53 protein-coding genes (2 of these 53 running past the window's edge) are annotated in these 57,506 nt (G+C 65.5%); 14 read left to right on the top strand and 39 right to left on the bottom strand.

Annotation, left to right across the window (positions count from 1 at the left end):
• Both JQ591_RS01520 and JQ591_RS01515 read right to left on the bottom strand, forming a co-directional pair.
• Positions 1-1,816: the 5' end (the start) of a leukotoxin LktA family filamentous adhesin gene (locus tag JQ591_RS01520; RefSeq protein WP_211394286.1), read on the bottom strand. The gene continues 14,516 nt to the left of window position 1, outside the view; the window shows 1,816 of its 16,332 coding nt (coding positions 1-1,816); the start codon lies at positions 1,814-1,816; its stop codon lies beyond the left edge, outside the window.
• Between the two features lie 71 nt (positions 1,817-1,887).
• Entirely contained in the window at positions 1,888-2,649 is a 762-nt protein-coding gene (locus JQ591_RS01515) for a hypothetical protein (RefSeq protein WP_211394283.1), read from the bottom strand.
• Positions 2,650-2,942: 293 nt separating this feature from the next.
• Between JQ591_RS01515 and JQ591_RS01510 the strand changes: the two genes are divergently transcribed.
• Together JQ591_RS01510 and JQ591_RS01505 are read left to right on the top strand one after the other, a co-directional pair.
• A complete protein-coding gene (locus tag JQ591_RS01510; RefSeq protein ID WP_211394281.1) occupies positions 2,943-3,974 on the top strand; it encodes an ABC transporter substrate-binding protein in 1,032 nt (343 codons plus the stop codon).
• Complete coding sequence (locus JQ591_RS01505; RefSeq protein WP_211394279.1) at positions 3,971-6,664, top strand: hybrid sensor histidine kinase/response regulator; 2,694 nt, start codon at positions 3,971-3,973, stop codon at positions 6,662-6,664. The genes JQ591_RS01510 and JQ591_RS01505 overlap by 4 nt, the downstream gene beginning before the upstream one ends.
• Here the strand turns inward: JQ591_RS01505 and JQ591_RS01500 are convergent.
• Positions 6,657-7,580, bottom strand: a complete 924-nt coding sequence (locus tag JQ591_RS01500) for a LysR family transcriptional regulator (protein WP_211394277.1) — start codon at positions 7,578-7,580, stop codon at positions 6,657-6,659. The two genes, JQ591_RS01505 and JQ591_RS01500, sit on opposite strands and share 8 nt — an antisense overlap.
• A 129-nt stretch (positions 7,581-7,709) precedes the next feature.
• Here JQ591_RS01500 and JQ591_RS01495 point away from each other — a divergent pair, with 129 nt between their 5' ends.
• The 10 genes from JQ591_RS01495 (at position 7,710) to JQ591_RS01450 (ending at position 17,516) form a co-directional block, all read left to right on the top strand.
• Complete coding sequence (locus JQ591_RS01495; RefSeq protein ID WP_211394275.1) at positions 7,710-8,648, top strand: ring-cleaving dioxygenase; 939 nt, start codon at positions 7,710-7,712, stop codon at positions 8,646-8,648.
• Positions 8,645-9,271, top strand: coding sequence for an alpha/beta hydrolase (locus JQ591_RS01490; RefSeq protein ID WP_211394273.1), 627 nt, complete (start codon positions 8,645-8,647; stop codon positions 9,269-9,271). The genes JQ591_RS01495 and JQ591_RS01490 overlap by 4 nt, the downstream gene beginning before the upstream one ends.
• A 175-nt stretch (positions 9,272-9,446) precedes the next feature.
• Positions 9,447-10,226, top strand: coding sequence for an IclR family transcriptional regulator (locus JQ591_RS01485; RefSeq protein WP_211394271.1), 780 nt, complete (start codon positions 9,447-9,449; stop codon positions 10,224-10,226).
• Positions 10,223-11,098 (top strand): ABC transporter permease, encoded by an 876-nt coding sequence (locus JQ591_RS01480; RefSeq protein ID WP_211394269.1) that lies wholly within the window; start codon positions 10,223-10,225, stop codon positions 11,096-11,098. Before JQ591_RS01485 ends, JQ591_RS01480 begins: the two co-directional genes overlap by 4 nt.
• A 5-nt stretch (positions 11,099-11,103) precedes the next feature.
• Complete coding sequence (locus tag JQ591_RS01475) at positions 11,104-11,985, top strand: ABC transporter permease (protein ID WP_433995194.1); 882 nt, start codon at positions 11,104-11,106, stop codon at positions 11,983-11,985.
• Between the two features lie 21 nt (positions 11,986-12,006).
• Positions 12,007-13,071 (top strand): extracellular solute-binding protein, encoded by a 1,065-nt coding sequence (locus JQ591_RS01470; RefSeq protein ID WP_211394266.1) that lies wholly within the window; start codon positions 12,007-12,009, stop codon positions 13,069-13,071.
• Positions 13,068-14,159: an ABC transporter ATP-binding protein gene (locus JQ591_RS01465; protein WP_211394264.1), complete on the top strand. Its 1,092-nt coding sequence runs from the start codon at positions 13,068-13,070 to the stop codon at positions 14,157-14,159. The genes JQ591_RS01470 and JQ591_RS01465 overlap by 4 nt, the downstream gene beginning before the upstream one ends.
• A 7-nt stretch (positions 14,160-14,166) precedes the next feature.
• Complete coding sequence (locus JQ591_RS01460; protein ID WP_211394262.1) at positions 14,167-14,853, top strand: AroM family protein; 687 nt, start codon at positions 14,167-14,169, stop codon at positions 14,851-14,853.
• Positions 14,850-15,956: a DUF917 domain-containing protein gene (locus JQ591_RS01455; protein WP_211394261.1), complete on the top strand. Its 1,107-nt coding sequence runs from the start codon at positions 14,850-14,852 to the stop codon at positions 15,954-15,956. Before JQ591_RS01460 ends, JQ591_RS01455 begins: the two co-directional genes overlap by 4 nt.
• Before the next feature lie 6 nt (positions 15,957-15,962).
• On the top strand, positions 15,963-17,516 hold the full coding sequence (locus JQ591_RS01450; RefSeq protein WP_211394260.1) for a hydantoinase/oxoprolinase N-terminal domain-containing protein: 1,554 nt from the start codon (positions 15,963-15,965) through the stop codon (positions 17,514-17,516).
• 513 nt (positions 17,517-18,029) lie between these two features.
• Here the strand turns inward: JQ591_RS01450 and JQ591_RS01445 are convergent.
• The 6 genes from JQ591_RS01445 to JQ591_RS01420 all read right to left on the bottom strand — a co-directional run bounded on the left by JQ591_RS01445 (position 18,030) and on the right by JQ591_RS01420 (position 25,065).
• Positions 18,030-19,526 (bottom strand): ABC transporter substrate-binding protein, encoded by a 1,497-nt coding sequence (locus tag JQ591_RS01445; protein ID WP_211394259.1) that lies wholly within the window; start codon positions 19,524-19,526, stop codon positions 18,030-18,032.
• Between the two features lie 54 nt (positions 19,527-19,580).
• A complete protein-coding gene (locus tag JQ591_RS01440) occupies positions 19,581-20,585 on the bottom strand; it encodes an ABC transporter ATP-binding protein (RefSeq protein WP_211394258.1) in 1,005 nt (334 codons plus the stop codon).
• Positions 20,582-21,595 carry an ABC transporter ATP-binding protein gene (locus JQ591_RS01435; protein WP_211394257.1) on the bottom strand — a complete coding sequence of 338 codons (1,014 nt, stop codon included), beginning with the start codon at positions 21,593-21,595 and terminating at the stop codon, positions 20,582-20,584. The genes JQ591_RS01440 and JQ591_RS01435 overlap by 4 nt, the downstream gene beginning before the upstream one ends.
• A 2-nt stretch (positions 21,596-21,597) precedes the next feature.
• Positions 21,598-22,491, bottom strand: a complete 894-nt coding sequence (locus tag JQ591_RS01430) for an ABC transporter permease (protein WP_211394255.1) — start codon at positions 22,489-22,491, stop codon at positions 21,598-21,600.
• On the bottom strand, positions 22,488-23,438 hold the full coding sequence (locus tag JQ591_RS01425) for an ABC transporter permease (protein WP_211394254.1): 951 nt from the start codon (positions 23,436-23,438) through the stop codon (positions 22,488-22,490). The genes JQ591_RS01430 and JQ591_RS01425 overlap by 4 nt, the downstream gene beginning before the upstream one ends.
• A 205-nt stretch (positions 23,439-23,643) precedes the next feature.
• A complete protein-coding gene (locus tag JQ591_RS01420) occupies positions 23,644-25,065 on the bottom strand; it encodes an amidase (RefSeq protein ID WP_211394792.1) in 1,422 nt (473 codons plus the stop codon).
• Between the two features lie 135 nt (positions 25,066-25,200).
• Between JQ591_RS01420 and JQ591_RS01415 the strand changes: the two genes are divergently transcribed.
• On the top strand, positions 25,201-26,088 hold the full coding sequence (locus tag JQ591_RS01415) for a LysR substrate-binding domain-containing protein (protein ID WP_211394253.1): 888 nt from the start codon (positions 25,201-25,203) through the stop codon (positions 26,086-26,088).
• A gap of 4 nt (positions 26,089-26,092) precedes the next feature.
• Here JQ591_RS01415 and JQ591_RS01410 read toward each other — a convergent pair whose 3' ends face one another.
• The 15 genes from JQ591_RS01410 to JQ591_RS01340 all read right to left on the bottom strand — a co-directional run bounded on the left by JQ591_RS01410 (position 26,093) and on the right by JQ591_RS01340 (position 41,239).
• The gene (locus JQ591_RS01410; protein ID WP_211394252.1) at positions 26,093-27,028 is read right to left on the bottom strand and encodes a carbohydrate kinase family protein; all 936 of its coding nucleotides are present in this window, start codon (positions 27,026-27,028) and stop codon (positions 26,093-26,095) included.
• 5 nt (positions 27,029-27,033) lie between these two features.
• Positions 27,034-28,680: an FGGY-family carbohydrate kinase gene (locus tag JQ591_RS01405; RefSeq protein WP_211394251.1), complete on the bottom strand. Its 1,647-nt coding sequence runs from the start codon at positions 28,678-28,680 to the stop codon at positions 27,034-27,036.
• A gap of 39 nt (positions 28,681-28,719) precedes the next feature.
• Entirely contained in the window at positions 28,720-29,493 is a 774-nt protein-coding gene (locus JQ591_RS01400; RefSeq protein ID WP_211394250.1) for an SDR family NAD(P)-dependent oxidoreductase, read from the bottom strand.
• Between the two features lie 40 nt (positions 29,494-29,533).
• Entirely contained in the window at positions 29,534-30,541 is a 1,008-nt protein-coding gene (locus JQ591_RS01395; protein ID WP_211394249.1) for an ABC transporter ATP-binding protein, read from the bottom strand.
• Positions 30,542-30,557: 16 nt separating this feature from the next.
• Positions 30,558-31,388 carry a carbohydrate ABC transporter permease gene (locus tag JQ591_RS01390; protein ID WP_211394248.1) on the bottom strand — a complete coding sequence of 277 codons (831 nt, stop codon included), beginning with the start codon at positions 31,386-31,388 and terminating at the stop codon, positions 30,558-30,560.
• A gap of 3 nt (positions 31,389-31,391) precedes the next feature.
• A complete protein-coding gene (locus tag JQ591_RS01385; RefSeq protein WP_211394247.1) occupies positions 31,392-32,264 on the bottom strand; it encodes a carbohydrate ABC transporter permease in 873 nt (290 codons plus the stop codon).
• 90 nt (positions 32,265-32,354) lie between these two features.
• On the bottom strand, positions 32,355-33,668 hold the full coding sequence (locus JQ591_RS01380) for an ABC transporter substrate-binding protein (protein ID WP_211394246.1): 1,314 nt from the start codon (positions 33,666-33,668) through the stop codon (positions 32,355-32,357).
• Between the two features lie 296 nt (positions 33,669-33,964).
• The gene (locus tag JQ591_RS01375) at positions 33,965-34,915 is read right to left on the bottom strand and encodes a sugar-binding transcriptional regulator (protein WP_211394245.1); all 951 of its coding nucleotides are present in this window, start codon (positions 34,913-34,915) and stop codon (positions 33,965-33,967) included.
• Positions 34,916-34,923: 8 nt separating this feature from the next.
• A complete protein-coding gene (locus tag JQ591_RS01370; RefSeq protein ID WP_211394244.1) occupies positions 34,924-35,589 on the bottom strand; it encodes an HAD family hydrolase in 666 nt (221 codons plus the stop codon).
• Between the two features lie 75 nt (positions 35,590-35,664).
• The gene (locus JQ591_RS01365; RefSeq protein ID WP_211394242.1) at positions 35,665-37,581 is read right to left on the bottom strand and encodes a nitric oxide reductase activation protein NorD; all 1,917 of its coding nucleotides are present in this window, start codon (positions 37,579-37,581) and stop codon (positions 35,665-35,667) included.
• Between the two features lie 10 nt (positions 37,582-37,591).
• Positions 37,592-38,404, bottom strand: a complete 813-nt coding sequence (locus JQ591_RS01360; protein ID WP_211394240.1) for a CbbQ/NirQ/NorQ/GpvN family protein — start codon at positions 38,402-38,404, stop codon at positions 37,592-37,594.
• A gap of 59 nt (positions 38,405-38,463) precedes the next feature.
• Positions 38,464-39,810 (bottom strand): cbb3-type cytochrome c oxidase subunit I, encoded by a 1,347-nt coding sequence (locus tag JQ591_RS01355; protein ID WP_211394239.1) that lies wholly within the window; start codon positions 39,808-39,810, stop codon positions 38,464-38,466.
• A 38-nt stretch (positions 39,811-39,848) separates the two neighbouring features.
• Entirely contained in the window at positions 39,849-40,301 is a 453-nt protein-coding gene (locus JQ591_RS01350; protein ID WP_211394237.1) for a c-type cytochrome, read from the bottom strand.
• A 99-nt stretch (positions 40,302-40,400) separates the two neighbouring features.
• Positions 40,401-40,661, bottom strand: a complete 261-nt coding sequence (locus JQ591_RS01345; RefSeq protein WP_211394236.1) for a cytochrome C oxidase subunit IV family protein — start codon at positions 40,659-40,661, stop codon at positions 40,401-40,403.
• A 2-nt stretch (positions 40,662-40,663) separates the two neighbouring features.
• A complete protein-coding gene (locus JQ591_RS01340) occupies positions 40,664-41,239 on the bottom strand; it encodes a cytochrome c oxidase subunit 3 family protein (protein WP_211394235.1) in 576 nt (191 codons plus the stop codon).
• A gap of 172 nt (positions 41,240-41,411) precedes the next feature.
• Here JQ591_RS01340 and JQ591_RS01335 point away from each other — a divergent pair, with 172 nt between their 5' ends.
• Positions 41,412-41,567, top strand: a complete 156-nt coding sequence (locus JQ591_RS01335; protein ID WP_211394234.1) for a hypothetical protein — start codon at positions 41,412-41,414, stop codon at positions 41,565-41,567.
• Positions 41,568-41,642: 75 nt separating this feature from the next.
• Here JQ591_RS01335 and mmsB read toward each other — a convergent pair whose 3' ends face one another.
• From mmsB to JQ591_RS01260, 15 genes are all read right to left on the bottom strand, one after another.
• Positions 41,643-42,833 (bottom strand): multiple monosaccharide ABC transporter permease, encoded by a 1,191-nt coding sequence (mmsB, locus tag JQ591_RS01330; protein ID WP_211394233.1) that lies wholly within the window; start codon positions 42,831-42,833, stop codon positions 41,643-41,645.
• Entirely contained in the window at positions 42,830-44,407 is a 1,578-nt protein-coding gene (gene mmsA / locus JQ591_RS01325) for a multiple monosaccharide ABC transporter ATP-binding protein (protein WP_211394232.1), read from the bottom strand. Before mmsA ends, mmsB begins: the two co-directional genes overlap by 4 nt.
• Before the next feature lie 96 nt (positions 44,408-44,503).
• Positions 44,504-45,577 carry a multiple monosaccharide ABC transporter substrate-binding protein gene (chvE, locus tag JQ591_RS01320; RefSeq protein ID WP_211394231.1) on the bottom strand — a complete coding sequence of 358 codons (1,074 nt, stop codon included), beginning with the start codon at positions 45,575-45,577 and terminating at the stop codon, positions 44,504-44,506.
• 73 nt (positions 45,578-45,650) lie between these two features.
• Positions 45,651-46,529 carry an SMP-30/gluconolactonase/LRE family protein gene (locus JQ591_RS01315; RefSeq protein WP_211394791.1) on the bottom strand — a complete coding sequence of 293 codons (879 nt, stop codon included), beginning with the start codon at positions 46,527-46,529 and terminating at the stop codon, positions 45,651-45,653.
• Entirely contained in the window at positions 46,529-47,605 is a 1,077-nt protein-coding gene (locus JQ591_RS01310) for an aldose epimerase family protein (RefSeq protein WP_211394230.1), read from the bottom strand. The genes JQ591_RS01315 and JQ591_RS01310 overlap by 1 nt, the downstream gene beginning before the upstream one ends.
• A gap of 2 nt (positions 47,606-47,607) precedes the next feature.
• Positions 47,608-48,534, bottom strand: coding sequence for a Gfo/Idh/MocA family protein (locus tag JQ591_RS01305; RefSeq protein ID WP_211394229.1), 927 nt, complete (start codon positions 48,532-48,534; stop codon positions 47,608-47,610).
• Entirely contained in the window at positions 48,531-49,310 is a 780-nt protein-coding gene (locus JQ591_RS01300; RefSeq protein WP_211394228.1) for a FadR/GntR family transcriptional regulator, read from the bottom strand. Before JQ591_RS01300 ends, JQ591_RS01305 begins: the two co-directional genes overlap by 4 nt.
• On the bottom strand, positions 49,307-50,287 hold the full coding sequence (gene yjfF, locus JQ591_RS01295) for a galactofuranose ABC transporter, permease protein YjfF (RefSeq protein WP_211394227.1): 981 nt from the start codon (positions 50,285-50,287) through the stop codon (positions 49,307-49,309). Before yjfF ends, JQ591_RS01300 begins: the two co-directional genes overlap by 4 nt.
• Positions 50,284-51,276 carry an ABC transporter permease gene (locus JQ591_RS01290; protein ID WP_211394226.1) on the bottom strand — a complete coding sequence of 331 codons (993 nt, stop codon included), beginning with the start codon at positions 51,274-51,276 and terminating at the stop codon, positions 50,284-50,286. The genes yjfF and JQ591_RS01290 overlap by 4 nt, the downstream gene beginning before the upstream one ends.
• Positions 51,273-52,817, bottom strand: coding sequence for a sugar ABC transporter ATP-binding protein (locus JQ591_RS01285; protein ID WP_211394225.1), 1,545 nt, complete (start codon positions 52,815-52,817; stop codon positions 51,273-51,275). The genes JQ591_RS01290 and JQ591_RS01285 overlap by 4 nt, the downstream gene beginning before the upstream one ends.
• A 120-nt stretch (positions 52,818-52,937) precedes the next feature.
• On the bottom strand, positions 52,938-53,903 hold the full coding sequence (gene ytfQ / locus JQ591_RS01280; RefSeq protein WP_211394224.1) for a galactofuranose ABC transporter, galactofuranose-binding protein YtfQ: 966 nt from the start codon (positions 53,901-53,903) through the stop codon (positions 52,938-52,940).
• Between the two features lie 409 nt (positions 53,904-54,312).
• Positions 54,313-55,485, bottom strand: coding sequence for a fumarylacetoacetate hydrolase family protein (locus JQ591_RS01275; protein ID WP_211394223.1), 1,173 nt, complete (start codon positions 55,483-55,485; stop codon positions 54,313-54,315).
• 111 nt (positions 55,486-55,596) lie between these two features.
• Positions 55,597-56,574 carry a HEAT repeat domain-containing protein gene (locus JQ591_RS01270; protein ID WP_211394222.1) on the bottom strand — a complete coding sequence of 326 codons (978 nt, stop codon included), beginning with the start codon at positions 56,572-56,574 and terminating at the stop codon, positions 55,597-55,599.
• 2 nt (positions 56,575-56,576) lie between these two features.
• On the bottom strand, positions 56,577-56,810 hold the full coding sequence (locus JQ591_RS01265) for a 4Fe-4S dicluster domain-containing protein (protein WP_007593252.1): 234 nt from the start codon (positions 56,808-56,810) through the stop codon (positions 56,577-56,579).
• Between the two features lie 29 nt (positions 56,811-56,839).
• Positions 56,840-57,506: the 3' portion of a fumarate reductase/succinate dehydrogenase flavoprotein subunit gene (locus tag JQ591_RS01260; RefSeq protein ID WP_211394221.1), read on the bottom strand. 1,076 nt of this gene lie beyond the right edge of the window; 667 of the gene's 1,743 nt are visible here — the last part of the coding sequence; its start codon lies off the right edge, out of view; its stop codon occupies positions 56,840-56,842.

Below are 57,506 nucleotides of genomic sequence, written 5' to 3'. Positions count from 1 at the left end.
TATTGGTGGTGACGTTGCCGGCGATGTTACCAACCACGACCGCAGCGCCAACCGGCGATACGCCGAGGAGCGACGAGGCGATAACGGGATCCTCGGCCCTCTCCGACCCGTACGCGCTGATCGAGACGTTGCCGCTGCCGGAAATATTGGCATGGCCGTTGATGTTCACGGTCGCGGTTGCGCTGGCCGCGACATAGCCTCCGTTGAGGCCCAGGATCATGCCGGGAACGGACTCGCCGACCAGTGCGAACGTCGAAGCGAGCGAGCTCGTGAAGCTCGCGACCGCCGTTGAGCTCGCGCCGATGCTGATCGTGCCGCCGGTGATTGTGCCGTCGACCGTGATGCCCGTGGTCGCATAGGCGTGGCCTGACATCAGGGTCTGGCTCGCCGTGGCTGCCAACGTCACATTCCCGTTCGTGTACGTCGTTCCGCCCGTATTGATCGCCTGGGCGAGAATCTGCGCTCCGTTGACGATGCTGATGGTCGGGGCGTCGAGCTCGACATTGAAGGCGTTGCCGACCGAATGAGTCTTGGTGGCAGAGTCGAGGTTACGGGCATCGATCACCGCATGCGCGGCCAGCGTAATCGAATGGTCGGCCTGGACGAGATAGGTGGCACCGGCGCTCAGCGCCGCAATGGCGTTGGCGACCGAGGTGTTCGACAGGGTCACGCCGGCGTCGCCCTGGCTCGTGTCGCCGATGACCACGTCGGTCGGGTCGATCAGCAGGGTGCCGGCCCGGCCGTTGGGTGCGGCGAGGTTGATGGTGACGCCGCTGCCCACATCGATGACGCCGTTTCCACTCAGCTCGACCAGGCCCGCATTGCCCGTCGCAGAGCTGGCGTTGATCTTCGCGCCGGTCTTCACCGTCACGTCGTTGCCAGCCTTGACGAGGACGCCGCCGGCATCGCCGGTCTTGCTCGCCGTGCTCAGCCTCGCGTTCTTGCCGAGCTCGATTTTATTGCCCGCCGCGACCGTGATGTTGCTCGGCGTCGTGGTCTTGCTGCGCGCGGTGAGCCGTCCGTTGACGCTGGCATTGTTGACTGCACCGATATGGATCGAGCCGTTGCGCACGGTAATCGCGGCCGCGCTCCGCAGCCCCTTGGAATTGACGGAGGCTGCGAACTTCGCGGCGTGATCGAGATTTGCGATGTCGCGCTGGCTGGCACCGCCGACAAAGACGTTCTGCCCGGTCAGGCGCACGCCATCGATGGCATTGACCCGGCCGTAGATCCGGATGTTGCCGTCCGGCGAGACCGGGAACGAGCCCGCCATCAGATTGGCGACGGCCGAACCGTTGATCTGCCCCCCCGCACCGATCAGGCTGTCGGTGAACTCGCGCGTCGGCGTCGAGACGTTGAGGCTGCCGACATTGACCGTGCCGCTGCGGCCGACCACGAAACCCTTGGGATCAGCGAAATAGACGTTACCGCCGATCGCGCCATTCATGTAGGAGTTCAGTGTGCCGTTGACGTAGACCGGAGCGTCACGAACGATGTTGACGAGATTTTGCGTGCCGGTCGGCAGTTGCAGATTGACGGTATTGCCCTGCCCGACGCTGAACTGCGAGAACGAGTTGAAGGCATTGTTGCCGGAGACCGTCGACGTCGTGACGTTGGTTACGCTGCCGGATGTCTGAAGGCTGGTCCCGGTGCGGCCGTCCGGCGTGATCACGTTCGCCGGCTGCGCCTGCAGGCGGACGCTGAACACCGGCAGGAAGACCATCTGCATCGCGCAGAGCAGTGACATCGAACGGAAACGCGCAAGTCCCCGCAGCGTCAGCTCGTCATTGTCTCGCCTTGCAGATGGTCGGCGCATTTCAGATCCTCTTCATCGGCACTGGCGCCGATCCACAACCGGGTGGGAGAATGTCGTGGAAGCGTCCGGCATCAGAACTGGCCGGGCGGCAGCTTGAAGATGTCGGGGCTCTTGGCGTCGGCCACGTAGAACAGCAGCAGGCTGGTCGGCGTCAGCACACGCTGGTTGTTGTCCTTGTTCTCGAACGTGCCCTGGAGAAGCAGGATGACCGAGCGATCCTTGGCGTCGCTGCCGCGGAACATCACGATGCCGCCGTTGACGGGCATGTTGACCGCGATGGAGTCGGGCTTGAAGCCCTCGCTGAGGAAATGGGCGCGCAGGATGTTGGCGTTGGAGAACAGTTTCTCCGGCGTGATCGCCGCGTCGGTGCCCTTCGACCAGACCGCGCCGATCTGGATCAGGGACTTGGACTTGTAGCCGAACACGTAGGACAGCTCGGCGATGCCGCCGTTCGGCAACAGCTCGGGCGCCGAATACAGCAGGCTGTGCGTCAGCTCGGACGCATTGTCCTGCGCCCTCACGGCGTCGGGCTTTGCGCCGAAATCCTTGGCTATTGCCGCGCGCACGTCGGCCTCGTTCATCCCGAACTTGGCAGAGCGGAAGCCGTCGATCGCCTTGGACTTGTCGTCTGGGGCCGATGTCTCGGCGGCGGCTGCCGACGTCGCGCCGGCAGCGACCGGCGTACCGGCTGCTGCGGGAGCAGCACCGGCAGCCGCGGCTCTCGGTGCCGGCGCGGCTTTCTGCTTCGGTACGGCGCCCTGGGCCGCAAGAGGCCCCGCCGCGACAGAGGTGAGCAGGCCAACGAGGGCCGGAACGAGATAGATTTTGCGCATCGGAAACCTTCGGAAAAAACTTGAAACAACGCTTCAAAAATCGGCAGTTACGAAATCGGCTTCCCCGAACCGTCATCGCAACCGAGACGGAAAATGTTGCAACACCGCAATGCGTTACAAGGTGTCACGGAGAGACAAGGCTCGAAACAGCGACTCTTTGGCGGCGTAGGAATACGGTATCGGGCTGCCAAACGCTGCGAATGAACATTCATAAACGCAATTTTTCATCAATTGTGGATGCGGGCCGTTCGCGCTAAGCATCCGCCTGGGGCAAGCCACATGCAAAGAATGTCATGACCGAACGGCCTTCCGCTCTCGCGGTCGATCGCCGTGGGTTCATTCGCCTTGCGAGCACAACCGCTGCGGGATGGCTGGCGCTCGGCGCAACATCTGATCGCATGCGGGTCGTGGCATCCCTGACGGCACTGCCGCTCGACGACGAACTGACCAGAAGGAGCATGATCGACAGCCCGACCTCTCGCCTGGGTGGCCTCATTGTGGGCTTGAGGCAGCGAGGTTGGGTCGAGGGCGTCAATTTCCGCTTCGAGCTCCGCTCGACCTTCGGCGCTCCGGATAGACTGAAAACCGCGGTTCAGGAACTGCTGGCGCTCAAGCCGGACGTGATCCTGACCGGCTCGACGGTCGAAACCGCAGCGGTTCTGGAAGCGACCAAAACCGTCCCGATCGTGTTCGCGACCGCCAACGATCCCGTCGGCAACGGCTTTGTCGAAAGCCTTGCCCATCCCGGCGGCAACGTGACCGGCTTCACCAACAGCAGCGCGGAAATGGGCGGCAAATGGCTTCAGCTCATCCGGGAAGCCGTGCCCGATCTTGCCCGCGTCGGTGTCCTGTTCAACCCGGAGACCGCACCTCGCGGCGGGCGCTTCTTCCTCGACTCCATCGAGCAGGAGGCCGCCGTGTCCGGTGTGTCCGTGGTCCCCGCCCCCGTCAACGCACCTGCGGACATCGACGAAGCCATCCGGCGTTTTTCCGAACCGCCCAAGGCGGCGATGATTGCGCTGGTCGACAGCTTCCTCGTGATCCACCGGCAGGCGGCCGTGGCGGCGGCGGCCAAATACCGCGTCCCCACGATTTACCCGTTCCATTATTTCATGGATGCAGGCGGGCTGATGAGCTACGGGCCGACACTCGAAGTGCGCTCGGCCGACTATGTCGATCTCATCCTGCGCGGCACCAAGGCCGGCGATCTGCCGGTGCAATCGCCGCGGAAATATGAGCTCCTGATCAACCGCACGGTCGCCCGCACGCTGGATTTGACGCTCCCATTCACGCTGCTCGCGCGCGCCGACGAGATTCGCGAGTGAACGAGACGATCGACCAGGGAGATTTGCGGACGCCTCCCGGCCGGCTGTTCCGCAAATACCTCTACTCGATCGTCGCGCTCGCCTTTGCCGCGCTTGCCATCAACACCGGCTTCGACGTCTGGTTCTCCTATCGCGAGCAGAAGCAGCTTCTGGCGGCGACCCAGCGCGAGCAGGCAGCGTCCGCGGCCATTCAGATCGGCCAGTTCATCGGCCAGATCGAAAACCAGATCAGATGGCTCTCGCGCCTGCCCCCGGAGCTGTCCACGAACGAGGACCAGCGCCTGAACGCCATCCGACTCCTGCGCCTCTCGCCCGCGATCGCGGAAATCGCCGAGCTCGATGCGCAGGGCCGCGAGCAGGTGCGCGTATCGCGCCGTGTCGCGGACAGGATCGGCAGCAAGACCGATCTCTCCACCTCGCCCGCCTTCCGCGGCGCCAACGAAAGCCGCGCCTATTACGGACCGGTCTACTTCCTTGGTGACACCGAGCCCTTCATGACGCTTGCCACGCGAGGAACTGGCCTCACGCCGGATGTGATTGTCGCCGAGGTCAATCTTCGCTTCATCTGGGACCTCGTCGCCGGGATCAGGGTTGGCAACACCGGCAAGGCCTACGTGGTCGACCGCATGGGAATCCTGATCGCGCATCCCGATTTGTGGCGGGCGCTGCGCCGCAGCGATCTCTCCGGCCATGCCGACGTCCGCGCCGCGCTCGATGGCGTCGGACCGCCCTCGGGCGGCCTGGTCAAAGAGGATCTGTCCGGTCAACGCGTGCTGTCGACCTATGCGACGGTCCCCTCACTGGGCTGGCTGGTATTCGTCGAGCTGCCGCTCACCGAAGCCTATGCGCCGATCTATGCGTCGATCGGACGCTCGACTTTTCTCCTGGTCATCCTGCTGGCTTGTGCGGTGCTGGTTTCCTTGTTTCTCAGCCGGCGCATGACCGTGCCGATCCAGATCCTGACGCAGGGCGCGCGGCGGATCGGCAGCGGCGACCTCGGCCTGCGGCTCGCGATCAAGACCGGTGACGAGCTGGAGGCGCTCGGCGATCAGTTCAACCGGATGGCCGCTCACTTGCGCGAATCCTATGCGACGCTCGAGCGCAAGGTGATCGAGCGCACCTCCGAGCTTGAAAAGACCCGCGACCAGGCCCTTGCCGAGCACGATGCCGCCGAGCGCGCGCGCAGCGCGGCGGTGGCGGCCAACGAGACCAAATCGCGCTTCCTCGCGGTCGTCAGCCACGAGCTGCGCACGCCGCTGAACGGCGTCATGGGCGTGCTGCAACTGCTCGACGACGGCAGCCTCGGCGAGGCGCAGCGGCGTCACCTCACGACCGCGGCCGCATCGGGCGAAACGCTGATCGCTCTGGTCGAAGGCATCCTCGAATATGCGCGCCTGGAGGCCAGCACGGAGACTCTGGAGACCCGCGATTTCCGTCTCGACCAGCTCATCGAGACGGCCGCCGATCTGATGCGCCCGCAGGCCTTCGGCAGGGGCCTGACCTTCGACCTCGCCTGCGATGCGACGGTCAACACCTCCGTGCACGGCGATCCGGTGCGGCTCAATCGCATCCTGCTCAATCTGATCGGCAACGCGATCAAGTTCACCCCGCGCGGCGAAATCGGCTTGAGCGCGGCCGCCGAGCGACACGACGATCATGTCCTGCTGCGCATCACCGTTCGCGATACCGGCATCGGCATCGCGCCCGACATGCACGAGCGGATTTTCGAGGATTTCGTCCAGGCCGACGACAGCATCGCGCGGCGGTTCGGCGGCACCGGCCTTGGACTGGCGATCGCGCGGCGCCTGACCCGCCTGATGCGCGGCGAGTTGACGGTGGCGAGCACGCCGGGCACGGGCAGCTCGTTCATGCTTAAGGTCTCGCTTGGCCTCGCCGCGAGCGGCACCGCGCAAGGCGCGGACCAGCCGCCCTCGCGGCAGCTTCGCGTGCTGCTGGTCGACGACGACCCCGTCAATTGCGAGGTCGGCGAAGCGATGTTGAAGAGGCTCGGCCACCCCACCACCATCGCCACGAACGGCGCGTCGGCCGTCGCACTCGCCCGCGATCAAGCCTTCGACATCATCCTGATGGATCTGCACATGCCCGACATGGACGGGGTCGAGGCGGCATCGCGGATTCGAAAGTTAGGTCTGCCGACCATGCCGCGCATCATCGCGGTGACCGCCGACATGTCGCCCCGCGCCCGCGAGCGGCTCGCGGGCGCGGGCATTGCCAGGATCGTCAGCAAGCCGATCCTGATCAATGCGCTGCGCGAGGCGATCGAGGACGATGCCCAGAACCAGCCAGCCGCGCCGCAACTCGCCGCCGGCGCATTGATCGACCGGCATTTCCTCGACGACCAGAAGGAGCTGTTGGGCGCGGCGCAGATCGCAAAACTCCACAACCTGCTGGAAGAGACCAGCGAAAAGCTGGTCGAGGACATCGCCAAGGCAGCAGTGACTGGCGATCCCGCGCAGCTCGCGCGCTACGCGCATCAACTCGGCAGCAGCGCGAGTGTGCTCGGCCTCGTCCGCCTGTTCGAATTCTGCCGTGAGATCGAGCTGGCGGCAGTCACGATGTCCCCGCCCGAATGCCAGAGCGCCGCCCGCGAAATCGCCGCGCTTCGGAAGGCCTCGATGAGCGCGCTGGACGATCTGCTTCGGCCGGCCGAGCAGCGCTCGGTCAACTAGCCGCGACGGGTTTGCGCGTGCCTGCTTCGTCCTCGCGGCCAAAACGCTCAACCAGAAAATCAATGAAAAGCCGCACCTTCACCGACAGATGCCGGGTCGGCGGATAGACCGCGTATAGCGCGAGCGGCGGCGCAAAATAGTCTTTGAGCACCATACGCAGCTCGCCCTTCCGCAAGGCATCGGCGGCGATGAACTCTGGAAGTAGCGCGAGCCCCCTGCCCTTGATCGCGACATCGCGCAGCACTTCGGCATTGTTGACGCAGAGCGACCATGCCGGCTGGATCCAGTGATCGCCGTCGGTGCCGGTGAGCTTCCACTGATTGCCCGTAAGCAGGAAGCCGTAGGTCAGCGAGGCGTGCCCGCGCAGATCCTGCGGATGTTTTGGCGTACCGTGACGCGCCAGATAATCCGGCGAAGCGCAGATCATGCGCGCCACCGGCATGATTTTTCGCGCGATCAAGCTCGAAGATTCCAATTCCGCGATCCGCAAGGTCACGTCAAAGCCGTCCTGCACGGGATCGAGCAGGTCGTCGCTGAGTACGATCTGGAGCTGAAGCTCCGGATAATGCGCCATGAAATCGGCCAGCACCGGCCCGAGCCGCATCGTGCCGAACGACATCGGGGCGTTGACGCGCAGCAATCCCCGAGGCGCCGATTGGGCCTGCGCCACCGCCTGGTCGGCGGCCTCGATCTCCGACAGGATCACGACCGCGCGCTCGAAATAGCCCTGGCCGTTCTCGGTCGGGCTCGCATGGCGCGTGGTCCGGTTCAGGAGCTGGACGCCGAGGCTCTCCTCGAGGTCGGCGATGTATTTGCTGATCGCAGAGCGTGACAGCCGCAACTGCCGGCCCGCCTCGGCAAAACTGCCGCTTTCGACGACCTTTACGAAGGCCCGGAGGCTGGCGACCTTATCCACGGGCAACCCGGGGCGATTGTTTCCAAATCGTAGACATAGACGTCATATTTGCATGGATTGTCTCCAATCCAAAGCGGAACGATATTTCCGGTCAGAGCAAGACCGCTCCCCGAGCTTTGGAGGACGACAATGTCTGGACTGCATCATGTGACCGCGATCGCCGGCGACCCCATCAGGAATTTCGGCTTCTACACCCGGGATCTCGGCCTGCGCTTCGTCAAGAAGACGGTCAATTTCGACGATCCCGGCACCTATCACTTCTATTATGGCGACGAGACCGGCCGCCCCGGCACCATCCTGACCTTCTTCCCCTGGGCCGGCGTGCCGGCCGGCCGCCGCGGCGTCGGCGAGACGCACCAGACCGCCTTCCGCGTACCGCAACGCTCGCTCGGCTATTGGACACAGCGCTTCGTCGAGAAGGGCATCGCTTACGAGGCGCTGGAGAAGCGTTTTGGCGAGTCCGTGCTGCCATTCACAGACCCTGATGGAATGGCGCTCGCGCTCGTCGGTGTCCCCGGCGCCGAGAGCGAGCCCGGCTGGAGCAACGGCGACGTACCGGCCGAGCACGCGATCCGCGGCTTCCACGGCGTGACCTTGCTGCTCGACAGCGCGGCGAAGACGGCTGCCGTGCTCACCGACGTGTTCGGCTTCAAGGAGACCGGACGCGAAGGCTCCGTGATCCGCTTCAAGGCATCAGGCGACGTCGAAGGCAGCGTCGTCGACATCTACGAGGCCACGGGCTTTTTGCGCGGACACCAGGGTGGCGGCTCCGTGCATCACATCGCCTTCCGCGCGGCGGACGACGCCGAACAGGGAAGGATGGCGCAGAAGCTCGTGAGCGATCATGGCCTGCACCCGACCGAACAGCGCGACCGCAACTACTTCCGCTCGATCTACTTCCGCGAGCCCGGCGGCGTGCTGTTCGAGATCGCGACCGATATCCCCGGCTTCGCCGTCGACGAGCCCGTCGCGACGCTGGGACGTGACCTGAAGCTGCCGAGCTTCCTCGAAGCGCAGCGCAAGCAGATCGAGGGTGTTTTGCCGAAATTGGAAGAGGGCGTGTCGTGACTGAGAATTCATTCGTCCATCGTTACGAGCCCGCGACCAACGCGGGCTCCCCTCCTCTCCTGCTGCTGCACGGCACCGGTGGCGACGAGAACGATCTGCTCGGGCTTGGCAAGATGATCTCGCCCGGCTCGGCCCTGCTCTCGCCGCGCGGACGCGTGCTCGAGCACGGCATGCCGCGCTTCTTCCGCCGCCTCGCTGAGGGCGTGTTCGACGAGGAAGACGTGCGCCGCCGTGCGCTTGAGCTCGGCGACTTCGTTGCGGAAGCACGGAAGCAGTACGGCATCGCCGCACCGGTCGCGGTCGGCTTCTCCAACGGCGCCAACATCGCAGCCGCGCTGTTGGTGCTGAAGCCGGACGCGCTTGCTGGCGCGATCCTGCTCCGCGCGATGGTGCCGCTGTCGGATCCGCCCAAGGCTGCACTCGACGGCAAGCCGATCCTGCTGTTGTCGGGGCAGGCTGATCCGATCGTGCCGGCGAGCAACTCGGCAGGGCTCGCCGAGTTGCTGTCGCAAGCTGGCGCAGGCGTGACCCACAAGGTCCTGCCGGCAGGCCATCAATTGTCGCAAGCCGACGTGACGCTCGCCCGCGACTGGATCGGCAACGTCGCCGCCGAAGTCGCCTGATTTCGAAGGGGCGCACCGCTTCACCGCGATGCGCCCCTTCGCGTGTCCCGCGACCATTCTGACCCTGCGCAATACGGCGCCAATCTTTGCGCGAAATTTCCGCTTGCCCGCTTCCATGCCTGGCTTAGAATTTGGGACATGGTTCCGAATTTTGGAACCGACTTGGACAAGGCTCATGAGCGCCCTCACCAACGCCATCGAAATCCTGCGCTGCTTTTCCGGCGCGCAGCCGGATTTGTCGTTCGCGGATGTGATGACGCTGACGGGCAAGCCGAAAAGCTCGACCTCGCGGCTGCTGCGCGCGTTGCGCGACTGCGGGCTGCTCGAGCAGGATCCTCACACCCGACGCTACCGGCCGGGCCTCCTCACCTTCGAGCTCGGCCGGCTGCACCGCGCTCATGACGACCTCATCAGCATGGCCGAGCGCGAGCTGCGCGAGGTCTGCGCACGCACCGGGCATACCGGTTACATCGCCGTGCTCGACGGTTACGAGCAGGTCGTGCTGAGAATCGTGCCAGGCTCCAATCCCCTTCGCGTCGTCAATCCGCCGGGTCAGCGTACGCCGGCGCTTGCTACCTCGAACGGCCGCGCCATGCTCGCCCGCCTCTCCGACCAGGACATCCGTGCGCGAGTGCCCGCGACCTATCCAAAACTGCCGCGCAACTCGCCGCAGAATTTAAAGCAGTTGATGGTGCGCCTGGACGAAATCCGCCGCACCGGCGTATCCGAGGCGGCCGATGAATCCATCGAGGGCGTGGGCTCGCAGGGCTTTGCGTTGAAGAGCGGCGAGACCGGGGAGATGATCGGGATCGCGGTGTCCTATTCGGTGCAGGCGACCACGGTCGCCGAGCGCGCCAATGTCCGGCGCGAGCTGACGGCGATGGCCGCAAAGCTGCGCCGGCTGACCGGCGATCAACTCGACCAGGTTGTCACACGCGCTCAGGCGACGCGATGAGCGACGCCGCCACCCGACGCCCTAACGGCCTTGCGCTCTTCATTCTGCCGAGCGCGCTGCTGTTTGCACTGTTCTTCTTGCTGCCGATCGGATTGATGGCGCTGATGAGCGTGCTCACCGGCAACCCGGTGGTGGCGCCGAAGGTCGCCTTCACCACGCGGCATTACGCCCGCATGTTCGATGATCCCTATTATCTCGAGGTGATATGGACCACGATCAGGATCGGCCTCGTGACCACGCTGGTTGCGCTCGCGATCGGCTATCCGCTGGCGCACTGGATGGCGCGCATCCGGAGTCGCACCGGGCACGCGCTGCTGCTGATGGCAGTGCTGGCGCCGATGCTGACCGGCATCGTGGTGCGCACCTTCGCCTGGATGACGCTGCTCTCCGACAAGGGCGTGATCAATCAAACGCTCATTTCGCTCGGAATCATCAGCCAGCCGTTGAAGCTGATGTACACGGAGACCGGCATCGTGGTCGGGCTCGTCCACATCTACGTCCCCTTCATGGTGCTGACGCTCACCGGCGTGATCGGCCGCATCGACGAGCGGCTGGAGCAAGCCGCGGAAAATCTCGGCGCCAGTCCCTTGCGCGCGTTCATAGAGGTGACGCTGCCCTTGAGCCTGCCCGGCATCCTGGCCGGCTCGCTGCTGGTGTTCGCGCTCGCGATCAGCGCCTATGTCACGCCGATTCTGCTCGGCGGTTTCCAGATCATGACGCTGCCGATCCTGATCTACCAGCAGATCTCCGCGAACTTCAACGTCGGCTTCGCGGCCGCGCTCGGCATCATCCTTTTGATGATCTCGCTGTTGCTCGTCATCGCCTATAACCACGCGCTTGGCCTCGTCTCTGGCCAACGCGAACTACAATGAGGCCGATGATGGGACCCTCGCACAGCCCATCGCTGGTGTCCGATCAAGAGGCCGCGCTTCGCCTCGCGACGGCGCCAATGCGTGCCATCGCGGGCCGACGGTGCTATGGCCGATACCTCTATCTCGCCGTCAACATCTCCATACTGACGTTCCTGCTGGCGCCGATCGCCGTCGTCGTCGTGTTCGCCCTGAACCCGACGCCCTTCATCCAGTTTCCGCCGGTCGGCGTGTCCTTGCGCTGGTTCGAAAAATTCTTCGCCTCGCGCGATTTCATGCATGCGCTCGGCTTCAGTCTCGAGATTGCGCTCCTCACCACGGTGTCCGCGACCATGCTCGGCGCGTCCGCCGCCCTGGCGCTCGCCCGCGGCAATTTGCCGGGCACGCGGCTGATCGTAGCGACCATGCTCTCGCCGCTGATGCTACCCGCGATCCTGACGGGACTGGCGCTGTTCCAGACTTATGTGCTGCTCGACGTGGGACGTCCGACCTGGGGCCTCGTTGCCGGCCACACGCTGGTGACGCTTCCTTACGTGGTGCGCACGACGCTTGCCGTACTGCATAATTTCGACACGCGCCTGGAGGAAGCCGCGCAAAATCTCGGCGCAAGCCCGTTGCGCACCTTCTTCGAGGTGACGCTGCCGCTGATCAAGCCCGGCGTACTGGCAGGCGCGATCTTCGCCTTCATCGTCTCGTTCGACCAGTTCCCGGTGTCGTTGTTCCTGGTCAGCCCGGGCAACGAGACGCTGCCGGTCACGCTGTTCAATTATCTCAAATTCGATCTGGACGGCACCATCGGCGCCGCGTCGGTGGTGTCGATCGTCCTCGCATTTCTCGTCGTCGTCGGGCTCGACCGCACCGTCGGCCTGCGCTCCTACGTCAAATTGTAACCGTATCGAAGGAATCGAGACATGACGAAAGCTCTGGGATCCTCACGGCTCAGCCGCCGCCGCTTTCTGACCGCGAGCGCCTCGCTCGGCATCGGCACGATCGCCGCGCCCTATGTCGCGCGCGCCGACGATCCGACCCTGCGCATCACCGGCTGGGGCGGCAAGTGGGGGGAGATCATGAAGGCCGAGATCGGCCCCGCCTTCGAGAACGAGTTCAAGTGCAAGCTCCAGATTGATTCCGCCTTCCCCTATCTGCCGAAGCTTCAGGCGAGCTCGCGCTCGGCGCCGATCTATGACGTCATGCACACCAATTCCAACGAGCAGTGGGCTGCCGCTGAAATGGGCCTCGTCGAGCCGAAGATCGATCCCAAGCTGGTGCCGAACCTCGCCGACGTCTATCCCTACGCCATCAGCGACAAGATCGTCGGCGTCTCGATCTTCACCAGCGCCATCGGCCTCGGCATGCGCACCGACAAGGGCTATGGCAGCGTCTCCTCCTGGAAGGAATTGTGGGACGCGAAATACAACGGCGTCCGCGGCGGCTATGTCATCCCGGTCAACAGCCTCGGCCAGGCCTTCCTGATGATGTGCGGCACACTGTTCGGCAAGGGCCAGCTCGATCTCGACGCGGCCTATACGGCGCTGGAGAAGCTGAAGCCGATCAAGATCGTCGACTTCACCGGCGCGATGGAGAAGATGCTGCTGTCAGGCGAGGTCGGCCTCTGCGTCATCCACGATTCCGGCATCTATCGCTATGACGGCCAGAACCAGCCGACCGATTTCGTCGCACCGAGCGAAGGCGTCCTGTCGCTCGAGCAAGTCCTGACCATCACGCCCGGCAGCAAGATGAAGGAGCTTGCCAACGCCTATGTGAACTACATGCTCCGTCCGGACGTGCAGAAGCGCCTTGCGGAAACCGTGTGGTACTCGCCGGCCAACAGGAAGGTGAAGCTCGACGCCAAGTACGACGCCAAGCTGCTCACCACGCCGGAAAAAGTCTCGAAGCTGATCCAGGTCGACTGGAAATGGTACAACGAGCGCAAGGATGAGATCGACCAGCGCGTCAATCGGATCTTCCGCGCATGAGCGCGTCGATCGAAATCGCCGGCGTCAGCAAGATCTACGACGGCGGCGTACGCGCGGTGGATACGGTCGCCATGGACATCCGGCAGGGTGAATTCTTCTCCCTGCTCGGTCCGTCCGGCTGCGGCAAGACCACCACGTTGCGCATGATCGCCGGCTTCGAGACGCCGAGCGCAGGGGCCATCCGAGTCGACGGCGCCGACATCACCCATGTGCCGGCACACAAGCGCGACATGGGCATGGTGTTCCAGAACTACGCGCTGTTCCCGCATCGCACCGTCGCCGAGAACGTCGCCTTCGGCCTGCGCATGCGCGGGCTCGACAAGGCGACCATTGCGGCCAAGGTGAAGGCGGCGCTGGCCATGGTCGAGCTGTCTGGCCTGGAAGAGCGCCGCCCCGCCCAGCTCTCCGGCGGCCAACAGCAGCGCGTCGCACTTGCCCGCGCCATCGTGATCGCACCGCGCGTCCTGCTCTGCGACGAACCGCTGGGAGCGCTGGACAAGAAGCTGCGCCAGCAGATGCAGTTCGAGCTCAAGCAGCTCCAGAAGAAGCTCGGCCTGACGCTGGTCTTCGTCACCCACGACCAGGAAGAGGCGCTGGCGATGTCCGACCGCATCGCCGTGATGAACGGCGGCCGCGTCGAGCAGGTCGGGACGCCGGCCGAGATCTACAACCAGCCAATGACCCGCTTCGTCGCCGACTTCATCGGCGACACCAACATTTTCCGTGGCGAGCGCATCGCCCCAAGCACCGGTGAGGCGGCCCTCGACGTGGGCAAGGGCCTGATCCTGGCGCTGCCGCCTTCCGCGGACATGCCAGGCATCGGCGTACTCTCGGTGGCGTTGCGTCCCGAGAGGATCCGGCTATCGCCGCGCGGCGAGGCTGCAGACGGCGCGCCCGGCGTCACCGCGCACGGTGTCGTCGAGAACACCAATTTTCTCGGCGGCGCGGTGCTCTATCGCATCGTGCTAGAGGGCGGACATCGCGTCCTCGTGCAGCAGTCCAATGCAGGCACGGACCACCTGTTCGTTCCCGGTAACGGTGTCACGCTCGACTGGACGCCGGCCGATCTCGTCGTCTTGAAGGACTAGACCAGACATGAACATGCCATTGAAGCATCAGTGCATCGGGGTGGTCGTGATCGGCCAGAGCCCACGTCCCACCGTCGCCTCAGAGATCGCCGCCGTGCTGTCGCCGGGCATCCAGATCGAGCTGCGCGGAGCGCTTGACGGCATGAGCCGCGCCGAGATCGACGCCATCCCGCCGATGGACGGCTACGACACGCTATTCACCCTGCTGCCGAACGGCGATGGCGTCACCATCAGCAAGAAGGAAGTCGAGCGCCGCGCGAGCCAGCAGATCACCCGCTTCAAGCACGAGGGCGTCGGCGTGACGCTGATGGCCTGCACCGGCAAATTTCCCAACCTCGCAGCGGATGGCCTCGTCATCCTGCCCTCGGCCATCCTGCATAATCTCGTCGAGGCCGTGCTGCCGAAGGGCCGGCTCGGCGTGTTCTCGCCGCTCCCCGAGCAGACCGCACTGATCGACAAGAAATGGCAGCGCGACGGCGTCGATGTCGTCGGCATCACGCTGCGTCCCGGTTCGAGCGATGCCGCGGTTGACGAGGCCGCACGCACGATGGTTGACCTCGAGCCCGATCTCGTGGTGATGGACTGCATCAGCTACACCAGCGCCAACAAGGCGCGCGTGCGCACTGCCTATCCCGGTCCTGTGATCCTCGGCATTGCCGCCGCGGCCCGTATCGTCGAGGAGCTGGTCTCGTGAGCAAGGCGGAATTGAAGACGATCACCCTCGACGAAATCGAAGCGCTCGCGGTCGGCGCCTGGATCCTCGGCACCGGCGGCGGCGGCAGCCCCTATCTCGGCCTGCTCAACCTGCGCCGGCTCTACGCCGAGGGCCACCGCGTGCAATTGATGTCGCCGCTCGACCTCGACGACGAGGACTGGGTCGCGGTCGTCTCCAACATGGGCGCGCCGCTGGTCGGACAGGAACGCCTCGCCGACAGCCGCAACATCGCGCGCGCGGTGCGGATGCAGGAGGAGATCAACGGCATCAAGTTCCGCGCCGTGATGTCGGTCGAGATCGGCGGCGGCAACGGCGTACAGGCGCTGATGGCGGCCGCTCATCTCGGCATTCCCGTGGTCGATGCCGACTGCATGGGCCGCGCCTTCCCTGAGGCGCAGATGACCTCGGTCGCGATCGGGGACTTACGCCCCTACCCCTGCACGCTCTATGATCCGCGCGGCATCGAAGCCGTCGTCACCAAGGTGCCGAGCTGGAAATGGATGGAGCGGGCGAGCCGCAAGATCTGCGTCGAGATGGGCTCGATCGCCTCCACCAGCAAGGCGCCCCGCACGGGACGCGAGGTGAAGGACTGGGGTATCCACTTCACCACCACCAAGGCGATCGGCATCGGCCGCGCCGTGCAGGATGCAAACCGCCGGCACGAAGATCCGATCGCCGCGCTGCTTTCGACCGAAGGCGGCAAGAAGCTGTTCACGGGCAAGATCGTCGACGTGGCCCGGCGCACGACGGAAGGATTCCTGCGCGGCTCGGCCACGATCGAGGGCAGCGACGCCGACCGCGGCAGCCGGCTCAAGCTCTCGTTCCAGAACGAATGGGTCGTGGCTTGGCGCGGTGAAGAGGCGATCGCGACGTCACCCGATTTGATCTGCGTGCTCGACAGCGTCAACGGCCACGGCGTCGGCACCGAGACCGTGCGCTATGGCCAGCGCGTCACCGTCGTGGCGCTGCCGGCCCCGCCGGTGCTCACCAGTCCCCGCGGTCTCGAATTCGTCGGCCCGCGCGCCTTCGGCTACGACCTCGATTACCGTTCCCTCTTCGAGCCCGCTGCGGCAGGAGCTTAAGATCTCATGAAACGTATTGGCATCGATGTCGGCGGCACCAACACGGATGCCGTGCTGATCGTCGACGAGAAAGTCGTCCATTCCGTCAAGCGTCCGACCACGGCCGACGTGACCTCGGGCATCCTCGACGCGTTGAAGGCGCTGCGCACCGAGCCCGCCGCCGCGGTGAAGGTCGATGCAGTCGTGATCGGCACCACGCATTTCATCAATGCCGTAGTCCAGCGCCGCCGTGTGCAGAAGATCGGCGCGATCCGCATCGGTATGCCCGCAAGCGCCTCGTTGCCGCCGTTCTGCGACTGGCCCGAAGACCTCGCCGCGCTGGTCAACGGCGACATCTTCATGCTGGAGGGCGGCCACGATTACGACGGTCGTCCCTTCATGCCGCTCGACGTCGCCGCCCTCAAGGACGCCGCGCGAAAAATCAGGGACAAGGGCCTGCGCTCGGTCGCGGTGTGCTCGAGCTTCTCTCCGCTCGACCCCTCCTGCGAGACGACCGCGCGAGAAATCCTCGCCGATATCTGCCCGGACGTCGCGGTGACGCTGTCGCATGATCTCGGCCGCATCGGGCTGCTGGAGCGGGAGAACGCCGCGCTGCTCAATGCGTCCCTGCACGATCTCGCCATCACCACGGTCGCGGCCTTCCGCAAGGCGATCGCCGACAGCGGCATCGATGCGCCGCTGTTCCTGACCCAGAACGACGGCACCGTGATGCAGGCCGAGATCGCCACCGCCTTCCCGGTGATGAGCTTTGCGTCCGGCGCCACCAATTCCATGCGCGGCGCCGCCCATCTCTCCGGCCTCGACGACGCCATGGTCGTCGATGTCGGCGGCACCACCTCCGACATCGGCCAGCTTCGTCACGGCTTTCCGCGCGAGGCCAATGCCGTGGTCGAAGTCGGCGGCGTCCGCACGCTGTTCCGAATGCCCGACCTGCTGTCGATCGGGCTGGGCGGCGGCAGCCATGTCGACGAGGATCCGGTCCGCGTCGGCCCGCTCAGCGTCGGCTACCGGCTGACGTCGGACGCGCTGGTGTTCGGCGGCGCGCGCCTCACCGCCACCGACATTGCAGTCGCGGCCGGCCTGATCGACATCGGCGACCGCTCGCGCGTCGCCATGCTGCCGAAACGCCTGATCGAGGCGGCGCTGCGCGATGCCTGGCGCAAGCTCGAGGAAGACATCGACCGCATGAAAACCGAAGCCGGCGACGTGCCGCTGCTCGCGGTCGGCGGCGGCGCCTTCCTGGTGCCGGATCGCCTGCCCGGCATCTCCGAGATCGTGCGCATGCCGCATGGCGACTGCGCCAATGCAGTAGGTGCCGCGATCGCGCAGGTCTCCGGCGAGGCCGACCAGGTGTTCCGCGACCTCAGCCGCGAGGATGCGATCGCAGCCGCGCGCGATATCGCGGCCGACCGCGCTGTCCAGGCTGGAGCAGCGCGCGACAGCCTCAAGACCGTCGATGTCGAGGACATGCCGATCGCCTATCTGCCCGGCAATGCTCTCCGCGTCCGCGTCCGCGTCGCCGGCGCGATCGCCGACCCGGATTTGCCCGCGGCGGCGTAGCGGACTCATTCCCAGCGTCATGGCCGGGCTTGTCCCGGCCATCCACGATCTTTCGTGCGGCGCCAAGAATGTGGAAGCCCGGGCATGACGGCCTCCCGTCAAACAAAAACTGCGAAAACAACCCCATACACAGTAGCCGGCGATAGCAAAATCAACAGCTTACGCGGACCGCCAACGAGGCAAAAGCAGCCCCCTCACCCGGCGTCGCTGCCCTCGCCCGCAAGGGGAGAGGGCGCAGCAACGAGCATCCCGCCGTTTGACTCGTCGAGCAAAACAGGGGTATGATGCTAATATTCCGAAATCGCTGCGAGCCCCTCTTCTCCCCTTGCAGAAGAAGGTGGTGCGTAGCGCCGGATGAGGGGTCTCTATCCGCGAATTCAACTCGGCAGATTCGTGTGCGGATAGAGACCCCTCACCCTGGTGAGTCCGCGTTTACCTGCGTCGCTGCCCTCTCCCGCAAGGCGAGAGGGCACTGCAACGGGCGGCGCGCGCCACGAACGACGAGGATGCCCCCTACTCCCAGGCCCACGTCGAGAAATCGTTCTCGTATTGCGGCACGTCCTTCCAGACGCCCTTCAGCTTCTTGGCTGTGATGGTGATCAGCTGCGGCTGGTACATGTAGGCAGAGACCGCGTCGGTGGCCAGCATGCGCTGGGCGTCGCCGAGCAGTTTTGCGCGGGCGGCCTCTTCCGGCGTCGACACGATCTGCTTGTAGAGCGCGTTGAACGCCGCGTTGTTGTAGCCGAGATAGTAGTCCGGCTCGGTGATCTTGACGAGGTCGAACGGCTCGACATGGCTGACGATGGTGAGGTCGAAATTATGCGGGCCGTTGCCGGCGAACACCTGCGACAGCCATTGCGCCCATTCGACGTTCTCGATCTTGGCGATGATGCCGACCTTGGCGAGCTGGGCCGCGACGATTTCGCCGCCCTGCCGCGCATAGGACGGCGGCGGCAGCTTCAGCGACAGCTCGAGCGGCGTGGTGACGCCGGCTTCGGCAAGCAGCTTCTTCGCCTTCTCGGGGTCGTAGGGGTTGATGCCGGTGGTATCGACGAAACCGAACGCGCCCGGCACGTAGAAGCTGCCGATCGGCGTGCCGAAGCCGTCGACGGCACCGTCGATCATGGCCTTACGGTCGATCGCGGCGAGGATGGCGCGGCGCACGCGGACGTCATCGAGCGGCTTCTTGCGGTGATTGATCGCAACGATGGTCTTGGCGCGGGAGCCGCCGACCAGCACGGTGAAGCGCGGATCGGCCTTGAACTGCGCGATGGTGCGCTGCGCCGCGACGCGTGGAAACGCGTCGACGTCGCCCGAGAGCAGCGCCGCCGTCTGCGCGGACGGATCGGAGATGAAACGGATCGTCACCTTCGAGAGCTTGATCGCGGCGGCGTTACGGTAGTCGGCCCATTTGGTCAGCGTCATCGAGGAGCCCTTGGCCCAGGCGCCAAGCTGATAGGGCCCGGTGCCGACCGGCTGCGTGACATTGGTGGCAGCGCTCTTCGGCTCGACGATCGAAGCGCTCGCCTGTCCCATCAGGAACGGCAGGTTCGGCTCGGAGTTTTTCAGGGTGATCACGACCGTGTCGGCGTCGGGCGCGGCAACGGACTCGAAGCTCTGGAACAGGCTCTTGTCCTTGTTGGTGCTGGTGGGCACCGCGTTGCGCTCGAACGAGAACTTCACCGCGGCGGAATCGAACGGCTCGCCATTGTGGAATTTGATGCCCTTGCGCAGCTTGAAGGTGTAGGTCTTCAGGTCGGGCGAAGCAGTCCAGCTTTCTGCCAGCAGGGGCGAGGTGGTGCCGTCCTCGTTGATCTTGGTCAGCGTCTCATAGATGTTGTAGAGCGTGACCTCGGCGATCGCGGCAGCGGCCGCGTTGGTGGGATCGAGCCCCGGCGGCTCCAGCGCCATCGCCATGACGACGCTGTCCTTCTTGCTTTGGGCCAGCACCGGCAGCGGCGCCGCGACAAGCGCGGCAGTGAGTGCGACGATGGATAGTTTCCTGAACATGCGTAACTCCCCTGCCTTCTCAATTCCCAGTCTACGCCAATCCTGCGCCCGAGACTAACCCTCCGCGGCAGGCGGCGGCAACGCCATCACGGCCTCCGCCTTGTGGCAGGCCGCAAGATGCGTCTCGCCCACCTTGCGTAGCTCAGGCAGAACCTCGCGGCAATGCTGGTCGGCGAGCGCACAACGCGCGACATAGGGACAACCCGTGGCGGCCGCCGATTGCGAGGCGATCGCCTGGGCCCCGCGCCGGCGCCGGCCGCCGCCGGCGCGCGCCCGCGGCACGGCATCCAGCAGCGCCCGCGTGTAGGGATGGGCGCAGTGCTCGAACAAATCCTCCGGCCGCCCCTGCTCGACGATGCGGCCGAGATACATCACCGCGACCTCGTCGCAGAGATAGTCGACGACGGCGAGGTCGTGGCTGATCAGGACGTAACTCAGGCCGAACTGCTCCTGGAGGTCCTGCATCAGGTTGAGCACCTGGGCCTGCACGGAGACGTCGAGCGCGGAGACCGGCTCGTCGGCGACGATCAGCTTCGGCTGGGTGATCAAGGCCCGCGCAATGGCGATGCGCTGGCGCTGACCGCCGGAGAATTCGTGCGGATATTTGTCCATGTCCGCATCGCGCAAGCCGACCTGGCGCAGCACCGCGGCGACGCGGTCGCGGAAGGTGGTGCGGTCGGCGCCATCAAGCACAGTGAGCGGCTCGGCCACGATGCGCGCGATGATCTGGCGCGGATCAAGCGAGCCGTAGGGATCCTGGAACACCATCTGGAAATCGCGCCGGGCGCGGCGCAGCTCGTCGGCGGTGATGCCGTTGAGGTCGCGGCCGAGCAGCGCGACCTGCCCCGACGTCGGCCGCTCCAGCGCCATCACCACCCGCGCAAAAGTGGACTTGCCCGAGCCGGACTCGCCGACGATGCCGAGGCTCTTGCCGACATCGACCTGCACACTGACGCCGTTCAGCGCGCGCACCTGCCCGGGCGGGCGGAACAGGCTTTCGCGGGGCAGCGTGTAGCGCTGCTCGAGACCCCTGACGTCGAGAAGAGGCGCGGTGCTCATGCGGACAACGCTCCGACATTCGCGGCCATCGAGACATCGGTGCGCACGCAGCGCACGCCATGGCCGGCGCCGACTTCGACCATCGGCGGAAGCGCCGCGCGGCACTGATCGATCACAAGCGGACATCGTTCGGAGAAGGTGCAGCCGGCCGGAAGATCCGCGAGCTCCGGCACCGTGCCCGAGATCGTCGTCAGCCGCGTCCCCTTGCGCGCGCCGAGCTTCGGCCGGGCGCGGAACAGGCCCTGCGTGTAGGGATGTCCCATCCGCCGAAACACCTCGTCGGTCGGCCCGCTCTCGACCACCGTGCCGCCATACATCACCATCATGCGCTGCACGTTCTCGGCGATGACGCCGAGATCGTGCGAGATCAGGATCATCGACATGCCGCGCTCCTCGACCAGATCGGCGATGAGGTCGAGGATCTGGCCCTGGATGGTGACGTCGAGCGCGGTGGTCGGCTCGTCCGCGATCAACAAATCGGGCTCACAGGCGAGCGCCATAGCGATGGTGACGCGCTGGCGCTGGCCGCCGGAGAACTGGTGCGGATAGGCATCGACGCGCTTTGCAGGATCGGGCAGCCCCACGCGGTCGAGCAAGGCGATCGCTTCTTTCCGTGCCTGCGACGCCGAGTATTTCTTGTGACGCCGCAGCGGCTCGGCGACCTGATGGCCGATCGTGTGCATCGGATTGAGCGCGGTCATCGGCTCCTGGAAAATCATGCTGATGCGGTTGCCGCGCAGGCGACAATATTCCGCGTCCGACAAACCAGCGAGTTCGCCGCCATCCAGCTTGATGCTGCCGGTGACGACGGCGCTGTCCGGCAACAGGCCCATCAGCGACATCGCGGTGACCGACTTGCCGCAGCCGGATTCACCGACGAGCCCGAGCGTCTCGCCGCGCTTCAAGGCAAAGCTGACGCCGCGCACGGCCTGCGCCGGCCCGCGGCTGGTGTTGAGGCGGACGCCGAGATTACTGACTTCGATCAGCGGCATGTCGGAGCGCTCAGCCATCGTCATCGCTCCCGCGCCAGTCGTGGATCGAGCAGGTCGCGCAATCCGTCACCGAGCAGGTTGAGGCCGAGCACGGCGACCGCGATGGCGGCGCCCGGATAGACCGCGAGCATCGGCGATTGGAACAGCAGCGTCTGCGCATCGTTCAGCATCCGGCCCCAGGACGGCTGCGGCGGCTGCGTGCCGAGCCCGAGATAGGACAGAGCGGCCTCCGCGAGAATGGCGAGCGCGAACTGGGTGGTGACCTGCACGATCAGGATCGACAGGATGTTGGGCAGCACGTGCTCGATGGTGATGCGAAACCTGCCCTTGCCCGAGGCACGCGCGGCCAGCACGAATTCGCGCGCCCAGATCGCATTGGCCGAGCCGCGCGTCAGCCGGGTCAGCGTCGGGATCTGGAAAATGCCGATCGCGACGATCGAGGTCACCATACCGGGTCCCACGACCGCGGCGAGCATGATCGCGGAGAGCACGGCCGGAAAGGCGAAGGTGAAGTCGGAGAAGCGCATGATGATCTCTTCGGTCCAGCCGCGCCGGGCCGAGGCGATCAGGCCGAGGCAGAGGCCGAAGGTGAGACCGATGCTGACCGCGATGACGCCGACCATGATGGTGGAACGGGCGCCGGCGAGCAGCAGCGAGACGATGTCGCGGCCGAAGGAATCGGTGCCGAGCCAGTGCTCGGCCGAGGGCGGCCGGAGTTTTGAGGCGATGTCGATCTCGTAGGACGACCAGGGCGTCCACACCAGCGAGAGCAGCGCCGAGGCGAGAACCAGCAGGCTCAACGCGCCGCCGAGCACGAAGCTGCGATGGCGCAGCGCGCGGCCCCAGAAGGTTTTGGCCGGCAGACGGCGCGTCGCTGCCGCTGCGTCAATCGGCGAGGTCAAAGGCGCGCTCACAGGTCGTGGACCTTGATGCGGGGATCGATGAAGGCATAGAGCACGTCGACCACGAAATTGACGATGACGACCATGGTCGCAAGCAGCATCACGCAGTTGCGCACCACGATGAGGTCGCGGTTGGCGATCGACTGGAAGATCAGCCGGCCGAGGCCCGGCAGATAGAACACGTTCTCGATCACGATGGTGCCGGCGAGCAGATTGGCGAATTGCAGGCCCATCACCGTCATCACCGGGATCATGGCGTTGCGCAGCACGTGGCGCCACAGCACCTCGCGCCTGCCGAGCCCTTTGGCGCGCGCCGTACGGACGAAATCCTCGCGCAGCACTTCGAGCACGGCCGAACGCGTGACGCGTGCGAGGATCGCGGCCTGCACCACCGCAAGCGAGACCGCCGGCAGCAGCAGCGACTTGATGCCGAGCCAGATGCCGTCCTCCCAGCCGGGAAAGCCGCCCGCGGACAGCCATTGCAGCCGCACCGAGAACAGCAGCACCAGCAGAATCGCGAACCAGAAATTCGGCAGCGCGATGCCGATCTGGGTCAGCGACATCACGCCGACATCGCCGAGCTTGTTGTGGTTGGCGGCGGTGTAGATGCCGGCCGAGAGCGCCAGCGTCACCGTGATCAGCATGGACATGATCGCGAGCGGAATGGTCAGCACCAGCCGCTCCGCGATCAGGCTGCCGACCGGCGTGCCGTAGACATAGGAGTTGCCGAGATCGCCGACCAGCAGCCCCTTGATCCATTGCAGATAGCGAACCGCCAGCGGCTGGTCGAGCCCGAGCTTGACGGTGAGCGCACGCACCGCGTCCGGCGAGGCGTCGGCGCCCATCAGCATCTGCGCGGCGTTGCCCGGAAGAGCATCCAGCACCAGGAAAATGATCACGGATGCGCCGACCAGCGTCGCCAGCAGGGTCAGCAGACGTCGGAGGACAAATACGCTCATGCGCTCACGAGCTCCGACGTCGTCCTGGCGAAAGCCAGGACGACACCGATGGGGTTGCGGGCGTCATGCCGCATTGGGACAAATACGCTCATGCGCGCTCGGATTCAGGGCTCATCCGCGGCACGATCAACATGTCCGGGCTCCGGAGGCAAGTGCTTTGCAGGCATGTGCTTTCAGACAAGTGCTTTGCGGCATGTGCCTCACCTCAGCCGGGCCAGCGGGACAGAAGGCCTTGCGAGGCCTCGAACAGCGCGCTCACGCGCAGCAAGTCCGCATCAGCGCGGAAGCGGCCGACGAGTTGCAATCCGATCGGCAGGCCGTCGCGGCCGAAACCGCAGGGCAGACTGATCGCGGGGTGTCCGGTCATGTTGAACGGCATGGTCCAGGGGAACCAGTGCGGCCGGACGCTGTCAAACTGCTTGCCGTCGATCTCGATGGTGCCGAACAGGTCCTGATCGATGGGCAGCGCCGTGCGGGTGATGGTCGGCATCGCCAGGAGATGCCCACGCGCAAGCAGGGATTGCACCCGGCGGAACAACGCCGTGCGCGCGAACATCGCTTCCTGATAGGCGACGCCGCTGACATCGGTGGCGAGCGCAAGCTGCTTCCGGAAGGCCTCGCTCAGCACGTCCCCATGCTCGGCCGCGAGTTTTGCAAAGCGCGTCCGCCAGACCGTGTGGTTGATGGCGCGCCAGATCGGCTCGATGTCGAACCCCTCGCCCGAAAACTCCTCGAGCTCGGCCCCCAGGCCCGCGAGCCGATCGAGGCTCGCCTTGAAGCCGGCTGCGACATCGGCAGAGACAGGGCGTCCGGGCGGTGACAGGCAGTACAGGATTTTCTGCCCGCGCAGATCACCGCGCGGAGCGGCCGTGCCGATGAAGTCGGGCACGGGAACGCCGATCGACCACGGATCGCAGGAATCCTCGCCGGCCATCGCCTGCATCATCAGCGCGGTGTCGGCGACGGTCCGCGTCATCGGCGTGACATAGGTCTGGTTGCCGAACACGTCCAGCGCCTGGCTGTGCGCGATGACGCCGTTGCTCTGCTTCAGCCCGACCACGCCGTTGCAGGCGGCGGGAATCCGCGTCGAGCCGCCGCCATCGGTCGCGATCGCAAGCGGCGCGATGCCGCTCGCCACCGCCACCGCCGCGCCGCCGCTGGAGCCGCCCGACGAGCGCTCGGCGCTCCAGGCGTTGCGGGTGCGGCCGAACAGCGGCGAGTCGGTCAGGCATTTGCTGCCGAATTCGGGCGTGGTCGTCTTGCCGATCAGGATCGCGCCTTCCGCGCGCAACCTTGCAACCGCGACGGCATCCTCGTTCGGAACGTTGTCCTTGTAGGGAACCGCGCCGAACGTGGTCTTCACGCCCCTGGTGTTGACGATGTCCTTGACGGTGACGGGGATGCCGTGCAGCAGGCCGAGCGGCTCACCGGCCATCATCTTGCGCTCGGCCGCGCGCGCCTGCGCCATCGCCTCGTCGCCGCAGAGCGTGATGAAGCAGTTCAACCGGGGCTGGAGCGCCTCGGCGCGCGCGAGCACGGCGCTGACGAGTTCGACGGGGGAGATCCGTTTTTCGGCGACGAGACCGCGCAGTTCGGTTGCGGACAGCAGACAGGGATCGCCGTTCATCGTCACATCACGCTCCGAAGCGGGCCGCCGTTGGCCCCAAGACATCGACAGGACATTGACAGCGAGAATGACAGTTTTGTTAACTCGGCGTCCAATACCATTTTGATGGTCAACCCATATGTTTTCGGTATGCCAATGGATCTTCGCCGGCTCCGCTATTTCGTCGCCGTCGCCGAGGCGCGCAGCGTCGGCAAGGCCGCCGAGCGGCTGCGCATGGCGCAGCCGCCGCTCTCGGTCCAGATCCGCAAGCTCGAAGCCGAAATCGGCGCGCCGCTATTCCGCCGCGGCACGCGCGGCATGGACCTGACCGAGGCGGGCCAGGCGCTGTTCGCGCGCGCCGGCGAAGCGCTGGCGCTGGCGGCCGACGGCGCCGAAGCCGCGCGCGCGGTCGCATCCGGGCGGCGCGGGCGGATTTCGGTCGGATACATGTTCGTGCTGGCAAATGCCGTTCTGCCGCGCCTGATCCCCGAGCTGCGGCGGTCCATCCCCGGCGTCGATCTCGATTTCGCCGAGCTCACCGCCTCGACCCGCGAGGCGCGGCTGCTCGACCGCAGCGTCACGGTCGCGCTGTGCATGCCGGCGATCCATCATCCCGAGATTCAGGTGGCGCGGATCGGTGCCCAGCCCCTCATGCTGGCCATGCCGATCCGCTCACCGCTCGCCCGTCTGGGCGCGGTGCCCGTGGCCCGATTGCAGGGCCGCCCCCTGATCGCGCTGCCTCACCCCGACCAGGATCCCGCCTCCTCCGCGGTTGCCGCCTTGCTGCGGCGGCACCAGGTCGTGATGCCGATCGTCAGCCGGGTGGAAACAGTGCATTCGGCGATGAGCCTGGTCCTGGCCGGCGAGGGCCTGGCGATCCTGCCGGCCTGCGCGCAGCTCGGGGCGCCGCGTGGGGTCGTGTTCAGGCCGCTGCGCGACGCCACCGATTCCATCGACATCGCGGTGTGCTGGCGGCGGGATTCGCACAGCCCGCTGATCCGCACCTTCCTCAAATGCGCCGAGAAGGTCGTGGCACGGCTGTGACGGGCTACAAGGGCCAGTTGATCTCGTGACTCCAGGGCGGATCGGCGCCCGGGCGGGTGCAGGTCAGGCCAGCACAGTTCGCAGCAAAGGACAGCGCGCGGCGGAGCTCGTCTGCGCCGATGCTCGTCAATTCCTCCCGCGCGAGACGCCCCTGCTTGTGCAGGGCGAACAACAGCGCCGCCTGAAAACTGTCGCCCGCGCCGATGGTGTCGGCGACCACGACCTTGGGTGCGGCGACCTCGATCTGCCCTGCCCCCGCATGCCATGCGATCGCGCCGCTGTTGCCGCGGGTGATGACGACGAGGCTCGCGCCCCCTGCGAGCAGCGTGCTCGCGCGCTGCTGATACGGCTCGTCGCCGAAGAGATAGGCAAAATCGACGTCCGACATCTTGATGAGATCGGCGCTGGCCGCAAACTCGGTCATGCGCGCGAGATAAGCCGGCTTGTCCTTCACGAGGTTGGGCCGGCAGTTCGGGTCGAAGGAGATGGTCGACGATGCCCGCGCGTCCGCGATCAGGGCCCTGGTCTCCGTCGCGCCCTGATCATTGACCAGCGTGGTCGAGCCGACATGGAGGGCTTCGACGGTCGCGAACGGAATGGACCCGCGCCGGTAGGTCCAGTTCCGCGTCGCCGTCTCGGCATCGTAGAAGGCGTAATGCGACTCGCCCGCGACGATGCGCACGAAGGCGAGCGTAGACTGGTGATCGCTGCGGGTGGCGAGGGTGAGCTCGACATCGGAGGCAGCGGCGTGGTCGGCGATCATGCGCCCGAACATGTCCGTCGAGATCCCGCCGACAAATCCGGTCGGCGCGCCCAGCCGCGCCATGCCGATTGCGACGTTGAGGCAGGAGCCGCCGACGACCGGCATCACCGCCTCACGGCCGTCGCCGCTCCGCGTCGGCACGAAATCGATCAGCGCATCGCCGCAGGAAATCAACATCCGTTTCAACCTCCGGCCATTCCACGCATCGCGGCGCGGCTGCCGCGATCGACCTCGCGCAGCAATCTGTAGACCTCACGCTTGCGGGCGTGAAAGGCGGCGATGTCGGGCGTGGTCGGCTCGCTCTTCCGTCCCAGCGCCGACATCTTTGCCATGGTCTCGCCGATCGAGGCATAGGCGCCGCCGGCGACCGCGCCGAGCATCGCGGCGCCGAGCAGCACCGGCTCCCTGGTCTGCGGCAGCGCGACGGTGAGGCCAGTCGTATCGGCCATGATCTGTCGCACCAGCGGACTGCGGCTGGCACCGCCGCCCATGATCATGATGCTGGAATGGACGCCATGCGCGGCAAAGGCCTCGATCACCTCGGCAAGCCCATAGGCGAGCCCGCACAGACCGGCGGCGAACAGCCGTTCCATCGAGGCGATGTCGGTGTCGAGATCGAGGCCCGCGATCACCGCGCGCGTGTCAGGGTCGGCGTAGGGCGAGCGGTTGCCGATGAACTCAGGAAGCACATGGACGTCGCGGGCCAGCAGCGCGGCGCGGCTGGCGCCGCCTGCGCGCGCGATGATGCGGCGCTCGAGAAACTCGATGAGGTCGAGGCCCTCGCTGCGCGCCGCCGCGCTCGCTTCGGCATGGCCGGGATGTGATTTGAGGAGATGGTCGATCGCCGCGCCCGCGGCCGACTGGCCGCCCTCGTTCAGCCAGAAATTTGGTACCATGCCGGAGTAATAAGGACCCCACACGCCGGGTACGAAGCATGGCTCCCTGGTCGTCGCCATGATGCAGGCCGACGTTCCCATGATGTAGGCAAGGCGGTCGCAGACATCTGTCGCGCCGTCCGATTCATCGCGGCCGCCGATTGCGCCGATGCCGCCGGCATGCGCATCGATCAGGGACGCTCCGACCGGGGTGGCCGCTGACAGGCCGAGATCGCCCGCGGCAGTGCGGGATAGACCTGCACCCAGGCGCGTACCGGGAGCGACGATCTCGGTGCCGATCCTGGCATATTTCTCGGCGACGAATTCCGAGAGACCAATCCGATGGAAGAATGGCGCGCTCCAGCCACCGCCATCGTGCGCGAGGTAGTTCCATTTGCAGGTGACGGTACAGGTCGAGCGCTGAAGCGAGCCGGTTGCGCGCCAGGTCAGGTAATCCGCCAGATCGAAGAAGTGCCCTGCAGCGTCGAAGCTCGCGCGCATGTGCCGCTTCAGCCACAGCAGTTTCGGCATCTCCATCTCGGGCGAGATCGAGCCGCCGACATATCGCAGCACGGCGTCACCAGTCTCGTTGATCAGCCGCGCCTCGGCCGTGGCGCGATGATCCATCCAGACGATGACGTTGCGCTGCCTGTCACCGGAAGCGCTGACGGTGAGCGGCTCACCCCTGGGATCGAGCACCACGAGGGAACAGGTGGCGTCGAAACCGATGCCGCCGACGCTGTCGGGCGCGATTGCGGCTTCCGCCATCGCGGCACGTACCGACGCCGTGCAAGCGTCCCAGATATCCTGGGACGACTGTTCGACGATGTCACCGGCCTCGTGCCATATCCTGATCGGATGCCGTGCGATCGCCAGCAAGGTGCCGGCCTCGTCAAACACCCCTGCCCGCGTGCTCGTGGTCCCTACATCGACGCCGATATACGCTCGCGGCATTGTCGCTCCCGGAAGCTCTCGTCAGTTTTGACGGTAAGCCTACCAGCAAGTGTAGCCGCCATCCACCAGCACGATGCTGCCGGTCATCAGGCTCGCGGCCTCGGACGAGAGGAACAGCACCACGGAGGCGATCTCCTCGACCTGCCCCATCCGCGCCATCGGGGTTCCACCGATCCAGGCATCGTACATTCTCGGATTGCTCTTCACGAAGGCGTTGAGCGGCGTCTCGATATAGGTCGGCGCCACCGCGTTGACGCGGACGCCACGCGCGCCCCATTCGGCGGCCAGCGATTTTGTGAGATGGTGAACCCCGGCCTTGGAGGCATTGTAGAAGCACTGCTCCTGCGGCTTGTTGACGATGAAGCCCGACATCGAGCCGACATTGACGATGGCGCCGCTCCTGGCGTTGAGCATGTGCTTGCCGAACTCGCGGCAGCACCAGAAGGTGCCGTTGAGATTGACGTCGATCACATTGAGCCAGTGCTCGTCGGCCACGGTCTCCGCCGGCGTCTCGCTGCGGGCAATGCCGGCATTGTTGACGAGGATGTCGACCTTGCCGTGGCGCGCGACGAGGTCGCTCGCGACCTCCGCCACGCGCTTGGTGTCGGTGACGTCCATGATCGCCGTCTCGATGTCAAAACCCTTTGCCTTCAGGCTGGCCTTGGCGCTGTCGGCGACCTTGCTGTCGCGGTCGCCGATCACGACCTTCGCGCCGGCTTCGGCCAGCGCCTCGGCGCAGGCGAGCCCGATGCCCTGCCCGCCACCGGTGATGAACGCCGTCTTGCCGTTCAGCTTGAATTTTTCCAGGTACATTTTGGTGTTTCCGTTTCTTGCCGTTTCTTGCCGTTTCTTGTCAGCCTCGAATGGCGTTGCCGCTCGCGTCGAAGCGATGAATCCGCGCGGGGTCCGGCACCAGCGATACATGGTCGCCGGCGTGCAGGCTCAATTCACCGATGTAGCGCGCCGTCAGCATGCCGAGCGGACCGGCATCGACATAGAGGAAGGTGTCGCTGCCGAGATGCTCGGCCACCGCGATCGTTCCCTGCCAGCCGCCGGCACCGTCGCGCTCGATCTTGAGATGCTCCGGCCTTACGCCGATCGTTGCCGCTCCCTTCTGCAAGGCGTGCTCGCCGGTCACGAAGTTCATCTTGGGCGAGCCGATGAAGCCGGCGACGAAGAGATTGGCCGGCTTTTCGTAGAGATCCAGCGGCGAGCCATATTGCTCGATCTTGCCGCCGTTGAGCACCACGATCTTGTCGGCCATGGTCATGGCCTCGACCTGGTCGTGGGTGACATAGATCGCGGTGGTGCCGAGCTGCTTCTGGAGCCGCGTCACCTCGATGCGCATCTGCACGCGCAGCGCCGCGTCGAGGTTGGAGAGTGGCTCGTCGAACAGAAACGCCTTGGGCTCGCGGACGATGGCACGCCCGATCGCGACGCGCTGGCGCTGGCCGCCGGAGAGCTCGCGCGGCTTGCGATCGAGATAAGGCGTGAGGTTCAGCGTCGCGGCGGCGGCCTCGACCTTGCGGTTGGTCTCGTCCTTGGAAAGGCCCGCCATCTTCAAGCCGAAGCCGATATTGCCGCGCACGCTCATATGCGGATAGAGCGCATAGGATTGGAACACCATGGAGAGCCCCCGCTTGGCGGGCGGCGTGTCGACCACGTTCTTGCCGTCGATCAGAATCTTGCCGCCGGAGACGTCCTCGAGCCCGGCGATCAGCCGCAACAGCGTGGTCTTGCCGCAGCCTGACGGCCCCACGAACACCACGAACGACCCGTCGGCGATCTCGAGGTCCGCGCCCTTGATGATGTGCACGGGGCCGAAGGATTTTTGCACGTCCTGAAGTGTGATCTGACCCATGATCCGGCAGCCCTTCTTACTTTACCGCGCCAAAGGTGAGCCCGCGCACGAGCTGCTTCTGGCTGAACCAACCGAGGACGAGAATGGGCGCGATCGCCAGCGTCGACGCCGCCGACAGCTTTGCCCAGAACAGCCCTTCCGGACTCGAATAGGACGCGATGAACGTGGTGAGCGGCGCGGCGTTCGAGGTCGACAGATTGAGCGTCCAGAACGCCTCGTTCCAGGCCAGGATCAGATTCAGCAGCATGGTCGATGCGAGCCCCGGGATCGCCATCGGCGTCAGGACATGAACCAGCTCGCGGCCGATGGTGGCGCCGTCCATGCGCGCGGCTTCCAGGATGTCGCGCGGGATCTCCTTGAAATAGGTGAAGAGCATCCAGATCACGATCGGCAGATTTCCGAGGCACAGGATGAAGACGAGGCCGATGCGGGAATCGAGCAGGCCGAAGGACTTGTAGATCAGGTAGATCGGCACCAGCACGCCGACCGGCGGCATCATCTTGGTCGAGAGCATCCAGAGCAGGATGTCCTTGGTGCGCTTGGTCGGCGAGAACGCCATTGACCAGGCTGCGGGGATCGCGATCAAAAGCGCAATGAGCGTCGAGCCGCCGGCGATGATGATCGAGTTCGTCGCGTGGAGGAAATAGTCGCTGCGCTCCTGCACGGTCGCGTAGTTCTCCGTGGTCCAGTGGAAGAACAGGAAGGACGGCGGAATCGCGAAGGCCTCAAGTTCGGTCTTGAAACTCGCCAATACCATCCAGAGGATCGGGAAGAAGATCAGGAAGCCGAACAACCACGCCCCGATCGTCGAGACCACCACCCGCCGTGTCGTCGCCATCCGCGCCATATCTCATGCCTCCAGGTTGCGGCCGACGATGCGGACCAGGAAGAAGGCTACGACGTTGGCGATCACGACAGCGACGAGGCCGCCCGCCGAGGCGGTGCCGACATCGTACTGGATCAGTGCCTGCGAATAGATCAGGAAGGCGATGTTGGTGGTCGACAGTCCCGGGCCGCCGCCCGTGGTGACGTAAATTTCGGCAAAGACGGTGAGCAGGAAGATCGTCTCGATCAGGATCACCACCGTGATCGGGCGCGCGAGGTGCGGCAGCGTGATGTAGATGAAGGTTGAGATCGCGCTGGCACCGTCCATTTCGGCGGCTTCCTTCTGCTCCTCGTCGAGCGACTGCATCGCAGTGAGCAAAATCAGCGTCGCGAACGGCAGCCATTGCCAGGACACGATCAGGATCACGGCGAGCAGCGGCGCGTCGGTGAACCAGTCGATCGGCGTCAACCCGAACACCGAGGCGATCCAGGCAAACAGCCCGGATACCGGATGCATCAGCAGGTTCTTCCAGACCAGCGCGCTCACCGTCGGCATGACGAAGAACGGCGCGATCACCATCAGCCGCACGATGTTGAGGCCGATCACGGGCTGGTCGAGCAGCAGCGCCAGCGGAATTCCGAGCAGGACGGTCAGCGCCAGCACCGAGCCGACCAGCACCAGCGTGTTCTGGAGCGACGCGAGGAACGCGGGATCGGTAAGGAAGTAGCGGAAATTTTCCAGCCCGACGAACGCTCCCGAGCCGGGATCGAGCAGGCTGTAATGCAGCGTCGAGAAATAGATCGTCAGCCCGAGCGGGACGATCATCCAGATGAACAGCAGCCCGACGGCCGGCATCAGGAGCGTCCGTGCGAGAAGCTGCGTCTGCCGGGTTGCCATTCTTGGCTTCTCCGCTTGCGGGAAGAAGGCGGCCATCCATCCGTAACGGTGGATGGCCGCAAGTTTGAGCTCAGGAGGGTGAGCTCGGGTTCACTTGATGTAGCCGGCGCGCTTCATCTCGCGCTCGGTTGCGGATTGCGCCGCGGTGAGTGCGGCGTCGACCGTCATCGATCCCGCGAGCGCGGCCGAGAACTGCTGTCCGACCTGCGTGCCGATGCCCTGGAATTCGGGGATCGCCGCATATTGCACGCCGACATAGGGCACCGGCTTCACGGTCGGCTTGTTCGGATCGGCCGCGTCGATCGAGGCCAGCGTCAGCTTGGCGAACGGGGCGACCTTCAGATAATCAGGGTTTTGGTAGAGCGAGGTTCGGGTGCCCGGCGGCACGTTGGCCCAGCCCTCCTTCGCAGCCACGACCTTGGTGTAGTCCTTGCTGGTGGCCCAGCCGATGAACTTCTCGGCGGCCTCCGACTTCTTCGAGCCAGCGGGGATTGCGAGACTCCAGGCCCACAGCCAGTTGGCGTTCTTGCCGAGCCCGGTGTTGGGCGCCATCGCGAAGCCGACCTTGTCGGCGACCTTGGAGTCCTTCGGGTTGGTGACGAAGGATGCAGCGACCGTGGCGTCGATCCACATCGCGCATTTGCCGGCGTTGAACAGCGCAAGGTTCTCGTTGAAGCCGTTCGAGCTCGCGCCGGGAGGGCCGGCCTGCTTCATCAGGTCGACATAGGTCGTGAGCGTCGCCTTCCATTCCGGGGTGTTGAACTGCGGCTGCCACTTCTCGTCGAACCAGCGTGCGCCGTAGGAATTGGCCATGGCGGAGAGGAACGCCATGTTCTCGCCCCAGCCGGCCTTGCCGCGCAGGCAGATGCCGTAGACGCCGGCGCTCTTGTCGGTGAGCTTCTTGGCGGCGTCGACGACGAAATCCCAGGTCGGGCTTTCCGGCATCTTGAGGCCGGCCTTGTCGAACAGGTCGGTGCGGTACATCACCATCGAGCTCTCGCCGTAGAACGGCGCGGCGTAGAGCTTGCCGTCGACGGAGACCGCATCCTTGATCTTGGGCAGGAGGTCGGCGACGTCGTAGTCGGCGCCGAGATTGGCGAGCGGCACCAGCCAGCCCTTCTTGGCCCAGATCGGCACCTCGTAAGTGCCGATGGTGAGAACGTCGAATTGGCCGCCCTTGGTGGCGATGTCGGTGGTGACGCGCTGGCGCAGCACGTTCTCCTCGAGCGTCACCCATTTGACCGATATGTCGGGGTTCTTCTTGGTGAATTCGGCCGTCAGCCCCTGCATGCGGATCATGTCGCCGTTGTTCACGGTGGCGATCGTCAGGGTCGTTTCGGCCATCGCGGGGACGGCCAGCAACAGGCAAGACGCGCCGCAGACGGCGCCAAGGACGTGTTTCACGGTGACCTCCCTAGGATCGCGCTTTTGAGCATATGCCCACGCGTTGGGCGTATGTTCAACTGAGGGCGAGCCGTTGTCAAGCAGGCGCAAAGGTGTTCGCGCAACTTATGAGTGCTGCGGTGCGGGAGATGGGCCGAGAATGGAGATGTGGCTTCACCCACGCTGTCATGCCCCGCGAAAGCGGGGCATCCAGTACGCCGTGTCGTGAGTTGGTTTGCCTCAAGCGAGGCCGCGGCGTACTGGGTCGTCCGCCTGCGCGGACGATGACAGCCGCGCGAGCAGCGAAATCCCGCGCCTCAGCGCTCCAGAATCGCCCGTGCGGTCGCCTCGTCCGTGATCAGCCCGTTGATCAACCGTCCATTTAACGCCGCCGCGATCGCCGGCACCTTGGCCGCACCGACCGCGGCGCCGATCGTCGTGGTCTTTGCCGGGACCTCCGGCGGGATGCTGGTCAGGCGCTTGTTGGTGCCGGCCTTGAGCAGGCGGCCCTTGGAATCATAGGCCCAGCCGGTGATCTCGCCGATCGCCCCCTGCCGCATCATCTCGAACAACTCGTCGCGGGTGACGAAGCCGTCGACATGGACCTGCGCCTTCTGGTCCATCTGGCCGATGCCGACGAGGCGCAAATCCGCCTTGGCCGCGACCGCTTTCACCTTCGCGATCGGCTCGATCCGGACCATCTTGTTTCGCTCGTCCTCCGACGACATCAGGAACGGCAGCGGCATCGGATAGTGCCGCGCGCCGGTGCGGTCGGCGAGCCGGCCGACGGTGTCGTAGAAGCTCGCCGAACCGTCGGCGGAGATATTGCCGACCAGCGAGACGATCTGGTGGTTGGGCCGGTCGATCGGCGTGACGCGCTCGACCGCGGCGCGCACGGCCCGGCCGGTACCGAGCGCGACGATGACGGGGGTCTCCGAACGCAGGGTGGAATCGAGCAGGTTGGCGCAGCGCTCGGCAATGCCCGCCGTGGCCTGCGGCGCGGCGGGATCGGCCGGCACCACCTCGCAATGGGCAAGGTCGAAACGCTCCTTCAGACGCGCCGCCAATTCCATGCACGCGGCAATGGGATGCTCGAGCCGGAAGGTGATGAGCCGTTCGGCGAGGCACAGCGACACCAGCCGCTGCGCCGACGCGCGCGACACCTGGAGCATCTTCGCGATCTCGTCCTGGGTGTGACCGGCAATGAAATAGAGCCAGCCGGCGCGCGCGGCGTCATCGAGCCTGGACTTTTCGTTCTCGGCGGCCATGGCAGGCTTCAGGCGTCCTTCCAGAAATCGATCATGCGCGCGAAGACCCGGTCGGCCCCCGCACCGGACAATATAGCCTGCCCGTCGCGGCTGCGATAATGGCTGCCGCCGACAAATCCCCAGACTGTCATGCCGGCCGCCTTGCCCGCCTGCACGCCGCTCGCACTGTCCTCGATCACCAGCGTGTGCGCAGGTCGCGTGCCCATCTGCTCGGCCGCGTGGAGAAAGAGATCGGGCGCCGGCTTGCCGTGCCTGACCATCTGCGCGGTGTAGATCCGGTCGCCGAAATGCGCCCGCAGGCCGGTAACGTCAAGGGAGAGCGCGACGCGGTCGATGTCGCTGGACGAGGCCACGCAAAATGGCGCCCGCAAATCGGAGATCACATCGGCAACACCCGCGATCGGCTGGAGTGATCCCGCGAACGTGCTCAACACATGCGACTTCAAGCGCGGCAGAAAGCCGTCCGGCACGACCTGCCCGAGATCCCGATAATGCTGCTCGACCGCTTTGGTGCTGCGTCCGAGAAAGAGCTCGAGCGCCTGCTCCTGGCTCAGCGCGATGCCACACTCGGCCAGCACGTCGGACAGGCACCGACAGCTCAACAGCTCACTGTCGACCAGCACGCCGTCGCAGTCGAAGATGATCAGATCGGGTTTCGGCCGGCCCAGGTCCATCCCGCCATTCGATCATATACCCATCACATGGGCAATAGCTCACCCGAGCACGGAACGCCGCACCTTTTCCCTGCATCAGTGCGCCACCTGCCGGTAAATCGCCGGCAGCGCTGCGGGCAGTCGGCGGATGTTGCCGACGATGGCGTAGCCGCCACGCCCGAACAGCGTCGGGAAATAGGATTGCGCGGTTGCGTCCACCGTCACGCCGAAGGCGGCAATGCCGAGCCGGCGCGCCTCCTGCACCGATTTGCGGGTGTCCTCGACCGCGAAGCGGCCTTCGTAATGATCGACATCGTTCGGCTTGCCGTCGGTGAGGACGAGCAGCAGCTTCTTGCGCTGCGGCTGACGGGCGAGCTCGGCCGAGGCGTGGCGCACCGCCGCGCCGATCCGCGTGTAATAGCCGGGTTTCAGCGCGCCGATACGACGCTCCACCGCCCCGCTCATGGGCTCGCCGAAGGCCTTGACGGTCTCGAGCCGCACCCAGGACCGCCGGCGCGAGGTGAAGGTCAGGATGCTGTGGTGGTCGCCGCAGGCCGACAGGCCGTGCGCGAGCACGAGCAGCGCCTCCTTCTCGACGTCGAGCACGCGATGGCCGTCGACCCAGGCGTCCGTCGAGAGCGAGACGTCGACAAGCAGCGTGACGGCGAGATCGTGCCCCTGCGGGCGCATCGCGACATGGATGCGATCGAGACCGCTGCCGCTGCCGGCGCGAAGATCGCACCGCGCGCGCACGAGCGCGTCGAGGTCGAGGTCGTGCCCATCGGCCTGGGCACGCATCAATTCGTGGCGCGGCCGCAGGACCTCGAAGCGGCTCCGCACCTGGCGGATGTGCCGGCGCATGGTCTCGTCGGGCGACCAGGTCTCGCCGGTCTCGGATGCGGCGCCCGCGAGCACGCGGCAATGATCGGGCAGGTAGGAGCTGCTGCGGTAGTCCCATTCGGGATAGGTGAGGTCTGCGTTCAGCGGCGACGCATCGAGGGCTTCCGGCGGCAGGTCGAGATCGAATTTGAGCCGGCTCGCCGGCTTGCCGCTGCGACGACTGAGCGTGATCTCCTCGAGATCGTCGGCGGCCTTCTGCGCGTCCTCGTCCTCGCTGTCGTCAGCCGGACGGTCGACATTGACCATCTCGGCCATCGCGAGAATCTTTTCGAAGCGGTTGAGCACGAAGGGATCGCGGCGATTGGCGTTGTCCTCGCGCTCGCGCACGGCAAAGCGCTTGCGATTGTCCTCGGCCGCCGCCCCCGCGCCCGGCGCGCACTCGTCGTCGCCCGCATGCGCGGGCGAGAGCTCGCGCGTCCAGCAATCGCCCCAGAGCGGACACGGCAGGACCGAGCGATAGCCCGGCGGCGCCTTGTCCGGCAGCGGACCTGTCCCCATCATCGCCGGCCACAGCCGGCCTGCGGGCGCCTTTCCGGCCCCGAGCAAGGCGAGAGCGATCCGCTCGATCTCCTGCTCGAGACGCGGCAACGGGCGTCGCGGCCGGGCCGCGGCCATTGCCGCGGCGAGCTGCGCGTAACCGGCGGCGAGCCCGGGAAACTGCGTGAGCACAAAGACCGCCGTCTCGCTCGCCCGGCGCAAGGCCAGAAGGTCCCGCCGCAGCGGATCATCCTCCGTGATCGTCTCGATCGGCGCGACCGCGAACCAGGCCGCAAGCCAGCGATAGAGGCATGCGTTGAGGTCGCGGTCAGCAAATATCGCGATGCGATCGGGAAGGAAGATGGTCGCGGCGTCGCGGCCCGGCTGTTCGAGACGTTCGTCTCCAAGGCCGATACGCTGCCGCCAGCCGAGCCGATGGCCCGCCCTGCGTGCGCCTGCGCTTGAGATCTGAACGCCCGTCTCGCCCCCGAGCGCACGGAACATCACCGCGAGCCGGCCTCTCACCTCCGCAAGCGCGACCGCATGATCATCGTGGACCGGATAGCTCGCGGTGCCGCCGACCATCCGGTGCCAGGCACGGCCGACCGTCTCCTCCAGTTCGAGGAAGTCGAGCATGGAATCTGCCTCACCCAATCACGGCGCGCGCGACATCCAGCAGCGCCGCCTTGACGTCGGGATCGTCGGTCAGCGGCTCGATCATGCCGGCGAGCACTGCATCGGCGATCGAGACTCCCGCCGCAATCAAGGTCGCGCAATACACCACGAGCCGGGTCGAGACGCCCTCCTCCAGATCATGCCCCTTCAGCGCCCGCAGACGTCCGGCAAGCGCGACCAGCGGCCGTACGCGATCCGGTGGCAGCCCGCTCTCGGCCGACACCACCGCAATCTCCTGCTCGGCCGGCAGGAAGCCGAACTCGATGGCGACGAAGCGCTGCCGCGTCGACGGCTTCAACGCCTTGAGCAGGGTCTGGTAACCGGGATTGTAGGAGACGACGAGCATGAAGCTCGCGGGAGCAGCGAGCTCCTCGCCGGTTCGCTCCAGCGGCAGGATACGGCGGTCGTCGGTGAGCGGGTGCAGCACGACGGTGACGTCCTTGCGTGCTTCCACCACCTCGTCGAGATAGCAGATGCCGCCCTCGCGGACCGCGCGCGTCAACGGACCGTCGGTCCACACGGTGTCGCCGCCCCTCAGCAGATAGCGGCCGGTGAGATCGGCGGCGGTGAGATCGTCGTGGCAGGCGACGGTGTGGAGCGGCAAGCCCAGCCGCGCCGCCATATGCGCGACGAAACGCGTCTTGCCGCAACCGGTCGGCCCCTTCAGCAGGACCGGAAGCCGGTGTCGCCAGGCGTGCTCGAACAGGGCGCATTCGTTGCCGCTTGCGACATAGGCCGGCAGCGCGGGTGCGGGCGCGGCCAAGGCGTGAAGGGCTGCTTTCATGATCTCTCTCCGAAAATTCCTGAAGCGGCGGCCGCGATGAAACGCGGCCGCCGTCACGCTTACTCGGCCGGCTGCAGCGCGGCGGGAATGGTCGCCAGCTTTTCGCGACCGGGCACCAGCACCGCCCAGACGAACATCAGCGCGGAGATCGCGACGAACCCACCGGAGCCGAGCCGCACCCAGTAGAAGAGGGCGAGTTGGTCCTGCACGTCCATGTAGCCCTGGCCGAGCACGCGCTGCAGATGGACCTGGACCACGCCGGCAAAGGTCAGCGCGAACGTCATGGTCATCATGGCCGTGCACATGATCCAGAAGCTCGTCATGCTGAGCCACTGGTTATAGGGCGCGCGTCCCTTGATCTGCGGGATGGCGTAAGCCATCACGGCAAGATTGAGCATCACATAGGCGCCGAAGAAGGCGAGATGGCCGTGCGCAGCAGTGACCTGGGTGCCATGGGTGTAGTAGTTCACCGAGGACAGCGTGTGCAGGAAACCCCAGACGCCGGCCCCCAGGAACGCCATCACCGAACAGCCGACCGACCACAGCAGCGCGGCGCGGTTCGGATGCTTGCGGCCGGCCTTCCAGGTCATCTGCACCGTGAAGATCACCATCGTGAAGAACGGTGCGACCTCGAGCGTCGAGAACAGCGAGCCGATCCACTGCCAGTAGCCGGGCGCGCCGATCCAGTAGAAATGGTGGCCGGTACCGAGAATCCCGGAGAACAGCGCGAGGCCGATAATGACGTAGAGCCACTTCTCGACCACCTCGCGATCGATGCCATTGAGCTTGATCATGAGATAGGCGAGCACGGAGGCCATGATCAGCTCCCAGACGCCCTCGACCCAGAGATGGACGACGTACCACCAGTACATCTTGTCGACGGCGAGGTTCGCCGGATTGTAGAAGGCGAACAGGAAGAAGATCGCAACGCCCCATAGGCCGAACAGCAGGATGTTGGTGACCGTGGTCTTGCGCCCCTTGAGCGCGGTCATGGTCACGTTGAACAGGAACATCAGGCAGACGACGACGATGCCGACCTTGATGATGAAGGGCTGCTCGAGGAACTCTCGGCCCTCGTGGTAGTGGAAGAGATAGCCGACCACCGCCACGCCGGCTGCGCCGAAGAACATCCAGAACTGGATCTTTGCGAGCAGCGGGCTGTACAGCTCGGTCTCGGTTTCCTCGGGCAGCAGGAAGTAGGTCGCGCCCATGAAGCCGAGCAACGACCACACGATCAGCGCGTTGGTGTGGATCATCCTGACGATGTTGAACGGCAGCAGCACCGACAGCGTGTTGGGCAGGACGTAGATGGTCCCGGCGAGGAGGCCGAACAGGACCTGGGCCAGGAAGAGGGTCAGCGCGCCGTAGAAATACAGCATCGCGACTTTCTGGGTCTGATATTTCATCTCGGTTCTCTCTGTCTTGAAAGAGGAAAGCGGCGGGCTTAGCCGGCCTTGTTCGGCGGCCAATCCTGGCGCTTGATCGTGCTCACCCATTGCAGGAAATCGGCGAGATCGTTGAGCTCCTGGTCGGTGAGGTTGAACTGCGGCATCTGCCGCCGGCCCTCCGCGCCCGAGGGCTGCGACTGCATCCAGGCCTTCAGCGTCTCTCGCGCGCCGGCCGGGTCCTCCTTGCCGCCCCATCGATCCCAGACGTTGCCGACTTCGGGCGCGAAATAGGCGCCTTCGCCGAGCAAAGTGTGGCAGTTGATGCAGGAGTTCTTCTCCCAGACATGCTTGCCGCGGACGACCGACGACGTCAGCGTCGTCGCGTCCGTCGAGGTCGTGGCCATGTAGTAGTGGCTGTGCGCCGTCAGCCCGATGAAGATGGCGAAGAAAAAGGCCGAGCCGCCGTAGAAGACGTTTCGAGCGGCCGACTTGGTCAGGCGTTCAGCCATTGCCAATCCTTTCAATTGAGTCCTGTCGAGACAATCGGTGGTGATGCGATTTATTGCCGATTGGCACCGCCCGTTCTTTGTCAGGGCGCAAGGAGTGAGTCAGATCAGGGCGACGACGGCGGATGTGAGCCAGACAAACAGCACCACCACGAGGATCCAGGCGCTGACGAGGCCGCGCCAGAGCGCAGGCGCCGCGCGAAGATCGAGGAAATCGAGCGCAATCCGGCGGCCCTTGATGGCGGCGAGGGCCAGCACCAGGGCGTTTCCGAGCAGCGGACGCGGCACCAGCGATGGCACCAGGATGGTCGCGAGTGCGAGGCCGATCAGCGCGATCCAGGTCATGTTCAGGCGATCCGGCATCGTCACCGCACCAGATAAAGAATCGGGAACATCACGATCCAGACCAGATCGACCATGTGCCAGAAGGCCGTTCCCGTCTCGACGCCGAACGCCTCGGCGCGGCGGCAGACCAATGCGAGGATGATGATGCCGAGGCAGACGTGCAGGAGATGGAAGCCGGACAGGAGGAAGTAGAGTGTGAAGAACGGACTGGTTTCAAGTCCGATGCCGCGTCCGATCTCTTCGGCATATTCACCGAGCTTGATCGCCACGAACAGGCCGCCAAGCCCCATGGCTGTGAGGAGCCAGTATCGTGTCGCCCGCCTCTCGCTGGCCCGCGCGGCTTTCGTAGCCCGGGCCGCGGCCCAACCGCTCGTCACCAGCACGACGGTGTTCAGTCCGGCGAGACCCGGATCAAGCGCCGCCTGCCCCGCCGCAAACACGGCGGGATGGATCGCGCGGGCGACCGTGAAGGCACCGAGAAACAGACCGAAGGCGGCGAGCTCGCTGAAGATCAGCACCCAGATCATGGGATCGCCGGGAAGATCGTCCAGAATTCCCCAGCCGGTTCCCTGTGGTTCGCAATCGGCTGCCGACATCTGCTCTTCCGGATCAGGACACCGGCCAGCTTTAGCTCAGCCGTGCCGATCCGAGTTTGTTGCCGGACAAACTTGGGGAATGCCGATCAATCTGTTTGCGCCGTCGCAACGTCCGGCTGGCCGGGTCGCGGTACGAAACGCTCCAAGATTCCCTGGAGCTGCGAGCGATGACATGAGCGATGCACAAATCGGGCTGATGACCGCGACGCCCATCATCATCGTCTTCGCCATCGCGCTCCGGCGAATGGGCGTGCTGTCGACCGTGGCAACCGTATCGGCAGTGAGCCTTTCCGTCGCGATCGCGGCGGTGCTGTTCACGACGCAGTAGAACCGCCGATTTTGGATCGGTAGCCCGGATCGAGCGCAGCGCAATTCGGGCTACATAGCTACGAAGAGATAGTCTCTATCTGCGCTGGTTATACACGTCGATGCACACCGCCCCGAGCAGCACCAGGCCCTTGATGACCTGCTGATAGTCGATGCCGATGCCGAGGATGGACATGCCGTTGTTCATCACACCCATGATCATGGCGCCGACCACGGCGCCGCCGACGCGGCCGACACCGCCATAGGCCGAGGCGCCGCCGATGAAGCAGGCGGCGATGACGTCGAGCTCGAAGCCGAGGCCCGCCTTGGGCGTTGCGGTGTTGAGACGCGCGGCGAAGACGAGGCCGGCGAGCGCGGCGAGCACGCCCATGTTGACGAAGGTGAGGAAGGTCAACCGTTCCGTCTTGATGCCCGACAGGCTTGCCGCTTTCGCATTGCCGCCAACAGCGTAGACCTGCCGGCCAATCACAGTGCGGCGGGTGACGAAGCCGTAGAGCGCGATCAGCGCGGTCATGATGACCAGCACGTTCGGCAAGCCGCGATGCGAGGCGATCAGATAGGTGAAATAGAGCACGGCGCAGGCCAGCAGAATGCTCTTGCCGAGGAAGAACGCGTAAGGCTCGACCTCGATGCCGTGCAACTGCTCGCGCGAGCGACCCTTGGCGCTGGCATAGACGAGGCCGAGCGCGAGCACGGCACCGATCAGCATGGACGTCGGATGCAGCGTGCCGGCCTCGGGCAGCAGCTCCGGAATGAAGCCGGAGGACAGTTTCTGGAAGGTCGCCGGAAACGGCCCGAGCGACTGGCCCTGCAACACCGCAAGCGCAAGTCCCTTGAACACCAGCATGCCGGCCAGTGTCACGATGAAGGACGGGATCTTGAAATAGGCCACCCAATAGCCCTGCGCGGCGCCGATCGCCGCGCCCAACAGCAGGCAGGCGATGAAGGCGAGCGTGTAGTCGATCTTGTAGGTCACCATCAGCACGGCGGCCACCGCGCCAACGAAGCCCGCGACCGAGCCGACCGAGAGGTCGATATGGCCGGTGACGATCACCAGCAGCATGCCGAGCGCCATGATGACGATGTAGCTGTTCTGGAGCACCAGATTGGTCAGGTTGAGCGGCTGCAGCAGCGTGCCGCCGGTCATGACCTGGAAGAACAGCATGATCGCGATCAGCGACATCAGCATGCCGTAGGTGCGCAAATTGTTCTTGATGAAGCTGCCGTGCCGGCCCGCCTCGGGCAGCGAAACCGTCTTGTCGGTCATGGCTGCGATCCTCCCATCTCCGCACCCGCAAGGGCGCTGCTTCCATAATTTCTGTCGTTGCGCATGATGGCGCGCATGATCTTTTCCTGCGTCGCATCAAGGCCTTTGAATTCGCCGACGAAGGCGCCGTCGTTCATGACACAGATGCGGTCGCAGATGCCGAGTAGCTCGGGCATCTCCGAGGAGATCACCACCACGCCGCGGCCGGCTTCCGCAAGCTCGTTGATGATACAGTAGATCTCGTATTTGGCACCGACGTCGATGCCCCGGGTCGGCTCGTCCAGGATCAAGACCTTGGGGTCGGTCATCAGCCATTTCGACAGCACGACCTTCTGCTGGTTGCCGCCGGAGAGCTGGCCGGTCTCCTGATAGACGTCGGAGCAGCGGATGCGCATCCGGTTGCGGTAGTCGCTGGCGACCTTCAGCTCGGCGATGTCGTCGATCACGCGGCGAGGAGCGACCTGGTCGAGGCTTGCGAGCGTGATGTTCTTGCGAACGTCGTCGGCGAGGATCAGCCCGAGCTGCTTGCGGTCCTCGGTGACATAGGCAAGGCCGGCGTCGATCGCGGCCGCGACGTTCGGCAGCACGATCTCATGGCCCTCAAGCCGGATGCGACCGCTGATCGTGGTGCCCCAGGACCGACCGAACAGGCTCATGGCGAATTCGGTGCGGCCGGCGCCCATCAATCCGGCAATGCCGACGACCTCGCCGCGTTTCACGCTGAAATCGATGTTCTTGATCACCTGCCGCTCGGGATGGATGGGATGGTAGACCGACCAGTTCTCGACGGTGAGGACGGGCTCGCCGATCTTTGCGCTGCGCTCCGGAAAGCGATGGGCGAGATCGCGGTTGACCATGCTGCGGATGATGCGGTCTTCCTGGATCGGCTCGGCGCGGCAGTCGATGCCGTCAACAGTGCGGCCGTCGCGCAGCACGGTGATGTGGTCGGCGACGCGGGCGACCTCGTTCAGCTTGTGCGAGATCAGGATCGAGCCGATGCCCTGCTCGCGGAAGGCCATGAGACGTTCGAGCAGCGCGGCACTGTCGGCCTCGTTGAGGCTGGCGGTCGGCTCGTCCAGAATCAGCATCCGTACCCGCTTGGACAGGGCCTTGGCGATCTCCACGAGCTGCTGCTTGCCGACGCCGAGATCGGTGATCAGCGTGTCCGGCGATTCCTTGAGGCCGACCTGCGCCAGCAGTTCCCGCGTGCGCCGATACACCTCGTCGCGGTCGATCACGCCGAGCCTGGACGGCGGATGCGACAGGAAGATGTTTTCCGCGATCGACATCAGCGGGATCAGCGCCAGCTCCTGGTGGATGATGATGATGCCGAGTGCCTCGGAATCGTTGATGTCGCGGAAACGGCGCTCCTCGCCGTCGAAGATAATGGTGCCCTCGTAGCTGCCGGCCGGGTAGACGCCGCTGAGCACCTTCATCAGCGTGGACTTGCCGGCACCGTTCTCGCCGACGAGAGCGTGGATCTGCCCGGCTTCCACCGAGAAGTTGACGTCGCGCAGCGCCTGCACGCCGGAAAAGCTCTTGCTGACGTTGCGCATCTCCAGCATTGCGGTCATCGGATCGTATCCCTTTACTTCGCCTCTGCCCGTTTGGAGAGAGCCCCTCACCCGACCCTCTCCCCGTAAAGACGGGGAGAGGGAGAGGAAAGAGTCCTACTGGAACTGCGACTTCTTGTAGTAGCCGCTGTCGACCAGGATCTTCTCCCAATTGTCCTTGTAGACCACGACCGGCTTGAGCAGATAGGACGGCACGGTCTTGGCGCCGTTCTCGTAGGTCTTGGTGTCGTTGACGGTGACCTGCTTGCCGGCAAGCGCGGCGTCGACCATGTCGGCGGTCACCTTGGCGAGATCGCGGGTGTCCTTGAAGATGGTCGAATACTGATCGCCGCGCAGCATCGCCTTGATCGAGGGCACCTCGGCATCCTGGCCCGAGATGACAGGCATCGGCTGCCCGGCACTGCCATAACCGACGCCCTTCAGCGAGGAGATGATGCCGATCGACAGGCCGTCATACGGCGACAACACCGCGTTGACCTTCTTGTTGCCGTAGTAAGCGCTGAGCAGATTGTCCATGCGGGCCTGCGCGGTGGCGCCGTCCCAGCGCAAGGTCGCGACCTTGTCCATGCCCATCTGGCCCGAAGCGGCGACGAGCTTGCCGCTGTCGATGTACGGCTTCAGCACGCTCATCGCTCCGTTGTAGAAGAAGTAGGCGTTGTTGTCGTCGGGCGAGCCGCCGAACAGCTCGATGTTGAACGGACCCTTGCCCTCCTTCAGGCCGAGCCCCTGCACGATCGAGTCAGCCTGGAGCACGCCGACCTGGAAATTGTCGAAGGTCGCGTAATAGTCGACATTCGGCGTGCCGCGGATCAGGCGGTCGTAGGCGATGATGGTGATGCCCTTGGCCTTGGCCTGCTTGAGCACGTCGGAGAGCGTGGTGCCGTCGATCGCGGCGATCACCAGCGCCTTGGCGCCCTTGGTCACCATGTTCTCGACCTGCGAGAGCTGGTTCGGGATGTCGTCCTCGGCATATTGCAGGTCGGTGTTGTAGCCGCGCTCTTTCAGCACCTTGACCATGTTGTTGCCGTCGTCGATCCAGCGCGCCGACGATTTGGTCGGCATGGCGATGCCGACCGTCGCCTTGTCCTGCGCGGAGGCGGTGACGCCCGCGGTCATGGTCGCAGCGCCGGCCAGCGCCAGCGCCAGGAATGTCGTCTTCAGTTTCAACATGTTTCACTCCCTTGGATGTCAGACTGTTTTTTCGTGTCGTCGAGAAAATTGGTCGTGTCTGGCTTCGAGCCTCCTATGCGAGCTTGACGTCGGGCTCCGCGCGACCGCGCGCGGCTGCCTCCAACAGAAAGGTCCAGCCTGCTTGCGGATCGGCGGCGCGCGCCGGCGCGTCCATGTCCTGCCAGGCCGAGGTGACGAGAATGCGCGACAGATCAGGGCCGACAAAGGCGGGGCAGCTCGCCTGCTTCGCCGGCACGCTCAGTGAGCGCAGGCGCTCGCCTTGCGCTGAGTAGACGTCGATGCGGCTCGCGCCCCAGCAGGCGTTCCAGATGTTTCCGTCGGCGTCGCACACCGAACCGTCGAGGCCGCCGATGCCGGTGTGGCGCAGCAGCACCTCCGGCTCGCCGCGCGGCAGGCCGGTCGCGGGATTGAGCGGCACCGCGTAGAGCAACGCGCGCGCGGTGTCGGCGAAGTAGCCGGTGGCGCCATCGGGCGAGAAACAGATCGAATTGGAAATGCTGATGCGGGGAAACAGCATCGATATCTTGCCGTGATGGAACGCGTAGATCGCGCCTGCCTCTGCTTCCGCCTTGCGGCCCATGGTGCCGATCCAGAACGTGCCGGAGGGATGCACGCGGGCATCGTTGGAGCGGGTCGCGGGATTGTCGGCTTCGAGCGGACAGAGCAGCGTCATCGCGCCGTCGGCAATTTTGCGGATATAGAGGCCGTCTTCCGCGACGATCAACTGCCGCTCGGCATCGATCCGCCCAAGTGCGCTCGCCATCCGGCCCAGCGCATGAACGCGAATGCCGCCGCTGCCGAGTTGCGCCTCGAACAGCCGGCCCTCGCGGATATCAAACCACCAGGCCGTGTCGGTGGTCACGTCATAGGTCGGCCCCTCGCCGAGATGACAAGGATCGTCCGAAAGAACGGCAGTCGGCACCTGTTCCATCATGGCCTCCTCACCGCAAAGCGATAGACCGTGTGATGGCGATAGACCTCGCCGGGCGCAAGACGCGGGCTCGGAAAATCCGGCCGGTTCGGCGCGTCCGGCCAGATATGCGGCTCCAGACACATGGCGTCCGACTGCCGGTAGAGCTTGCCGCCCTTACCCGAGATCGTGCCGTCGAGATAATTACCCGAATAGACCTGCAGACCGGGCTGATCGGTGAACAGCTCCATGATGCGCCCCGAGCGCGGCGCCTCCAGCCGCGCCGCGAGCGCAAGCTTGCCGTCACGCGCGAGACAGTAGGTGTGGTCGTAGCCCTTGCCGTTGCGCAATTGCTGGTCGCTCTCGCGAATGCGCTCGCCGACCGGCCGCGGCTCGCGGAAGTCGAACGGCGTGCCGGCCACGCTGCGCGGCTGCTCCCGCAACGGAATGGCCGTGGGATCGATCGCGAGGAAATGCCCGGCGGCGACCGTCAGCTTGTGATCGAGAATGGGCGTGCCTGATGTCGCGCCCTCCAGATTGAAGAAGCTGTGGTTGGTCAGGTTGACGATGGTCGGGCGGTCGGTCCGCGCCTCCATATGAAGCGACAGTTCGGTCGGGCCGGTGACGCGATAGGTCAGACGCACGTCGAGGCGACCGGGATAGTTCTCTTCGCCGTGCGGACTCGTGTAGGTCAACGTCGCCGCGGGCTCGGCGCCGTCGTCGATCTCGGCAATCTCCCAAAGCTTGCGGTCGAAGCCGTCGAGGCCGCCATGCAGCGCATTCGGACCGTTGTTGACGGGAAGCTGCACCGCCTCGCCGTCGAGCGAAAAATGTCCGTTGGCGATGCGGTTGGCGTAGCGGCCGACTGTGGCACCGAAGAACTTCCGTTCGGCGAGATAGCCGGCGAACGCGTCATGGCCGAGCACGACGTCGTCATGGCCGCCTTTGGCGTCCGGCGCGATCAGCGCCTGGATCACTGCGCCATGGGTGATGATGCGCGCTTCGAACCCGCCCTCCCCGTGCAGCACGATGCGCTCCACCTTGCGGCCGTCCGGCAGCGTTCCGAAGACGTCTTTTTCTATTTTCGATCCAGCCATGATCAATCCACAAACGGTTCGACGATCGTCCGCCTTCCGAGCAGGAAGGCATCGGCAACCAGACGAAGCGGCGCCAAATCGACGTCGCTCGCGCCTGTCACGGCGAGCGCGACGAAGCGCCGGTAAAGCTCCCGATATTCCTCATCGGGCGCCTCGGCAACGGTGTTGCCGTCGATCGCCATGCGCCTGCCGCCGCCGGACAGCGTCAACCGGCCCTTGTCCGTTTCGACGAGGATATCCCAGCTCTGCGGCCCCGTCTGGCGGAAGTCGAACTCGGCGGTGACGGGCAGGCCCTCGATGTCGGTCAGCGTCAGGTTCGCGGCGATCGGCGCCTGGCAATTCGCGGGAAAGGCCAGCTCGGCCGCGGTCACGAACAGCGGCTTCGGCAGGATCCTGGTCAGGATCGACAGCGCATTGATGCCGGGGTCGAACACTCCGAGCCCGCCCGGCTCCCAGATCCAGGCCTGCCCGGGATGCCAGACGCGGACGTCCTCCTTCCAGCTGACGTGCACGGAGGTGATCCGCCGCGCGGCGAGCCACTCGCGCGCCGGCTCGACTGCCGGCGCATGGCGCGAATGCCAAGTCGCAAACAGCGTCCGCTTTGCCTCCCCCGCCATCGCGATCAGCGGATCGAGCTCGGCAACGCCGGTGCCGGGCGGCTTCTCCAGCATGACATGCTTGCCGGCAGCGAGCGCTGCGGCGGCCTGGGCGCGGCGCACTTGAGGCGGTGTGCAAAGCGACACCGCGTCGATCGGCGGACCTTTTTCCAACAGCTCTTCGATGGTCGCGAAGTGCGGCAGATCCGGCAGCGATGCATTGCGGCTGGCAACGGCCGCCAGCGTCGCGCCGGGAACCGCTGCGATGGCGCCGACATGCTGGTCCCGCGCGATCTTGCCGAAGCCGACGATGGCGATACGAAGTTCAGTCACGAGCTCTCTCCAGTGTCCGCGGACGGCAGCGCCTCGGCCGGCGCGGTTGCGATCACCGTACCCTCGTGGCGGCGCATGCCGTTGTGAATGACGTGGACCATCGCCTCCGAGGCGGTCCGGGGATCGCCGGCGGCGATGGCATCGACGATCTTCTGATGCCAGAGCAGAACGGTGTCGCGGTCCTCCGGTTCGACCGGTGCGCTGAGCAGGAACGAGGCGCGCAACGCAGCCTCGATGACGTGCCCGATCGAGCGCATGAACAGATTACCGGACGCCCGCGCCACGCCGACATGAAGCGCGAGGTCGGCATCGGCAAAGCCGACGGAATCGGAAGCTTCAAGCCGCATCCGCTCCATGCAGCGCCGCAGCTCGGCGAGGTCCTGCTCCGACCGCTGCGCCGCCGCCAGCGCGGCCGCGCGTGGCTCGACCGCGAGGCGGATCTCGGCGAGGTCGTTGAGGAAGCGCTTGTCGATCCCAGCGTCCAGGTGCCAGGCCAGCACGTCGGCGTCGAACATGTTCCAGGCGACGCGCTCGCGCACGATGGTGCCGACGCGCGCCTTGGTGGTGAGCAGGCCCTTGGCGACCAGCGTCTTCACGCTCTCCCGCAGCACCGGCCGCGACACGCCGAACATCGCGATCATCTCGGCATCGCCCGGCAGCCGCGTCCCCTCCGCGTAACGGCCGGCGATGATGTCGACGCCGATCGAGCGGGCCACCTCCGCGTGATTGGAGTGCGCCCGGCGCGTCGGGATGACGACGATGCGCGAGGTGGTCATGAGACGGCTCCCACGCGCTTCGCCACAGGCCGGCGCGCGAGCGCGACCAATCCCTGTTGCAAGGCGATGAAGGCGAACAGCAGCACGCCGGTCGCGATCTTGGTCCACCAGCTCGACAGCGTCCCGTCGAAATTGATGTAGGTTTGGATCATGCCCTGGATCAGCACGCCGAGGAAGGTGCCGACCACCGAGCCCTGCCCGCCCGTGAGCAGCGTCCCGCCGATCACGACGGCCGCGATGGTGTCGAGCTCGACGCCGACGGCGGAGAGCGAGTAGCCGGCGCTGGTATAGAAGGAGAAGACGATGCCGGCGATGCCTGCAAGCAGGCTCGACAGCATGTAGATCTTCACCGTCATCCTGCCGACGGCAACGCCCATCAGGCTCGCGGCCTGCCGGCTGCCGCCGAGCGCATAGACGTTGGCGCCGAACCGGGTGAGACGCAGCAGCAATGCGCCGCCGATCACGATCGTCAGCATGATGATCGCGACCGCCGTCAACCGCCCGCCGCCGGGTAGCCGCAGGGCGAAGTCCGACACGGTGGAATAGACCGGTGCTGTGATCGGCACCGATTCCGTCGAGAGCAGGAAGCTGGCGCCACGGGCCAGGAACATGCCGGCGAGAGTCACGATGAAAGGCGGCAGATCGAAGACGTGGATCATCGCGCCCATTGCGGCGCCGAAGGCTGCCGAGAGCGCGAGAATGGCGACGAAGGCGACCAGCGGCGGCATTCCCCAGCGCTCGATCGCCAGTGCGACGAACACCGTGGTGAAGCCGATCACCGAGCCGACGGAGAGATCGATGCCGCCGGAGATGATGACGAAGGTCATGCCGGTCGCGACAATGCCGAGGAAGGCGTTGTCGGTGAGGAGATTGCCGACCACGCGGGTGGAGGCGATGTTGGGAAACTGCACCGCGCAGAGCGCGAATCCCGCGACGAGCACGACGGCGGTGATGAGGACGGGCGGCAGGCCTTTCATGCCTTGGTCCTCCGCAGCCGCGTCACGACGCCGGCAAAGCCGGACAGCTTCGGTGATTGCAGCAGCAGCACGGCGAGCACCACCACCGCCTTGACCAGCAAATTGAACTCCGGCGGATAGCCCGACAGCAGAATGCCGGTGTTCATGGTCTGGATGATCAGCGCGCCGAGCACGGCCAGCACGAGGCTGAAGCGGCCGCCGAACAGCGAGGTGCCGCCGATCACCACCGCGAGGATGGCGTCGAGCTCGAGCCAGAGGCCGGCATTGTTGGCATCCGCGCCCATGATGTCGGCCGCCGCGATGACGCCGGCAAGCGCAGCGCAAACGCCGCACCAGACATAGACCGCCAAAATCATCGCGCGCGTGCCGACGCCGGCAAGCTCGCTCGCCCGCGCATTGCCGCCAGTTGCCTCGATCAGCAATCCGAGTGCCGAGCCGCGCACCACCGCGCCGGTGAGGATCAACATGCCAAGCGCAATCGCGACCGGCACCGGCAGGCCTAGAATAGAGCCGTTGCCGAGCCAGACCAGATCAGGCGAGGAGAAGGTCACGATGCGCCCCTCGGTGATGAGCTGGGCGATGCCGCGTCCCGCCACCATCAGGATCAGGGTCGCCACGATCGGCTGCATGCCGAGCACCGCGACCAGAAATCCGTTCCACAATCCGCAGATCAGGCCCGCGCCGAGCGCAGCCGCCAGCACCACGGCCAGACTATGGGTGTCAGCGAGGCTCGCCGCGATCGCACCCGAGATCGCCATGACCGCGCCGACCGACAGATCGATGCCCCGCGTCGCAATCACCAGCACCATGCCGAGCGAGAGCAGCGCCACCGGCGTGCCACGGTTGAGCACGTCGATCAGGCTGCCGAACAGCCGGCCGTCCTGGAGGCGCAGGTCGAAGAATTGCGGCGACACCACGCGATCGACCGCCAGGATGACGATCAATGCGAGGATCTGGGCAAGGCCGCGGCGCGGCAACAGCGCTGTCATGTGTGGGCCTCAAGCGCAACAGCGACGCTATCGGCGGCAATAGCGGCGAGAATGTTGCCGACGTCGATGGCTTCGCCGGTGAGCTCCTCGACATGAGCGCGATCGCGCAGCACCACCACGCGATCGGAATAGGTCACGATCTCGTCGAGCTCGGAGGAGATCACGAGCAGCGCAAGCCCGTCGTCGCAGAGCTCGCGGATCAGGCGGATGATCTCGGCGTGCGCGCCGACGTCGATGCCGCGGGTCGGCTCGTCCAGCACGAGGAGCCGCGGCGAGGTCGCAAGCCAGCGCGCCAGCAGCACCTTCTGCTGATTGCCGCCGGACAACAGGCCGACGGGACGCTCCGGATCGGGCGGGCGGATGTCGAGCATCTTGACGTAACGGCTTGCGATCTCGTCCTGCTCGCGTCGCGACAGCGGCCGATGCAGACCGCGCTTGGCCTGGAGCGCGAGCACGATGTTCTCGCGCACGGTGAGCTCGGCGACGATGCCGTCGGTCTTGCGCTCCTCAGGGCAATAGCCAAAGCCGTGGCGCACGCCGTCGCGCGGCGACTGAAGCCGGACGGGCGCGCCTTCCACCCTCGCCTGCCCGCGATCGGCGCGCTCGGCGCCGAACACCAGCCGCGCCGTCTCGGTCCGGCCGGAGCCGAGCAGGCCGGCGAGACCGACGACCTCGCCATGCCGCAGCTCGAGATTGAACGGCGCGACGTAGCCGGCCTTGCCGTAACCCTCGAAGCTCGCACAGACTTCACGCGTCTTCCGTGCGCCTGCCGCTGCCCGCGCGCTGGTGGTCTCGGCCAGCTCGCGGCCGAGCATCATCCGGATCAGCTCGAGCCGCGACAGCGACGCGGTCTCGCGCTCGCCGACCAGGCGACCATTTCGCAAAACGGTGATGCGATCGGAGATCTCGTAGACCTGGTCGAGGAAATGGCTGACGAAGACGATGCCGATGCCGCGCCTGGCGAGCTGGCGCATGATGCCGAAGAGGATCTCGACCTCATGGCGGTCGAGACTCGCGGTCGGCTCGTCCAGGATCAGCACGCGTGCCGAGAGATCGACGGCGCGCGCGATCGCGGTGACGTGCTGCACGGCAACGGAATAACTGCCGAGCGGCGCGGCCACGTCGATGTCGAGACCGAAATCCGCGAGCAGCGTTTTCGCGCGACGTCGCATCTCGCCTTCGCGCACGATGCCGAAGCGCATCGGCTGCCGGTCGAGGAACAGGTTCTGCGCCACCGAGAGGTTCGGCAGCAGATTGACTTCCTGGTAGACGGTGGCAATGCCGGCCTGAACCGCCGCCTTGGCCGAGCGCGGCGCGACCTCTTCGCCACTGATCCTGACGATGCCGGCATCGCGCGGGAACACGCCGGTGATCACCTTGATCAGCGTGGACTTGCCGGCGCCGTTCTCACCGAGCAGCGCATGGATCTCGCCGGCGCGAAGCGTGAAGTCGACCTCCTGCAACGCACGCACAGCACCAAAACTCTTGCTGATCCCGCGCACCTCCAGCAGGGAAGCAGCGGAATCCGGGCTGTTCTCCATGACAAATTCACTCCCACCGGCGCCCGCTGACGATGCGGACACCCAGCCTATCCGTTTGCGCAGCGGTTTCGAGGGGATCGCCGGACCGCCCAAACACGGCCGTCCGGCGACGCTCTTGCCTCAGTAACCGAGGCCCTTCTTGCTGTCGTAGATCTTCTGCGGGTCATCAGTGGCGGTGAAGAGCTTGGAGTCCGTCTGGATCCATTTCGGCGGAACGGTGCCCTTGTCCTTGAAGGCCGCGATGGCATCGAGCGCCGGGCCTGCCATGTTCGGCGTCAGCTCGACCGTGGCATTGGCTTCGCCGGCGACCATCGCCTTGAAGATGTCGGGGACCGCGTCGATCGAGACGGTGAGGATGTCCTTGCCCGGCTTGAGGCCGGCTTCCTTCATCGCCTGGATCGCGCCGACCATCATGTCGTCGTTGTGCGCATAGACCGCGCAAAGCGACTTGCCGCCGCCTTCGGCCTTGATGAAGCTTTCCATCACTTCCTTGCCCTTGGCGCGGGTGAAGTCGCCGGTCTGGCTGCGCACCACCTTCAGGTTCGCATGCTTGGCGATGGCGGTGTCAAAACCCTTCTTGCGGTTGGCGGCGACGCTGGCGCCGACCGTGCCCTGCAATTCGACGATGTTGCAGGCTTTGCCGCCGACGGTCTTCGCCAGCCAGTCGCCCGCGACCTCGCCTTCGTGCACGCTGTCGGAGGTCACGGCGGTGAGATAGAGCTCCTTGCCGGAGGGATCGATGTCGCGGTCGAGCAGCACGACCGGAATCTTGGCCTCCTTGGCTTCCTTCAGCACCGAGTCCCAGCCGGTCGAGACGACGGGCGCGAGGAAGATCGCATCGACGTTCTGCGCGATGAAGGAGCGGATCGCCTTGATCTGGTTCTCCTGCTTCTGCTGCGCGTCGGCGATCTTGAGATTGACCTTGCGCTTGGAAGCCTCCTGCTTGGAGACCGAAGTCTCGGCCGCGCGCCAGCCGGATTCCGATCCGATCTGCGAGAAGCCGATGGTGAGCTCGGCGGCATTCGCCGGCAACGCGAGCAGCAAGGCGGCCGTGGCACTGGCCGCAAAGAGGGCTTTGAGGGTCATCAGGCGTGTCTCCCAAAATGTTATCCGGGGCGCCGATTGGTAGCATCGCACCCGCAGGCCGACCTTTGAGGCGGCGGGAGGGACTATTTCACGGAAGTTTGGTTCCGACTAGTCATATTATCTGACTATTTGGAGGGGAACACACGTCGGCAGGATGGACGGTTCTATGACACGCCCAGCGCGATTTTGTTCCACGGATGCAACGGGGAGATGAACGAAATGATGCGGGCTGTTGCGAGAGCGACGGTGCGCTCCCTCGCCCCGTTCTTACGGGGAGAGGGTTGGCGTGAGGGGCTCTCTCCGCTCAAACGGTGACAGACGGACTCGTGGAGAGTCCCCCTCACCCGAATTGCGCTTTGCGCAAATTCGACCTCTCCCCGCAAGCGGGGCGAGGTGAAGAAAGCCGGCGCTAGATCAGCTTCCGCTGCGCCAGATTCTTCATCAGCGCACCGATGCCGAACGTCCAGGGCTCGCACTCGTCGCTGGTCCGCATGCGGTTGACGAGCTTGCCGAGCTGGGGCGCCGAGATCGTGACGATGTCGTCGCGCTTGTGGGTGAACCCCTGTCCCGGCGCGTCGCGATCCTTCACGGGCGCGAACATCGTACCGAGGAACAGCACGAAGCCGTCAGGATATTGGTGTACCTTGCCGATGGTCTGCTCGACCAGATCGGTCGGATCGCGGCTGATCATGCTGATCGAGGAATGGCCGTCGAGGACGAAACCGTCCTGCCCCTTCACGTTCAGGCTGATGTCGAGCTTGCGGGCATCGTCGAGGGTAAAGCTGTCGTCGAACAGGCGCAGCAGCGGGCCAATCGAGCACGACGCGTTGTTGTCCTTGGCCTTCGACAACAACAGCGCCGAACGGCCCTCGAAGTCGCGCAAGTTCACGTCGTTGCCGAGCGCGCCGCCAACGATCTTGCCGCCGCTCGAGACGAACAGCACCAGCTCCGGCTCGGGATTGTTCCAGGTTGACTTCGGATGCAGCCCCGCATCCATGCCGGTGCCGACCGACGACAAGGTCGGCGCCTTGGTGAAGACCTCGGCATCGGGGCCAATGCCGACCTCGAGATACTGGCTCCAGGCGTTCTGGTCGATCAGCACCTGCTTCAGGTGCATCGCCTGGTCCGAGCCCGGCTTGAGCTTCGACAGATCGTCGCCGATCAGCCGCGTCACTTCTTGACGGATCGCTTCCGCCGAGGCTGGATTGCCCTTGGCCCGTTCCTCGATCACGCGCTCCAGCATCGAGATGGCGAAGGTCACGCCGGCCGCCTTCAGCGTCTGGAGATCGACCGGCGCGAGCAGCCACGGCTTTTTCGGATCGCGCCGATCGGGTGCCGTGTTGGCGACGATGGCTTCGAGATCGCCGATGCGCTCGCCCTTAACCGCGGCGAGCGCCTTGGCCGGATTGTCTTCCTCGCAGAGCGCGCTGACGGTCGGAAATTTTGCGGTGACGTCGAACACGCCATCGCCGCGCACGGCGACCACGGCCGGGCCATTCGCCTGCGGCAGCCAGACGCGGCCGACGAGCGTTCCCCGCGTGCCGTCCTCGGGAAGAAGGTCCTTTACCGTCAATATCGTCATGGGCGCGTCCTCGCTCTTTTCGGATCGGCCGCGCTCGCAGAGGCCGATCACGTTGGCGAAGACCAATAAACGTCTGGGACGGGAAGTCCAGAGCGACAGCCCGCCGCGCTTCTACGCCCCCGCCCGCGCTTTTCGGGCCGCAATCTGCTGAAGCGCCCAGCGCGCGTTCTTGCGCACCTCAGGATCGGGATCGTCGGCGATGACGGCAAGGAAGGCTTCGCCGTCGTGGTGGGCGATCTCGCCAAGCGCAGCAGCCGCCTCTTTCCGCAAATTGGCCTGGTCGTGGTTGACGCAATTGCCGATCGGGCGAACCGCGCGCTCGATCTTCATCCGGCCAAGGCTGCGGATTGCCTTCAGGCGCACCTGCCAGAATTCGTCACTGAGCGAAGCGATGAGCTGGTCGGCGGCGATCGAGCCGTTGACGTTGAGGCCCAGCGTCTCCGCGGCCATCTCCCGCACCATCCAGTCCGAATCCTTCAACGCGCGCGTGATCATCTCGGCCGCGGGCTTCATCTGCGAGAAAGCGAGCGCGCTGACGGCGGCACGGCGCACATGCGCGTCGGGATCGTTGATCAGCGCGGTCAGCGCCGGAATTGATTCCTCCAGCTTGAGGAACCCGATCACGCCGATCGCCTGCACCCGCACGGCGGCGTCGGAATCCTGGAGCGCTTCCAGCGCCGGCTTCAGCGTATCCTTGCAGCGCAGCTCCTTGAGCGCACGCAACGCGCCCATGCGGACGAAGGCGTGGGCATGCTTGACCAGCGGCAGGATGATTTCGGCGCAAGCCGGATCCTTGAACTCGGCCATGCTGTCGGCCGCGGCGGCCGCAACGATTCGTTCGGGGTCGACCAGCAGCTTCACCAGCGCGCTGGCGGCCTCCGGCCCGTCGAACTCGCCGAGCGCCATCGCGACCTGCTGGCGCACGCCGGCATCGGGATCGGCGACCATGTTGGCGAGATGGCCGACCGCTGCGGGATCGCCGGAATGGCCGAGCGCGATGATGGCGACGCGACGTTCCCCTGGATCGGCGGCCTGGAGCCGCTCGTCGGCATCTTCGAGGTCGTCGTAGGATTCGAACGGGCTCGACATGATCACCTCAACAGATAGGGAATGTTGACGGTGACGGCGCCGGTCGGGCAATCCGCCTCGCAGGGCATGCAGTACCAGCATTCGTCATAGGCCATGTAGGCCTTGTTGGTCATGTCGCTGATACGCAGCACGTCGAGCGGACAGACGTCGACGCACACGGTGCAGCCCTTGTCCGCGATGCATTTGGCGTCGTCGACGACCACCGGAACCGATGTCTGATAGGAAGCGAGAGGCATCGTATGTCTCCTGTTACTTGTGCGGCGGGTCAGGCTGTCGCGCGGATGCGCTGCTTGTCGTAGAGATCCTTCTCGTCGTCGGCGATCGGCACGATATAGGGCTCGACGGCACGCTTCTCGCTGGTCATCTTGCCGTCCTGCTTGCTCAGCAGCGTGTGGCAGAACCAGTTCTCGTTGTCCTTCTCCGGGAAATCCGTCCGCCAGTGATAGAGGCCCCAGCGGCTTTCCTCGCGGTAGAGCGAGGCATGCACCGCCATGTCGGCGCAGTCCATGATCGACTGTACTTCGAGGGCGCGGAGCAGTTCGTGCGCATTGCGCGCGATCATGCGCTCCTGCATGTCTTCCCTCGCTTCTGCGAGCCGGCGCATGCCGAGCTCGTATTTGCGCGTGACTTTCGGCGGCTGGAGATAGTCATTGACGAGACGCCGGGTCTTGTACTCGATCTGGTTCGGCGGAATGCCGTCCTCGCGTTTGGTCGGCGCCATCACGCGGTCACGTTCTCTGGCGACATCGGCCGCGTCGAATTCCGCGAAGTCGTGATTGTCCGCGAATTCCATCGCGTCGATGCCGGCGACCGAGCCGTTGGTGAAGGCGCCGAGCATGTAGTTGTGCGGCACGCTCGCCATGTCGCCGGCGGCATAGAGGCCCGGCACGGTGGTGCGCGCGTTGTCGTCGACGAACACGCCCGACGCACTG

The sequence above is a fragment of the Bradyrhizobium canariense genome (assembly GCF_018130465.1).
In the GTDB taxonomy this organism is placed as follows: Bacteria; Pseudomonadota; Alphaproteobacteria; order Rhizobiales; family Xanthobacteraceae; genus Bradyrhizobium; species Bradyrhizobium canariense_C.
Note: the sequence above shows the minus strand (reverse complement) of the source record. Positions and strands in the feature narration are given on the sequence as shown.

Coding starts and splice junctions, on each gene's coding strand:
- JQ591_RS01515 (WP_211394283.1), bottom strand. CDS start 2,649: ATGCGCAAAATCTATCTCGTTCCGGCCCTCGTTGGCCTGCTCACCTCT.
- JQ591_RS01510 (WP_211394281.1), top strand. CDS start 2,943: ATGACCGAACGGCCTTCCGCTCTCGCGGTCGATCGCCGTGGGTTCATT.
- JQ591_RS01495 (WP_211394275.1), top strand. CDS start 7,710: ATGTCTGGACTGCATCATGTGACCGCGATCGCCGGCGACCCCATCAGG.
- JQ591_RS01485 (WP_211394271.1), top strand. CDS start 9,447: ATGAGCGCCCTCACCAACGCCATCGAAATCCTGCGCTGCTTTTCCGGC.
- JQ591_RS01480 (WP_211394269.1), top strand. CDS start 10,223: ATGAGCGACGCCGCCACCCGACGCCCTAACGGCCTTGCGCTCTTCATT.
- JQ591_RS01475 (WP_433995194.1), top strand. CDS start 11,104: ATGATGGGACCCTCGCACAGCCCATCGCTGGTGTCCGATCAAGAGGCC.
- JQ591_RS01470 (WP_211394266.1), top strand. CDS start 12,007: ATGACGAAAGCTCTGGGATCCTCACGGCTCAGCCGCCGCCGCTTTCTG.
- JQ591_RS01465 (WP_211394264.1), top strand. CDS start 13,068: ATGAGCGCGTCGATCGAAATCGCCGGCGTCAGCAAGATCTACGACGGC.
- JQ591_RS01460 (WP_211394262.1), top strand. CDS start 14,167: ATGAACATGCCATTGAAGCATCAGTGCATCGGGGTGGTCGTGATCGGC.
- JQ591_RS01450 (WP_211394260.1), top strand. CDS start 15,963: ATGAAACGTATTGGCATCGATGTCGGCGGCACCAACACGGATGCCGTG.
- JQ591_RS01445 (WP_211394259.1), bottom strand. CDS start 19,526: ATGTTCAGGAAACTATCCATCGTCGCACTCACTGCCGCGCTTGTCGCG.
- JQ591_RS01440 (WP_211394258.1), bottom strand. CDS start 20,585: ATGAGCACCGCGCCTCTTCTCGACGTCAGGGGTCTCGAGCAGCGCTAC.
- JQ591_RS01435 (WP_211394257.1), bottom strand. CDS start 21,595: ATGGCTGAGCGCTCCGACATGCCGCTGATCGAAGTCAGTAATCTCGGC.
- JQ591_RS01425 (WP_211394254.1), bottom strand. CDS start 23,438: ATGAGCGTATTTGTCCTCCGACGTCTGCTGACCCTGCTGGCGACGCTG.
- JQ591_RS01420 (WP_211394792.1), bottom strand. CDS start 25,065: ATGAACGGCGATCCCTGTCTGCTGTCCGCAACCGAACTGCGCGGTCTC.
- JQ591_RS01415 (WP_211394253.1), top strand. CDS start 25,201: ATGGATCTTCGCCGGCTCCGCTATTTCGTCGCCGTCGCCGAGGCGCGC.
- JQ591_RS01410 (WP_211394252.1), bottom strand. CDS start 27,028: ATGTTGATTTCCTGCGGCGATGCGCTGATCGATTTCGTGCCGACGCGG.
- JQ591_RS01405 (WP_211394251.1), bottom strand. CDS start 28,680: ATGCCGCGAGCGTATATCGGCGTCGATGTAGGGACCACGAGCACGCGG.
- JQ591_RS01400 (WP_211394250.1), bottom strand. CDS start 29,493: ATGTACCTGGAAAAATTCAAGCTGAACGGCAAGACGGCGTTCATCACC.
- JQ591_RS01395 (WP_211394249.1), bottom strand. CDS start 30,541: ATGGGTCAGATCACACTTCAGGACGTGCAAAAATCCTTCGGCCCCGTG.
- JQ591_RS01390 (WP_211394248.1), bottom strand. CDS start 31,388: ATGGCGCGGATGGCGACGACACGGCGGGTGGTGGTCTCGACGATCGGG.
- JQ591_RS01385 (WP_211394247.1), bottom strand. CDS start 32,264: ATGGCAACCCGGCAGACGCAGCTTCTCGCACGGACGCTCCTGATGCCG.
- JQ591_RS01375 (WP_211394245.1), bottom strand. CDS start 34,915: ATGGCCGCCGAGAACGAAAAGTCCAGGCTCGATGACGCCGCGCGCGCC.
- JQ591_RS01370 (WP_211394244.1), bottom strand. CDS start 35,589: ATGGACCTGGGCCGGCCGAAACCCGATCTGATCATCTTCGACTGCGAC.
- JQ591_RS01365 (WP_211394242.1), bottom strand. CDS start 37,581: ATGCTCGACTTCCTCGAACTGGAGGAGACGGTCGGCCGTGCCTGGCAC.
- JQ591_RS01360 (WP_211394240.1), bottom strand. CDS start 38,404: ATGAAAGCAGCCCTTCACGCCTTGGCCGCGCCCGCACCCGCGCTGCCG.
- JQ591_RS01355 (WP_211394239.1), bottom strand. CDS start 39,810: ATGAAATATCAGACCCAGAAAGTCGCGATGCTGTATTTCTACGGCGCG.
- JQ591_RS01350 (WP_211394237.1), bottom strand. CDS start 40,301: ATGGCTGAACGCCTGACCAAGTCGGCCGCTCGAAACGTCTTCTACGGC.
- JQ591_RS01345 (WP_211394236.1), bottom strand. CDS start 40,661: ATGCCGGATCGCCTGAACATGACCTGGATCGCGCTGATCGGCCTCGCA.
- JQ591_RS01340 (WP_211394235.1), bottom strand. CDS start 41,239: ATGTCGGCAGCCGATTGCGAACCACAGGGAACCGGCTGGGGAATTCTG.
- JQ591_RS01335 (WP_211394234.1), top strand. CDS start 41,412: ATGAGCGATGCACAAATCGGGCTGATGACCGCGACGCCCATCATCATC.
- mmsB (WP_211394233.1), bottom strand. CDS start 42,833: ATGACCGACAAGACGGTTTCGCTGCCCGAGGCGGGCCGGCACGGCAGC.
- mmsA (WP_211394232.1), bottom strand. CDS start 44,407: ATGACCGCAATGCTGGAGATGCGCAACGTCAGCAAGAGCTTTTCCGGC.
- chvE (WP_211394231.1), bottom strand. CDS start 45,577: ATGTTGAAACTGAAGACGACATTCCTGGCGCTGGCGCTGGCCGGCGCT.
- JQ591_RS01315 (WP_211394791.1), bottom strand. CDS start 46,529: ATGGAACAGGTGCCGACTGCCGTTCTTTCGGACGATCCTTGTCATCTC.
- JQ591_RS01310 (WP_211394230.1), bottom strand. CDS start 47,605: ATGGCTGGATCGAAAATAGAAAAAGACGTCTTCGGAACGCTGCCGGAC.
- JQ591_RS01300 (WP_211394228.1), bottom strand. CDS start 49,310: ATGACCACCTCGCGCATCGTCGTCATCCCGACGCGCCGGGCGCACTCC.
- yjfF (WP_211394227.1), bottom strand. CDS start 50,287: ATGAAAGGCCTGCCGCCCGTCCTCATCACCGCCGTCGTGCTCGTCGCG.
- JQ591_RS01290 (WP_211394226.1), bottom strand. CDS start 51,276: ATGACAGCGCTGTTGCCGCGCCGCGGCCTTGCCCAGATCCTCGCATTG.
- JQ591_RS01285 (WP_211394225.1), bottom strand. CDS start 52,817: ATGGAGAACAGCCCGGATTCCGCTGCTTCCCTGCTGGAGGTGCGCGGG.
- ytfQ (WP_211394224.1), bottom strand. CDS start 53,903: ATGACCCTCAAAGCCCTCTTTGCGGCCAGTGCCACGGCCGCCTTGCTG.
- JQ591_RS01275 (WP_211394223.1), bottom strand. CDS start 55,485: ATGACGATATTGACGGTAAAGGACCTTCTTCCCGAGGACGGCACGCGG.
- JQ591_RS01270 (WP_211394222.1), bottom strand. CDS start 56,574: ATGTCGAGCCCGTTCGAATCCTACGACGACCTCGAAGATGCCGACGAG.
- JQ591_RS01265 (WP_007593252.1), bottom strand. CDS start 56,810: ATGCCTCTCGCTTCCTATCAGACATCGGTTCCGGTGGTCGTCGACGAC.